This window comes from Pseudobdellovibrionaceae bacterium (assembly GCA_020635075.1).
In the GTDB taxonomy this organism is placed as follows: Bacteria; Bdellovibrionota; Bdellovibrionia; order Bdellovibrionales; family UBA1609; genus JADZEO01.
Genome location: JACKAM010000003.1, coordinates 575,983 through 633,653, shown reverse-complemented (window position 1 = coordinate 633,653; position 57,671 = coordinate 575,983). Strand labels below are relative to the sequence as shown.

Genomic DNA, 57,671 nt, shown 5'->3' with positions numbered 1-57,671 from the left:
CAGCGCTTTGCCAAAGTGAAGCAGTACATGACCGACACGGTGGAGTTTGCCAAAGCCCAGGGTTATGTGGAGACTCTTTTTGGTCGCCGTCGTTACATCGAAGAACTAAAATCCAAGCGCGCCCAAATCCGCGCCTTTGGTGAGCGCGCAGCCATCAATGCTCCCATTCAGGGGGCGGCCAGTGATTTGGTCAAGATGGCCATGATTCAAATCCACCAGGACATTGAAGTCCCTATGATCCTTCAGGTCCATGACGAACTCTTGTTTGAATGTCCCGAAGCTGAAGCTGCCGAACAAGCCGAAGAAATCAAACAGGTCATGGAATCAGCGGCCCAATTGGATGTCCCGCTGCGAGTGAATGTGGCTTGGGGTAAAACCTGGGATGATGCCCATTAGGTGACCGTCACTTTTTGGTATTGGGCTGCAATGCCAAAAAGTGACGGTCACTATTAAGGCTTGGTAATCATGGTTTCGATGAAGACGTCTTGGACGCGGCCCTGGTTGAGGACGCGGTTGATTTCGGCGCGGACCAGGGATTTGATTTGGGTGCGGCCGCCGGCGCCGTTGACTTCTTCGTAGCTGAGCTCTTCAAGGGCGCGTTGAACATAATCAAGAATCTCCGTTTCCCGATCCTTCACTTCCACGGCTGTCTCTTGTGAGTCCACGCTGACGTAGAACTTAAAGGCGCCCATGGGATTGCGGTGACCAGGGGAACGTTGGAGATTCAAAACAATCTTTTCGAGAAGAACGGTAAATGTGGGTTGCGGGAAAGCGGCGTCGAGCTTCTTCCACTTGCTTTCGTCAAATTCTTCCACCCGGTCGGCTACCTCACCGAAGCTTTGCACGTAATCGTCAAACAGGCCGGGGAGCCAACGTCCTTCAAGGTTAAAGGCGATCAAGGTGACAAAGCCGAGAATAAAAAAAGCGGCACTGAAGTAAAGAGTCTTCTCCAGTCGGGGTTTGGCCCAAAAATATTGGATGCGTCCCTTCACCCAAGCAAAAAAGGTCTTTGCTTGAGAAAAGGCATGTTTGATTCGCTCAGGCAGATCGGTCTTGAGAAACTTCCAGGTCAACTGAACCAGGTCAAACCCAGTGTTTTTTGCCTGTAGAGCCAGAGAGCTGGCCTTGCCGGGCAGAGCCTTGATGGGTTTAGTGACTTTGTTGAGGTTTTCCTGGACCTTCGGATAGCGTTCCAGAAGGCCTGGCTTCTTCTCTTTTTCCTCTTCATCGTCCTCATCCAGGCTCTTCTCGTCCAGGTCAAGGGAGTCAATTTCGACGTCTTCGCCCAGCTCTTCAGGGACGATTTCACTGAGTGACATGGCAAAATCAGGATCGTCTTCCTCTAGGAAGCGATCCAAATCCTCGAGTGAAATCATTCCGGAATCTGCGGGCAGGGTCTCTGCGGGAGGACCTTCTGGCTGATTCTCTGGTGATGATTCCGTGGTGTTGTTTTCGCCATCTTCAGTCATTGATCTTTATTATGGCAAAAATCCGGTCCACCTTGGACTCAAAAATTTCTGTTCCGTTCCGATACAGGTATTGGAGGAAGTGATATGAAATGGACTTCAATCATCCCGGCTGTGATTTTGTTGTGTGGACTTTCGGCCTGTAGTCTTCTGCAAAGGCATTACAGTAGCGGCTACTACGGCCAGGAAAGCTCAGTTGCCCCGGATCCTGCCGCCGATTTTTACAATCTCCGTAAAGCTCACGACCAGCAGGAAGCCCTGGAAGAAATGGGCATCGACCCCACCCGGCCTTTAGGCGAGAATGAGCAGCACTCCCTTAATCTGCGCCTGCAACTCAAGCGCATGGAGGACGAAATCCCAACAAAACGGGAAAAACAACAATACTATCGGTATAAGGCTTTTCTTCCTGGTGATTTGGCACGCATCACCTTTTTGCGCATCCCAAGCGTAGAGGGCAGAGAGCGCTGGATCCAAAAGCTCGGCATCTCTGACGACGATAGCAATGGCTACTCCGAGGATATGGCCCAAATCATTGAGAACAACGATATCGTTGTGGGCATGAGCCAAAAGGCCGTCACTGAAAGTTGGGGAGATCCGGACATGGTGGAGGTGGCGGGAAGTCCCGTCTACCGCAATGAGCGATGGAAGTACTCCAAGTACGTTTCCTCCGAAGACGGCTACCGCAAAGAGATGCGCATCATCTACTTTGAAGGCGGCCGAGTTGTTGGTTGGGAAACCCTCTGAGACTTCAAACGGGCCCTTAATTCTTTGGTCTCCAAATTCTGTGTCAATAATGTGGGCTTCTTGCCGATCACTCTCCGCAAATCCTCACACGCCTTATCGGCCGCAGGCTCGTCTTCGGGTCGCATCAGCTTCGCTGCTGCGCCTCGTTCGGCTGAGCCTATTCCCTTCGGTCACTCAGCCTCCCACCCATGCGCGACGGCGAGGATTCGGATTTACGGAAGTGTTCGGCCATTCGCCCCCATTCTCGAAAAGGGTTGCTAGGTTTTGTGGACCAAAAATCAAGGGGCGAGTTTTCGTCTCGCAAATTGTCGGATATGAGAGCTAGTAATCCATACTGGCGGCCAGGAGTTGCTGGATGTCGATGTCATAAGCCTTGATACGGTCGTGAAGAGTGCTCTTGGGAAGACCCAAATCAAGGGCCGTTCGGCGCTGATTTCCCATGTTGGCGACCAGGCGTTTTTCAATAATGGCCCTTTCCAGATCCTTTAAGACATTGCCCGTGCGTGATGGAATGCCATAATCACTTTCCTGATCGATTGGAGTTGCCGGACTTTGTAGTGGGGCGGAGTCGATAATGAGCGGGACCTTGTCCTCACTCACTTTGCCTCCGCACAAGGCTTGAGCTCGGGCGACAGCACTTTTGAGCTCGCGAATGTTCCCCGGCCAGGTGTGCTGCTTGAGTAAATCAATGGCGCCGAGGGTGAAAGAGACTTTCATGTCGCGGGCAAAAAAGTAAAGCAGGTCTTCAAAGTCCTCCATGCGTTCGCGCAGGGAAGGTGTTTGCAGATTGAGGATGTTCAGGCGAAAATACAAATCGGGACGAAAGCGGCCAAGTGACACTTGTTCCTTCAGCTTGTGATGAGTGGCCGCAATAACCCGCACATCGGTCTTGATCGTCCGATCACCGCCGACGGGTCGGATTTCGCGGTTTTCCAAGGCCCGTAAAAGTTTGGGTTGCAGCTCTAAAGGGAGATCGCCGATTTCATCGAGAAACAAGGTGCCTCCGCGGGCGGACTCAAAGGCTCCCTTGCGGTCGTGGGTGGCATCGGTAAAGCTGCCCTTGGTGTGTCCAAAGAGCTCACTTTCAGCCAAGTTGATGCTGAGGGCACTGCAGTTGATGCTGACAAATGGTCCTTCACGACGAGGTGAGTGGCGATGAAGCTGTTCGGCGATGATTTCCTTTCCTGTGCCCGAGGCTCCGTTGATTAAAATGGGCAAAGAGGACTGGGCCACATCCGGCAGGGCCTTGAGTTTTTGGTTCCAGTCCGGATTTTTGCTGGTCAAAAGAATCTTCTCCGGGCGGTGATCCCGTTCAAACAAGAACACCAGCTCTGCATTGCCAACCTTGACGCGATCTCGGTTGGATAGCGGGGCGACCAGCACGCGAGAGCCGTTCAAAAAGGTGCCGTTGCGGCTGCGTAGGTCGCGTAGGATGTAGACCCCATCACACCATTCAATACGGGCGTGGCGCGAGGACACATGGGGGTCGGAGATGACCAAGCGATTCCCCTGGTCGCGGCCAAGGGTGAGGACTTCCTTGAGTTCAACAGCCGATTGATTAGGCCCATCCAAAAAGCTGAGGAAGGCTTTGGCTTCTTTCAGTGGCAGGGGTGATTGCAGTTTTTGGGTGCTCATGAATTCCTCCTTTGCCCCGCTCAAATCCCTGGATGGCGGGTTCGTGTGGTCCTGTCCTCTCAGGACTATTCAATGTGGAGGCCACTTCAAGACCCCCTTATTTTGAGATCAGGCAAATCGTCGACGGAAATTCTCGGATTCCGGTCCGGAAGCTCGGACTAAGGGAGTTGAATCTTGTCTTTGTCGGTGAAAAGACTTAGGTTTCCTCCATGAAAGTGACCTTTATTCAAAGTGGGGTTAAGCCCCAGGATTTCCCCGAAGAAGATCGGCCTGAAGTGGCTCTGGCCGGTAGATCCAACGCCGGAAAATCCTCATTTCTGAATGCCATTGCCAACCAAAAGGTGGCCCGGGTGTCTGCCCAACCAGGTAAGACCCGACTCCTTAATTTCTTTAATGCCGGCGACAACTACCGCATCGTAGATATGCCAGGCTACGGTTATGCCGCCCGCAGTGGGGCCGAAAGAACCAGTTGGCGCAAGATGGTCGAAGGCTATTTAAAGAAGAGAGGGAGCCTGGTTGGTCTGGTCCTCATCATGGATATTCGCCGCAAGTGGACGGCTGAAGAGCAACTTCTCATTGATTTTTGTCTGTCCCGCGACCTGCCATGGTTTGTGATTTTGAACAAGGTGGACAAGGTTCGCCACGGAGAAAAAGTGAAGTTCAAAAGAGCCATCGCGGAAGTGGCGGGAGCGGAAAATGTGTTTTGCACTTCTTCTTCAAAGAACAAAGGGATCAAAGAAGTGGAAGAAGCCATCTTTGAGCAATGGGTAAAGCCAGAAGTGGCGCAGGGGGAAGAATGAAAATTTTGGGCGTCATACCCGCTCGCTACGGATCGACTCGTTTTCCGGGAAAACCCCTGGCTTTGGTGGCCGGGAAACCTCTTCTTCAATGGGTCATTGAAGGGGCGAAGACCAGCAAAAAGCTTTCGGATGTGTGGGTGGCGACGGATCACCAGGAGATCTTTGATCTGGCCACCAAGTGTGGGGCCAAGGCGGTCATGACTGAATCCGACCTACCCTCTGGAAGTGACCGGGTGTGGGCCGCGATTCAGGATCAGGACTGTGAGGTGGCGGTCAACATCCAGGGAGATGAGCCCCTTTTGAGTGGCGAACTTTTGGACGCCCTGGTGACTCCTTTTTTTGCAGATCCGGGGCTGGAAATGGCCACCCTGGGCCGCCCTCTGCAGGAGGGTGATTTAGAATCCCTGTCAACGGCGAAAATCGTCATGAACGAGCGCAACGAAGCACTTTATTTTAGCCGTTTTCCGATTCCCTATTCGCGCGTTGACGCTAAGCAGCTTTCTGGAGTATGTTGCAAGCACATTGGCCTTTACGCCTACCGAAAACCTTTTCTCCAACGATTTTGCCAACAAGGACCCGTGGACCTGGAGCGGGCTGAGAGTCTTGAGCAGTTAAGGGCGCTTTATTTGGGCGCTCGTATCCGCGTGGTGGGTGTGGAGCATGACTCTTGGGGTGTTGACACTCCTGAGGATGTAGCGAAAATTGAGTCCATTATTCAAACAGGAAGAGGCCATGGCAGGACGTAAAAAGACCAAGAAATCGGGTTCAAAGGGCAAGAAAAAGACCACCACCAAGTCCAAGGCCAAAAAGTCTCCACAAAATACACGCAAAACCAAATCACCACTGAGCTCCACATCTGAAGCTTTTCAGCAGAAGTTTATTTTTGTTACGGGTGGTGTGGTTTCATCCATTGGTAAAGGGCTGACGGCAGCGAGCTTGGGTACTTTGTTGGAGTCCCGTGGTTTTAAAGTGAGTTTGATGAAGTGCGACCCCTATATCAACGTCGACCCTGGGACGATGTCTCCCCTGCAGCATGGTGAAGTGTATGTGACTGACGATGGTGCTGAAACCGATTTGGATTTGGGCCACTACGAGCGATTTGTAGGCGTTTCTCTGAATCGCTCCAATTCCGTCACCGCCGGCCAGATTTATGAAAGCGTCATCTCCAAAGAGCGTCGGGGCGATTACCTGGGCGGAACCGTTCAGGTCATTCCCCATATCACCGATGAAATCAAATCGCGGATTTTTGAAGGCGGCCAGGGTGCCGAAGTTGTGATTGTTGAAATCGGTGGAACCGTCGGCGATATCGAGGGTCTTCCCTTTATTGAGGCCATTCGCCAAATGCGGGTTGATGTGGGCATTGAAAACTCCCTTTTTGTCCATGTGACCTATGTGCCCTATATCGCAGCAGCGGGCGAGCTGAAGAGTAAACCGACTCAGCACTCGGTGAAAGAGTTGCGGGAAGTGGGGATTCAGCCCGACTTTTTGATTTGCCGTTCGGAGAAGTCCATTCCCAATGAGTTGAAGTCCAAAATTGGATTGTTTTGCTCAGTTCATCCGGAGAATGTGATTGCTGCAACTGACGCCACCACCATCTATGAGGTTCCTTTAACTCTTCACGAGGAAGGCTTTGATGCCAAGGTAGTCAGACGCCTCGGACTTGAGGACTCTCATGCGGCTATTGAAGATTGGGAAAACATGGTTGCGGCCCTGAAGAGTCCGGATCAGGAAACCACCATTGGTATTGTTGGGAAGTATGTCGACCTGACCGAGAGTTACAAGTCTCTTCATGAGGCGATCATTCATGGTGGTATAGCCAATCACACCAAGGTTAACGTGGTTTACATTGATTCAGAGACTCTTAATCCAAAAACGGTGGCGGGAGCCCTTTCTCAGGTGGATGGAATTTTGGTTCCCGGTGGCTTTGGTGAAAGGGGAGTCGAAGGGAAGATCACGGCGATTCAGTATGCCCGTGAAAATGGTGTTCCCTTCTTTGGCATTTGTTACGGAATGCAGTTGGCGGCGATTGAGTTTGCCCGAAATGTTTGTGGCATTAAGGATGCCACCAGCCGTGAGTTTGGCAAGCCTCGCAAAGGTTCGCACAGCATGGTGATTGATCTCATGGAAGAACAGAAAACCATGAGCGACATGGGAGGCACCATGCGCTTGGGGTCCTACCCCTGCAGTCTGGTCAAGGGCACGAGAGCTCAGGATGTCTATGAGGCTGACCTAGTGCATGAGCGACACCGACACCGCTTTGAGTTCAATAATAAGTACCGCGCGCTGTTTGAAAAGAAGGGCATGACTCCCAGTGGGGTCTGTCGCGAAAGGGATTTAGTTGAAATCCTGGAGATCTCAGAGCATCCGTGGTTTATTGGTGTTCAGTTCCACCCTGAGTTCAAGTCGCGTCCTCTGGTTCCCCATCCGTTGTTCACTTCATTTGTAAAGGCAGTGACTATCCTGAGTCAGGAAATTCCAGTTGGGGCTGACTCCAACCGTAAGCGCTCGGCTGGGTCTCGCGGGCGCAAGGGCAGAACCAACGATGTTCATGAGGTTCGATCCTGATGGCCCCCAATATTGCCGATTTGGAAGAAGCAAAGCGGGTGTTGGAAGTCGAAGCCAACAGTATTTTGCTTCTGCGCGAGCGTTTGGGTGAGGAGTTTTCCAAAGCTGTTGAAATGGTTTTGGCCTGCAGAGGCCGGGTGATCACTTCTGGCATTGGTAAATCAGGTATTATTGCCCGAAAAATGGCCAGCACATTTACGTCCACAGGAACCCCATCCTTTTTTCTTCACCCCGCGGAAAGCTCTCACGGGGACATGGGTGTGGTGACTGTTGAAGATTTGGTTGTTGCCATCTCTTACGGGGGAGACTCGGGTGAGCTTGTGCCGATTCTCACCTACTGTGCGCGAAAGAATATTCCAGTACTGGCGTTAACTGGTAAGACGGACAGTAACCTCGGCCGGGCCGGGACAGTTACATTGGATATTTCTGTGAGTGAGGAAGCTTGCCCACTTGGTCTCGCTCCTACGGCGAGCACCACTGTCACTTTGGCCTTGGCAGATGCCCTGGCGATGGCTGTTTTGAAAAGACGGGGTTTTGATCGGGAGCATTTTGCGGAGTTTCACCCCGGTGGGTCCTTGGGGCGGCGTCTTCTCACGCGGGTGAGGGATGTCATGCACGTGGGTGATGCCCTGCCTTTGGTAAAGCCCAGTGATGAGATGTCTCGGGTCGTGAGTTTAATGACGGCAAAAGATGTGAGGGGAGTGGCCGGAGTTCTTAGTGAGGATGGCTCATTGTTGGGGATCATTACAGACGGTGATATTCGCCGTCGCCTGGAGAAGAGTAATACCCCTTTGATTGAAAAAGCCGAAGCCATGATGTCTCTTCACCCCAAAACTATCAGTGCGGATGAGCTGGCTGAAAAGGCCTTGTTTGTGATGGAACAGTTTCAGATTCAAACTCTGTTTGTTGTTGATCCGAGTGGTGACAATCCCAATCGTCCGATTGGACTCATTCACCTTCAGGATCTCCTCCGCTCCAATATCCGCTAGATGGAATTCAGGCTAGACTCAAGTCTCGGTCAGCAAATTTCCAAATGGTCGGCGTCATGATTTTTGATACCCTCGTGGTGGAACGAGGGCGAAATGCAGCGAATAGTCGTGTCTCTGGGAATACTATTTGTCTTTATCTGGACCGCCAGATGGTGGAGTCATTCAAATTCCATCGTAATTAAAGCCAATCCGGCTCTGCCAGAATTATCGCGAATTATTGAGACCATCAAGCCGGGGGGAGGGACCAAGGGCGAGGCGGCGCAAAAGCCAGCGGTTCCTCCGGCCCTCAAGGAAAAACCAAAGCAAGAGATGTCCAAAGGGCTGCCGTCAGCCCTCAACGATACCGGCAAGATCCGCGAATATTTGCGCACGACTCTTGGTCAATTGGAGACCTTTGGACGGGAGTCCATACCCAATGGCCGTGTCACATATGACCAGACCAACGACCTGGGATTTCGCTCGACTATCGAAGAAACTGCGTCCGGAGATACGATTTCACGTTCCTTTGATGCCAGCGGATCTTTGATGGGGGAGAAGTGGCAAAAATCTTCGGGTGAGGAAGTCGTCAGAACTTTTCGCGACGATGGTCGTCTGGAAGGGGTGTATCACCGCCGCAAGGACGGTACAAGTTCCTCAGTGAGTTGGTCTGCCGAAGGGATTCTTTATTCCAAAAAAGATGAGTTAGGCAACGGGGAAATGATTTACACGCTCTATGATAATTCCGGATACGAATCCCAGATCTGGCGAAAAACAAAAGACGGGCGAAGTTTACGGCTGGACGAATAGCCTCATTCAGTAGACCTAGGGCTGGCCATACAGTAAACTTCTCTCGCCATCTTCAGTGAACCCATTTATTATCAATGTCGTTAACGAGCCAATTGTAAAAACAGAGAGTTATTGCACATGAGATGGGCTTCACAAGGACTCGTAGTTGCCGCCGCCATTGTCTTATCATTCAATGGTTACGCCGAGACAATAGAATTTCCCACTGAAGAGCTGGCCAGCGAGTCGGTTTTACCGGTTTTTGACAAAGTTGAAAATGTGAAGAATCGCAATGTTGTAAAGGCCAAGCGATTTGAAGTGGGCGGCGGTGTTGGCTTCAACTTAATGGACGCCTTTTATAACCCGCTCAACTTCCATGGTTCTTTGACTTACCACTTTGACGAAATTCACGGTTTCAATGCGGCAGCCGCATTTTGGATGAGTGGTCTTTCCAGCTATGGCGAGCAATTGAAAAACGGTGAGGGCTTGGACGGGGACTTCTTCGATGCCAGTCGCGCTCCAAGTCCCAAATATATGTTGATGGCCAACTACCAGTACACGGCCTACTACGGAAAGATCAGTCTCTCTAAGCAGTGGGTTATGAACCTTTCCTTGTTTGGTCTTGCCGGCATTGGAACCATTGCCATTGGCGACGACAACGTCATGGCCTTAAACATGGGTTTGGGGGAAAATTTTTACTTCACACCAAACCTAGCCCTTCGTATTGATTTACGCATGCTCGTCTATCGTGGACCTGACCCAACTACCAAGCGCTTGCTTCCAACTGATCCAGTTTTTCCTGCATCGGACTTTGGTGAGTCAAATTTCTTTCACTCCATGCTCACCTTTGGCCTTGTTTACCTGCTCTAAGGCCAGAGTTTTTAGTCCAGGAAATCATATTTCTGCTGCCTAAGTTATTGTTTCACTGTCCTAGACTTCGGATTTGAAGTTGGCATTTCATTTATAAGTACTCAATTTTGCGTAAGTTTGCTGCTATCGTTTTAAATTGAGAGTCATCATCTTGGGGATAGTAGTGCTCAAACAAGTGCTTCTAGTTGCAACTTTCTCGCTGTGGACACTGCCATCGGTGCATTCTGCCTGGGCGCAGTTCGAAGAAGATCCGTCAGAAACATCAACCGTCCTTCAGGGAGATGCCTCTCCTGAGCAGGACAAGGCAGACGCAGAGGTGGAAGACCTCTACGACAAATTTGATGCCGACGAGAACACCAAACGTGAAAAAGAGAAGCAGGTTAAGAAGAAGGAAAAGGAGGTGCCCAAAAAGGATCCATCCACTCTTTCCGAGCTGTCAACTTTGGCACCCTTTAGCGACATTGCGGTCATACAGAGACGATTTCTCCCAAAAACCAAACGTTGGGAATTTGCGGGCAGTCTGATGGGTACGATCAACAATCCATTCTTCACCAATTTGGGAGCTGCCCTTCGTGGTGGGTACTATTTTGAAGAGAAGTATGGTGTTGAAGCTGTGTACTTCTTTTTGTCGTCCAACGAACGGGCTGTAACGGACAACTTAAGAACCAAGCGAAATGTGAAGACCGAAAGCCTGGTGACGCCAGAGGGTTATATCGGAGCCGACTTCAAGTGGACGCCGATGTACGGAAAAATGACCTTTATGAACAAAAGGATTGTACCCTTTGACTTCTACTTCTCTGCAGGTATTGGACTAACCAAAACAGATCAGGGTGGAAATGAGCCAACGGTCCATTTAGCAACTGGGCAGGCCTTTGCTCTGTCCAAAAAAATGGCCGTCCGTTGGGACCTAAGTTGGAACCTCTACCAGGCTAAGACTAAAGTCGTCAAAAGTGGAACCGAAAGGGAAACCACCACCAACCAGGATGATCTGTATCTTTCGTTAGGTGTGAGTTTTTTCTTTCCGGAGGCAACCTACAGATGAGAAGGGCAACACTCTGGATAATCAGTATAGCTTGTCTTCTGCCGCTTGGAGTGCATGCAGAGGAAGGAGTTTTGGCTAATCTGAATCAAGGGCAAACGCTGACCGTCGCTCAGAAGTCCCCAGCTAAGTCCAAGCGCAAACGAAGGAGGCGAGTCAATCGGGGAAGCAGCCGTTCAGAGTTGGTTCAGGCACTGCAGATGGTGAAGCGGGGCCAGTTTCAGCAGGCCAGTGTCAAGCTCTTCCAGCTCAGTCACAGCCCACGGTTCAGAGACCGCAAAATGCAGCTTAAGTATCTTTTGGGCCTCATGCTCTATCAAATGAAAATGCCCCAGGTGGCGGCATTCCAGTTTATCAGTGTGGTAAAGGATGGAAATAACAAATATCTCAGGCAGGCTCTGGAAAAGCTGTCGCTGGCTGCGGACTCCCTTGGGGACGACACGCTGCTAAACTACGCCATTTCACGTGTTAAGGTGGATGACTTCCCGCGGGTTCATCGCGATATGCTTTTCTTCCGAATTGGTGAGTTTCAGTTGAGAAACCAACAGTTTGGGGCTGCCGCCCAAAGCTTCCGACGCGTCCAGCGGACAAGCCCCTTGTTTCCCAAGGCAAAGTACCTTGAAGCAATGGCCTATGCCGAATCTAAGCAAGTCAAAAAGGCTTATGAAGGCTTTGAAGACCTTGTCCAGGCTCGCGAAGAGTTTGGAGTGACCGATGTGGCTCGCGTATCGGGAGTGATTGGTCAGGCGCGAATTCTCTACCAGGCCAAAAAATGGGAAGAGGCCATTGAAATGTACCGTCAGGTTCCGCGGGATACCGATGCCTGGCATGACACCTTTTTTGAGTCCAGTTGGGCGATGCTTCGCTCGGGTCGGTTCCGTTCAGCGCTGAGTAATTTCCACTCGCTTCATTCAGGGTTTTACGAGGACCGTTACCTGCCTGAATCTTTGCTCTTACGTTCAATTGTCTATCTTTATATTTGTAAATACGAAGAAATGGAGAAGGTCCTTAACCTTTTCAATAAGATCTATAAGCCAGTGTACAAGGATGTGGTGTCATTCCTCAAAGTTCGTTCGGCAGATGACTATTTTGCTGAGGTGATCAGGGCGATGAAGGAATTCCGGGATAAGGGTGACCAACTGGATCGCACTCAATTCAAGATTCCGTTTGTCGTTATTCGTAAGGTGTCAAAAGAAGGTGATTTCCAGAGATCCTACAGCTACATCGTCAAGCTTCTAGAGGAAAAGAAAACCATCGATAACATGGATTCGTCATGGAGAAATTCAGCCATCGGACGCTATGCCAAGCGAGTAATCCAAAAGCGTCTGTTGAAGGCGAGGAAGCGGGCGGGACTCCAGGTCAGGGCCCACCTGGATACAGTCAGAGAGGACCTTTTTGACCTCTTCGAACAAGAGGGATTTATCCGCTACGAGATGATCAACGGCAAAAAAGAATCTCTTAAAAAGAAAATTGCCGGCAAAGATCTGCCAGAGGAGCAGATCGACCAGGACACTCAGAGGGACTACTATATTCAAAATGGATATGAATACTGGCCATTTAAAGGCGAGTACTGGATGGATGAGCTAGGTAACTACCACTATGTTGGAACTCAAAGCTGTAATTAGGAGAACTCTGTTCTCAATTCTCTGCCTTACTCTTGGGACTGGTTCAACCCTGCTTTCCACGTCTGTCTATGGCCAGGCCAAAAAAGCGGAAAAGACTGTCGGTGATGTCCTGAAAAAGATTGAAAAGAACCGCCTAAAGATCCAAAAGGGCAGTGCCTCTCTTCCTAAATTTAATAAAGTGGAATCTAGAAAACAGGTAAACCTCCGTGAGGTTAAGCCTCCTTCGTCATCGACGCTGTACTACGAAGAGGGATCAGATGAAGCGGCCCTGGAGAAGGTGACCGATGAGGGTATCAAACAACTCTATGATCTAACGAGACGTTTTAAAAAGAGCAAAAAGCGCGGAGAGTTGTGGCTGCGACTGGCAGAGATGTATGTGGAGAAATCCCGACTCATTGAATACCGCCTCCAACAGGAATTCGATAAAAAACTTCGCGAATCCCGCGAGTCAGGAAAGGGCATGAGGGCGCGCCTCGACCTGCGTCCTGCTCAGGAGTACAACAAAAAGGCTGTCCAACTTTACGAATGGTTTCTTCGGGACTTCCCCAAGGACGACAAGGTGGACCAGGCTCTATTCTTTCTTGGCTACAACTATTTTGAGCTCAATGATGAAAAGAAGGGGATGTCCTACTACGAGAGGTTAACCAAGGAATTTCCCAAGAGTTCTTACGTAGATGAATCGAATTTTGCCCTTGGTGAATTTCATTTCGAAAATGAGCGCTGGGCCGATGCTCTTGGCTATTACAAACGAGTGGCCCGCAACCGCCGTGCCCGGCTGTACTCCTTTGCATTGTACAAGTCAGCATGGTGTGAATACAAAACAGGAAAAACCAAAGATGCCCTTCGTTCACTTGAGCGGGTGATCCGTGCTGGCCGTGTAGCTAAGGGCAGCGATCAGCGAACAGCGGGTGGAGTGAGTCGTATCCGTCTGGCAACGGAGGCCCTCAAAGACTTGGTCATTTTTTATGCTGAAGTGGGAAGTTACAAGGCAGCCAAAGGCTATTTTGACAAGGTGGCCGGTTCTAAAAACGTCTACACCCTCCAGGAGAAGCTGGCTTACTACTATGCAGATACAGGTAACCGTAAAGGTGCCTCTTACGTTTTTCATGATTTGATCGCAGATCGTCCCAGCGCTCCGAAGGCCTATGACTATCAATATCAGATTGTCACGATGTATGCGGCGACGGGTGAGTCCAAGGTTTTCCGCAAGGAGCTTTATGACTGGATTCAGGGCTATGGACCCGATAGTGTTTGGCAGAGGGCGAATGAAAAGAAACGCGATCTGATCGGTAAGGCGACTCAGCTGATTGAGACCACTCTGCGGAACTACATTCTTCAGCAGCATCAGACGGCGCAAAATTCCCGTGCTCCCAATGCCCAGAGCTTGGCTAAGAGCGGGTATGAGTTGTACTTTCGGACATTTAAGGTCTCCCCTAAGTTGGATGAAATGCATTTCTTCTTCGCCGAACTTCTGTTTGATATGCAGGATTTTGAGCGCGCTGCAGACCACTATTTGTGGGTTGCAGAGAATTCACCGAAGAGTGCCTACTTTGATAAGTCAGTTCTCAATGCCATTCTTTCTCTAGAAAAGAAGCTTCCTACGGCGGATGAAATCAAAAAGATTGTGGGAGACACCACAGAGCCCGTGGAGTTTGACACTACTATTAAAAAGTTTGAAAAGGTGGTGTTGCGCTTCCTGACGGCATTTCCGAAAAACGAAGATACCGTGGCAATCAAATATCGGCTGGCCTCACTATACTATTACTATAATCAATTTGATAAGGCTCTGGTGGCCTTTAGAGAAATTATGCAGCAATTTCCCAGTACCAAGTATGCTGACTACTCTGCCAATCTCACTTTAGATATCTATAATATTAAAAAGGACTACGAGGGTCTGGAGAAGGCTGGACAAGAGATCTTGGCGATTCCTCAATTGGCCAACTCCAAAGTTGGTGGGGAGGTCCGCAAGATTCTTGAAAAGGCCTCATTTAAGAGAGCTCAGAATTCCGAAACCGGCAAAGACTACCTGACTAGTGCCAAGCAGTTTGAAGATTTTGCCTCCAAAAATCCAGGCGCCAAACTCGCAGTCTCTGCCCGTTTTAACTCGGCGGTTAACTTTGAGCGGGCAGGTGACTTGTTTAAGGCAATTGCCATGTACACGGCAGTACTTAAGAGCGGCGGTGGAACGGGTCATGAGGATCTCAAGAAGAAGTCATTGAAATTTATCGCCATTTTGTATGAGAAAACGGGACAGTACAAGGCAGCAGCCGATTTCTTTGAGCGCTATGCCAACGAAAATGCGAAGTCGGATCGCGACCTGGCCGCGAAGTTCTACTTCAATGCTGGCGTGATTCGAGACGGAATGAATTTCTTCAATTCAGCCTTGGCAAATTATCAGAAATCCTTCGATCTCAATCGCAAAAAGGATCGAGCCGAGGTTGTCTTTTTGATGGCTAAGGTTTGGGAAAAACGTGGCAACAAGTCTCGAGCCAAGAGCTACTACAAGCAGTATATCGATCTACAGCCGTCAAATGGTGCTGCCTTGGTGGAGGCTCTTTTCACGGTTGGCAAGATCGAGGAAAGCCAAAATCGAAAAAAGGCCGCTGAGGATTTCTATAAAAAGACCATTGGTGTGCAAAAGAGTCTGGCCAAGTCCGGAAAGAATGTTGGTGTAGCATTCGCTGCGGAGGCTCAGTTCAAGCTTGTTTATGATACCTATGAAGAACTCAAAGCTGTTCGTATCCCAGGTAATCCTAAGCAGCAGGCAGCTGCTGTACAAAAGAAGCTAGATTTGATCAATCGCCTTAAAGAGCGCTTGAAGCCGGTCATTCAGTACGACGACGGCCCTATGGTGGTGGCGGCTCTTACTTTGATGGGTCAGGCTAATCAGCACATGAGTGCGGCCCTTTACAAGGCTCCGCGTCCGAAGGGACTCAATAAGGAGCAAATGGATCAGTATATGAAGGGTATTGATGAAGTGGCCAAACCCTTTCAGGGAGAGGCCATTAAGAGTTACCAGTCCGCGATCGAAAAAGGCTATCGCCTAGAGGCCTATAATCAATGGCTCAAGATTGCTGCAATTGAGGCCGGCAACTTGGATAAGGAACAGTTCTCTGACTATGGCGAAGAAGCGATTTTAACCACTCTGCCTGACGACTTGGGGATGTAGGATGAAGACTATTGTTAAAATTCTACTTTTCTTTTTGTTGGCAAGTCTGTGGTTGGGTGGCAATCCGTCATATGCCATGCAGTTTGACGACATGGACGAGATAGATGACGTAGGTTCGTCCAATGATGACGGGGACTCTCCAGAAGACATCAAGCCACAAGTCGAGGTCACAAAAGACGATATTCGAGATTTGCGCGATGCCAAGCAGAAGGGCTTGGAGCCAAGGCTTGTAACTGCAGCCGCAAAAATCCTAGGTCGTGATCAAAATAACCTCTTGGCACTCAATACTTTGGCGGTCTTCTATTTCAATGATAAAAAATTTGGTTTGGCAAAAATCATCTTAAACCGGGCTCTTAACGCTCATCCCAATCAGGCAGCGTTACACAATAATCTTGGTGTGATCTACTTAAGTGAAGGTGATCAGCGCGCGGCGATCCGTTCATTTAAGAAGAGCGTAGAGGTCGACCCGGATTACGTGATCGGTGCAACAAATCTGGCATCTATATATTTGGAGTATCGCGATTTCAATCGTGCGCTGGAGCCTCTTCAGAGTGGCTATAAAGTAGTCAAAGGCTCCCTGCGCGAAGGCAAAGCTGAATCTGTGGGCGTGGCTAACAATTTGGCAGTCGCCCTAAGTGCCCAAAAACAGGCAGACAAGGCTCGTGACATTTATGAAGAAATCCTGAGAGGCAACTCAAGGAATATTACTGTTTTGCTAAATTATGCTATACTTTTGGTAGAGCGATTAAAAGCCAAGGATGAAGCTTTGAAGGTGATCAGTAAGATCAAGTTTATCGCTGAGAGCCCCAAAGCTATTCGACAAGCTGAAGAGCTGGAGAAGAAGGCAAAGTCCTTGGAGTAAGCAGCGGGGTTAGCAGTGAAGGGGTGTACATCAAGATTCTTGTTCGCTCTCATGGCGATGGTCATGATTATGGCTCCCATGAATTCCTCTTATGCTAAAGAGGATGCCGATAAAGAAAAACGCCGAACATCAATTAATTTCGAAGATGAACTGATTGAAGGTGAAGTCAAAAAGCCTGAGCTCTTTTATCTTCTTCAGAAAAAGCAATTCAATTTCAAGCGGCTGATCAAGCTGCGTGAGAACTTTTTACCCGAAATGCGAAGAACGGCAGAAGACTTGCCGAGAGGTGGGAGTAGCGATTGAAACTACCAGTAGTAATTCGCATATATAGGGGAAGTCAGCTTGAGGGTGTCAAACAGTTCGACGTTTCCCAGATAGTTATCGGCAGCAATGAAGGTGTTCAGGTTCAGTTGACTGATGAGGATGTATCACCTCTTCATGCGGTGATAGAAGAAAGAGACGCTGGATTTTATGTGTCTGATTTGGGTTCTACCACGGGAACCAAACGCGGTGGCGAGCGGATACTTGATGAGAAGATGGAGTCCGGTGATGTCTTGGACATTGGACCATTTAAAATTGAATTTTTCGTTGGTGTGCCAAAACCACTGGCGCCACCTAAAGAAGAAAAAAAGCCAGCGACACAGCCGGCCGCACCACCACCGGTAGCTGCGCCTCCTTCGACAGAGCCCAAAGAGGAAGTGACGGAAGCCGGAAAACAGATTGAGGACTCTTTGACCGCGACTGGTGCGGTGATTGAGGACTCGATTACTGCAAAAATCCCCGATGTCATTCCACTCCCTGAAGAGGATGATGATACGTCGGGTGCAGATATTCCGCCCGTAACGCCGGGTCCTTCACCAACAACAGTGATTACAGCGAATGCGAAGGGGACCTTTGCCCCTCCTAGTGAGTTTAAGAACCTCAATGAAATTCTGCGGCCAGGCAAGGGTACTGTTATTGAGGTTATTGTCGCTTGGAAAGAGAGAATTCTTTCGTCTCATCATTTTAATGAAAAAGGAATGGTGCGAGTGGGCTCGGGCCCCAACAATGAAATTATTCTGCCGATTTTAGGACCTACTATTTCCCATACGCTTATTCGCATTGATTCTCTGGCAACTGTTTGCGTGACAGGTGAGATGTCGGGAGAGTTGATTTCCGAAGGCGGAACGAAAAACTTTGGCGAACTGACCCGCGGTAACCGCCTGGTTAAGAATGCTGTTGGCTATGAAATTGGCCTTGCCCAAGGTGAGATGTTGAGGATTGGGCTACACAATGACTTGGTAAACATTTATGTCCGGTATGTCCCAGAGGCACCAAAACCACTTGTCGCACCTCTGTTGGATTTGAGTGCTTCAGAAGTTACTGGGGTCATTTTGGCCACAGTGGTGGCATTGATTTTTGGTCTCTATATGATGGTCTATGCGCCTAAAAAACTGGATGATGAGGCCCTTCTGGAAGAGCCCCTGCGCAAGGCAGTAGTCACCTTTAAACCACCGCGACCAACACCCGAAGAGAAAAAGGTGGTTGAGCCAAAAGTGGAGCCGGTTAAAGAAAAGAAGATTGTAAAAGTAGTTGAAAAGAAGGCGAAACCTCAGGCTCCTGCGTCTCCTGCACCCAAAAAGGCAGACTCAGGCAAGGCGGCCGAGGCCAGGCCCAACAATAATAAATCGAAAAAGAAAACCCTCACATCCACTCGTCAAGGTGGAGCCATCAACACGGGCAAAAAGGGTGCAAGTCCGTCCAGCGAAAAAGTGGATGTTTCGAAGACCGGTCTTCTGGGAGTTTTTGGCGCCCGTGGAACGCAGAAAAAACTCGACAAGGCCTATACCGGATCAGGAGAGCTTCAGGGAATGGCTGACAGTGCCACTGGATTTGCTGGAGACGATGAATCGAGAGCTGGCGATAACCTCGGGTCTAAAATCAAAGATGTGGGGGCTGGCGGAAAAGGCACAGCCACGGTTGGAATTTCTGGTGTGGGAACTTCGGGAAAAGGTAGCGGAACCTTTGGCTATGGAACCGGAGGCTTGGGTAAGAAAGGCAGAATCGAGGTTCAGGTTGGAGGTCAGGAAGCTGAGTTTGTCGGCTCCATTGACCGGGAAGCTATCCGACGGGTCATTCTTGCCAACAAGCGGGTTATTCGCAATTGCTATGAAATGGCCCTGCAACGGACGCCTGACTTGTATGGAAAGCTTGTTATTCAGTGGGACATCGAAGAACGAGGACGTGTCACGAATGCCCAGGTGGTGAGCGATACTCTGGGTAATAAATCAGTGGCCAAATGTTTAGTGCAGCGATTGCAGACGTGGAGATTTCCGGAGCCGCCACCTGATCAAATCGGTCGGGTGACTTATCCGTTTGTCTTTACATCACAATAATTAGGGAGGGAGACACTTTGGAACAAACGGTTTATGTCAGTCATTGTGCTGACTACGGCAACTTTATCGGGAGGGCCTTTTGTGAGGGCGGACCCGTTATGTATCTTATCCTCATAGTGGGGATACTAACCGTCTTTTTGATACTCGAAAGGGCAATGAGCCTTTCGAAACTGACGCTCGACAAAACGAGCCTGAACGAAAATCTCTTTAGTATGCTTTTGCGAGGGGATATTAAACAGGCAATTGCGTTTTGTGACAGCCGCCCAACACCATTAACCAACACACTCAAGTCAGGATTGGTTCAAGTAATGAACAAGCGGCCTGACGAAGAGGTGCAGGTGGCAATGGATGCGGCGGTATTGAGGGAGACACCACGACTAGAGGGATGGACATCCTTTCTGGCGGTATTTGGTAACGTCTCAGTTCTGATTGGTCTGTTTGGAACGATTGTTGGTCTGATTACATCATTTGCCGGTGTGGCGGAGGCCGATGCTGCAACCAAAGCAGCGCGATTGTCGGCGGGTATTTCCGAAGCTCTTAACTGTACAGCATTCGGACTTCTCGTGGCAATTACGGCGATTGTGGCCTTTGGATTTTTTCAGATCAAAATCGGCCGGGCAATTAACGATATGCTCGAAAGCAGCATGAACCTCATGAACTTGGTTGTGTCGAATCGCGACAAGATCAAATACTGAGGACTGGAATAGGATAGGCTATGGCCCACATTGATGATGGTGGAGATGACGACAGAGCGATAGCGGTTGACGTAAACCTTGTACCGTTTATCGACCTGATGAGTGTATGTATTATCTTTTTGCTCATTACGGCTGTTTGGTCTCAAGTCTCCATGATTCAGATTGGTAGCTCCATATACGGCAAAAAGTCAGAGCTGGAACCGGCGAAACCACCTCCCCGCGCGGAGATCCCGTTTCGACTGGATGTCAAAGACGATGGTTACCGAGTTGTTGTCGGGCAAAAGTCAGTACCTATCCCAAAAGTGAATGGCGAATACGATTATCAAAAATTGGTAGAAGAACTAAAAACAGTTAAGGAACTCTATCCTGAGAAGGTCGATGCGGTTATTACCATGTCTGATGAGTTGGAGTATGGGTTCCTGATTAAGGGAATGGATGCTCTGCTAACATCAGGATTTCCGGAGATCTCAGTTGCCACAGGAGGGGTGAAGTAATGCCTATCCATGTTCCTGGTCACCGGTCTCGATCCGGAAGAATGAAAAAGCCCAAAAAGAGAAATGCCGTCGCGGTTCTCTCCCTAACCGCAATGGTTGATATGTTTACGGTCCTGACCGTTTTTCTTCTGCAGAACTATGCGACTACCGGTGAAGTGATTTTTATTCCCAAGGAAGTTAAACTGCCTCAAGCCCATACGGTGAAAGAACTTAAGCCTTCAAATGTAGTGGTGATTTCACCTGAAAGAATCATGGTGAATAATGATGTCGTGGCTGATTTTCAGACGGTTAAGGAACAGCAGGACTGGGACATTCCTGATCTCAAAGAGCGTGTCGTGGCCTTGATTGAAGAAGGAAAAAAGGAAGAGGCGACTTTAGGCAGCCGGGTGCGTAAGGCGATGACCGATGCCAAAGGTGCCGAGGTTCCTGAAGAGGATGAGGTCCCACAATATATGAAGATCACGATTCAGGCCGATAAGGGCGTGGATTTTCTGACTGTGAAAAAGATCATGTATACTGTGACCGAGGCTGGAATTGCTGAAATCAATTTTGCCGTGATCAAGCTTCCGGACGAGATTAAAGAGCCAGGCAGCTAAAACTCTGATATAAAGCGTCGATTTACATAGGGCAAGTTTTCACGAATAACCACCTCGAGAAAACTTGCTTGGTTGTTTGCCCTTGGATAACTGAATGAGCCTGTATTGGCGTAGCCTTCACCTTCACAAGTTGTATGCAAATGGCTGAACACGACTAGTTGGGCTCCGGTAATTTCCCGAACCCGATCGGCGGCCCTTTTTAAGTCATTGATAAGCAAATCTCCCCGAAGGTCCTTTGTCGTCAAAAGCAGATCATAAACCCGCTTTGCAGCATTCGCTGGACTCAGATGAGTGGGCTTCTTCATGAGGTCGCGGATTCGCCCTATCCAATTGGGATCAACTCCGGACCAGCGAGCAAAGGCTGCCTCCAGACTGTCCATCTCCTTAAGAGGAAAAATTGAGGCCTTGACCATCTGACCCAGGCAGCTAAGCGCTCCTTTTGCAAACAGCCAATAGGCGTAGGGGGCTTTGAGTTTGTAGCGAATAAGGATTTGTTTGGCTTGGGACCAAAAGTGACGGTTGGTATTAAGGATGAGTTCAAGATCCTGAAAGTGGGCAGCGAAATACCAGGTCAAAACCGTCCCCACAGGGTAGGCTTGTTTGCCTCCATTTTTTGCCGTCAAAGCCAAAGGGTGTCTAACCGAGTTTTCCGCATCATACTGATGACCATGTTCAATATAGAGAGAAGGGTCTGGGTGGTAAAACCAACTGGAGAAAACTACCTGGTGATTTTCGACTGGGCGAGAAGTTTGGGATTCGATCAGACATCGAATCCGTCTTTGCACATCAGGGATTCCAAGTTCCAGGTCATGGTTACCCGAAATAAAGACCACCTTGCCTTTACTTTCGAGAACCTGCCCAAGGGCTGTGAAAAACTGCGGAAACTGAGCCTCAATTTGATCAAGTGCCGCTACGGCATGGCTACCGTTAGAGCAGAAGCCATTTTGGGTGGCCATGGCAAAGTCAAATGTGTCCCCGTTAAAGACCAGGTGGAGGCGCTCGTTTCGTCGTTGGCGAAGTTCCAATTCCGCAAAAAATCGGGCTAAACGCGGATCTTCGGGCTTGCCAGGGATAAGATGGAGATCGCCAAAAATGCAATAGGTCTCCTCCGGCTGCGGACAATGGGTGTCACTGGCGCTGGCTGTGTCGATCATTATTGAATTCCTAATTCCCTGTTGGTCCCGATTGGTATCAGATCCGTAAACTAGCGGCAGTTTACCCTCTGCACAAGAGATCGGATCACTTTTGTAACTAAACCCTACCTTGTGCTTGGTTGATCCGCTCAAAGTCCTTATAATCGCCGGTAGTCGGCCGGGGTTTAGACTTGAGGAGTGGTAGTCGTGGCGGGAGTTGCGATCCAGGAAAGAATGGCGGGGTGGATCCTCCTCGACGAGATCCCCAGCCCGGCTGATGGGCCGAGACAACCTGAAGTGGGGGTGCGCTACCCATTTGAGTTTGTCATTTCGGCCTTCTGTAACTCCTTCATCTATCCCTTCCCATTTAGATTCAATGGTACGGCTAGATTCCTGGGGTTTCCTTTGTCAGCCGAGAGGCCTCTTGCGGACGAAGAGGTGCCCATTCGAGGAACCATGACGATCTCCCATCAAGGCGTTGCCTATGACTATCAGGGCGAGGGTGGTCCCTTGGGAAGCTTCTCCATGTCTGGGGCTAAAAGGTACAAGTACGTTTTCAGTTGGTCGCGGATCAGGGCTTCTTTGGTCACTCTGCCCCTTGAAATCACCTGGCAGGGAAGAAAAATTGGCCGTGGGGAGTTGCGATATCTACCGCCTCTTTACCATTTTCCCTTTGGAGTTCGTCTGCGGCGAGGGAATGGATCTTTTGATTCCACTGAACATCTCAGTGGTCGTCTCATGGCACTGGGTCGGGCCTTGCTAAGCAACTACGATGAGCTCCCGGACCGGCCTCAAGCACGTCGGCAGGTTCAGGATTTGTTGGGCCAGTCGCCGATTTGGATTCGCTTGCTTTTGTCCATGACTTTGTCGATTACGGAGTTCGTTATTGCTCTCAGGTTTTTCACCAGGCTCAGTAACTTGGGAGAACAAAGCAGAGAAAAGTTCAGTCGGTTTTTGATGAGAAGTCGGCTCCCTCATCTTGCCCTCATGCCAGCGATCAACCTGGTATTTGGTTCTTTGTTCGGGACACGCGCGTACCGTCAGCTCAAGGGACAACATATTCCCGTGCCACCAACTCAGATCGAAGATGAACCATGGGTGCAACTTCACCAATGTCCGACGGGCAATCTGAGTGAGGACGAAATCGATGTGGACGTGGCCATTGTCGGCAGTGGTGCTGGCGGGGCTGCCTGTGCTTACCAGTTGGCCCGAAAGGGGCATGCAGTTTTGGTGATCGAGGAGGGGGCCTACTTCAAACGTCCTGATTTGAATGGTGAGCGACTCACCATGGCTAGTCGTCTCTACAGTCGAGCGGGAAACACATTTGTTTTAGGCAATGGCCCCATTTGGCTGCCGACGGGAAAGTGTGTTGGCGGAACCACCACGATCAACAGCGGTACAGTAATGAGGCCCGCCAAGTCAGTGCTGAAGACTTGGCAGGAGACCGAGGGCCTGCATGAGCTAAAGTTGGAGAGTTACTTTCCGGAAGTGGAGGAAATGCTCAACGCGACTCCGACTCCGCAAAAGTACCAGGGGGGGATTCGTCAGGTCTTGGAGCGGGGTGTGGCAGGGTTGGGCATCACATATGGCCCCCTCATGCGGGCAGAAAAGGGTTGTGACGGACAGTCTTATTGCACCTCCGGATGTCCAACCGCTGCCAAGCAGAGTACAGATGTGTCCTACATGAAGGAAGCTCTCAAGGAGAATGCCTTCTTATTTAGTCGTTACCGGGTTCATCGCCTCCTCGTCGAACGGGGAGAAGTCAAAGGGCTGGTGGCTCATCTACCCAACTACGGACCGGAGTTCACACTGCGTGTCCGTGCCCGCAAGGTGGTGTTGGCTTGTGGCGCATTTGGGACACCCCATTTGTTGTGGAAGAGTGGTTTACACAAAGGCCTTCCACAGTTAGGGCGCAACCTTACCATACATCCGGCCCTTACAGTCGGGGCTATGTTTGACTACCGGGTTCGCGAATCGCAGTTTGTGCCCCAGTCAATGGCGGTACATGGCCACGGCGACGGGAGGTTTGTGCTGGAGGGTTATACCCTTCCTGTGGACGTCATCCCCCTTGCCTTCGGATGTTTTGGAAATGAGCTCAATGAAATCATGAACCGAGTCGATTATTTTACCAATTTTTCTGCAATGCTGACGGACCAGGTGAATGGGCATCTAAGGTTTAACGGATCTGGAGCAACGCCCATATATTGGATCAATGACAAGACTAAAGGGCTTATTCGGGAATCACTGGGCGCATTGGGAGAGATTTTCTTTCGTGCCGGTGCTCTGGCCGTGTATCCGTCTGTATCAGGATTCAACAAGGTGACGTCACGAGAAGAGCTACGCAGTTTGATAGGCAGGAACCTCCCCGCCTATCGCTATGCCCTTTCCGCTCATCATCCTCTTGGCACTTGTCGAATGGGTTCTGGTCCGAAGAACTCGGTGATCGACAGCAGTGGTGAAGTGTGGGGGACTAAGAATCTTCATGTCGCAGATGGATCGGCGATTCCCGGTCCTCTTGGTGTCAACCCTCAGGTTACCATTATGGCCAATGCCCTCCGTGTTGCTGATATCATTCATGAGAGGCTATCGTGATTGCGCCAGACCAAGTGATGACAAACGCTTCATCAATTGCCAAAGGCCTATATGAGTCATTCTACTTTCGTGGTACCAATATCGACAAGAGTTCTGCTTTTTGGCTCAAACACAACCTTTTGGTCTATAAGAAGCAGCCTCAAGTGAAGATTGAATCGACCCTTCTACTCTTTGAATCAGGCAGTGGCCAGCCTAGAGTTGCCAAGCAAGAGGAGATGATTCTCCTGGCGGACTTTTTGGAGTTGAAGTCCCGGTGGGGGGACGGCTGGACCAACTTTCAGTTTCAGTTTGCAAATGGTGGCCACCTCTTAATTTCTCCTGGGAAGTTGCGCGGGCAGATGGTCTCGGACGCTGGCGAGGCCAGATGGGGTTTGGATCTTCACAGCCAGGGGGAGATTTACTACCACTTTTCTCAGGACTGGTTTTATCGTGCGGGTTTTCCTAAAAAAAAGATTCTTACCAATGATACACGAATCGTGATGAAGGGGGATCTACAAATCGGGGATCGAATTTTGGAAGGGCCCTTTATCGGCATGAACGGCCACAATTGGGGAACCGAGCACGCCTACAAATATGTCTATGCGGACTGCAATCAGTTTGTAGACGCCGAAGCTTATTTTGATGGTTTTTCGGCCAAAATCGCTTTAGCCGGTGGGCTGATAAAGTCTCCCTTTCTTTCCTGCGCCTCACTAAGGATTGATGAGCAATGGTATCATTTTAATCATGTGCAATCCTCATGGCGGCACCGGGTTCATGAGGCGAAGCAGAAATCATGGGCAGTGAGATTTGTGGGAGATGTTTATGATTTAGAGTGCTCAATTGATGGCTCATCTTCTGTGTGGGTGACTCTGATCTACGATCACCCTTCGAAAAAACAATCTCTCGTTCACAACACCAAGTTCGCCCGGGGAGAGCTTAAACTCATTCGCCGGTCGGATCAGAAGATTGAACGAGTGCTTACAAGTGATTGGTTTGAACTGGAGTCCCTAATACCTGGCGCGCCAGCCCTAAGTGAAGTTAAGCGGCCTCTTTGATGGTCGTCAGCGCCGAGCGTTTGATGTAATCGATGAGAACCGACTTTGTTTCGGTGGAAATCTGACTGAATTGAATGCCCGTATATCCGCTTTCAGTGTGGTAGCGAACTTCGCCCTTAACTCGGATTGACTCCGATAGGGAGGGGCTCTTGATCTCCATTTGAATTTCCTGGCCAGCAATGACACCACTGAGACCTGTAATGCCTAGGCCTCCCTGACTCACAGAATGGAGTTGGGCAATGGTAATCAGATCATCCTTGTGGATGGTTACTGTCCCCTTGATACGTGCTCGGGGATGCTCCCGACGGTTGACGCCGATTTCATCCATCACATCATGGAATTCATAGACCGGCGCCCAGCCCTTCATGCCCTTACTCCAAAGCATGACGCCTTGGAAGGAGGATAGCTTTCCTAGTGCTTCGATCAGATCTTCACGGCTCATCGGGCCGTGAGACTGTCCGTCGTGAGCGTAATGCCATTTGCGGTGTTCAATCTCGTGATGATGGGACTCCATTAGTCGGGGAAGTTCCTGCTCCCACCAGCCCAAAGAGCGCCATTCGTCTTGGGCGCGCCCCCATATCAGACACGTCTCGGGTAGACCGAGAGCCATTTTGGCCTTCACTTCCTCGGTGGAAAAAGGTCCCGAAACATCTTCATCGATATTTAAAAACCATTTACTCATAACGAGTTCTTATCGGCCACCTAAGTATCTAACTTTAGTAAGGAATTTCTGGACTAGCGAGAGGTCCTGAGGCCTCGCGCGGTCTCAAATCAAAATAAAGGGGGGAATGTTTGAATAGATGACGGTTTCGTGCCAATTTCGTGCCAAATCCATGGTAAAATATTGGATGAAGGACGTCGCTGAATATGAAGATTGGCAAGTTTCTATTGGGCCTTCTGTTTGTTGTCTTGGTGGTGGAAATCATTGTGATTGCCCCCAAGGACGTTGATCAGCCGCCCCCTGAGGACTCTGAAGAGACTGTAGCGGCGGACTCAGACAGCGGTGTTGAGCAGCTCATGCGTGGAGCCCACCTTGTTGAGACTCGGGAGGGAGAGAAAGAGTGGGAGTTGTGGGCAGACACGGCAACCAGCTACAAGGAAAAAGCCCAGTGGTCCTTGCAGACGGTCAAAACTCGGTTTTTTGGTAAAGATGGGGTTCATTTTACCGTTACCGGAGAGCGAGGGACCGTGCAGGTTCAGACAAAGGATATGACGGTGAAGGGAAATGTGAGGATTCGGTCCTCCAACGGTTACATTTTTAAGACCGAGGAAGTCATGTACCACTCGGGAGAGCGGCGGTTGATGGCACCCCTGCCAGTGACCATGTGGGGTATCAAGGATGAAGCCGGTCATTCCCTGCATTTGCGCGGTCAGAGTCTGGAGGCCGACTTGAACAACGCTTTGATGACTGTTTCCCGAGACGTAAGAGGGGAGAAGCCATTTAAGAATGAAAAGCGGTTATTGATTCGCAGTCAGCGTGCTGATTTTAGCGGTAAGTCCAATTTGGCCCGCTTCAGTGGTGAGGTGGTGATGGATTTTGATTCCATGCGCATTACGGGCCCTGAAGCTGTCTTCGAATACGGACCGGACGCAAACTTGGTTCGCTCGGTTCACGTATCCGGTGGTGTACGGGTGAGTGATCTGGATAAATGGGCGACATCGCAAAAGGTGAGTGTGAACTTTGACAAGGACAAATATGTGTTTCGAGGTAATCCAAAAGTGGTTCAAAACAACGATGAACTACAGGGCGAGGAGATCGTCTTTTTGGACGGAGGAAAGCGTGTTGAGGTCCTTAAAGCTCGGGCGAAAGTAGACAAATCCCGAATGGAGAAGGTGAATTGAGTCAGTTGAAGATTGAAAACATATCTAAAAAATTCAAACTTCGCCAGGTGGTCAAGGGCGTGTCCTTTGAGGTTCAATCGGGTGAAATCGTCGGGCTGCTGGGCCCCAATGGGGCCGGTAAAACGACCAGTTTCTATATGGTGGTGGGTCTGCTTAGTCCGGACGAGGGCGAGATCATTTTGAATGACAAGAAAATCGGCGGGCTGCCCATGTACCAAAGGGCACGCATCGGTTTGAGCTACCTGCCACAGGAAGCCAGCATCTTTCGCCGTCTCACAGTGGCTGAGAATATTCAGGTGGCCCTTGAGGCCCATGGGTATACGGGGTCGGATAAGATGGAGAGACTGGACCAATTGTTAGCTGAGTTTCGCATCGAACATGTGCGCGACTCATATGGTTACTCCCTATCTGGCGGTGAGCGACGCCGGGTGGAGATTGCCCGGGCTTTAGCCGGGGAACCAAAGTTCCTACTTTTGGACGAGCCATTTGCGGGGATTGACCCAATTGCTGTGGGCGACATCCAGGAGATTATCCGGCAGCTTAAGGCCAAGGGCATTGGAGTTCTAATTACCGACCACAACGTGCGTGAGACTCTGGGAATTTGTGATCGAGCCCATATTTTGAAAGAGGGCAAGATTGAAGTCGAGGGTAGTGCCGAAGAAGTAGCCCAGTCGCCAGTTGCCAGAAAGTTTTATCTGGGCGAAAATTTTAGACTGTAGGAGTGATTGAATGGCAATGAGTCTGAAAATGAGCATGAAGCTTTCCCAGCAGTTGAGGATGACGCCTCAACTGCAGCAGGCCATTAAGCTTCTGCAATTGTCACGTATGGAGCTGGAGACCCAGGTTCGCAAGGAGCTGACTGAAAATCCGGTTCTTGAAGAAGTCCAGGACACAACTGACGACGATCCGGCCCAGCGAACATCATCCACAAGTGAGGATGTACAGTCTGCAGCGGGAAATGAAAATACAGAGTCAGCCCAAGACCAGGATCCTCGTAAGCAAGACGAGTTTGATTGGGATAATTATTTCGACAATCAGTACAAACCTCCTCAGGGTTCCGGGGGCGGCAACGAAGAGATCATGAATTATGAAAACGTGATCTCGGCCCGTCAGACTCTGCACGATCATCTGATGTGGCAGGCAGGATTGGCTGGTTTCAATGACGAGGAAATGGCCCTGGTGACTATTCTCATTTCCTATGTCGATGATGATGGCTATATCAAGGTCCCCATGGAGCAAATTGCTGAAGAAGAAGGACTGGAAGCTCTTGATCTTGAGGAGATTATTCCCTTTATTCAGGAGTTTGATCCTCCCGGGGTTGGAGCCCGCAACCTAAAAGAGTGTTTACTCGTTCAAGCCAAACATTTGGAAGAGGACACCAACGATTTGGTGCAATTGATTAATGAGCACTTGAAAGATCTTGAAAAGAAAAACTATCCTGCTATTGCCAAAGCCATGGGTTTGGAAATGGAAGATGTGATCGAGATGTGTAAGATCATCTATTCCATGGACCCTAAGCCAGGTCGCGCCTATTTGCCGCAGGATACTCACTTTATCACGCCAGATGTTTATGTGTATAAGGTGGGCGACGAGTACATGGTGGCCTTGAACGAAGATGGTCTGCCGCGCCTGAGGATATCCAACCTCTATAAAAATGTCCTAAAGGGTGGCCAATCCAACGGTGCGACTCCCGAGGCTCAGGAGTATATTCAGGACAAACTGCGGTCCGCGCTGTGGTTAATTAAATCCATCGCGCAAAGGCAGAGAACGATCTACAAAGTGACCGAGAGTATCGTGCGCCATCAGAGAGACTTTTTTGATAAAGGTCCAGCCTTTATTAAGCCCATGATTTTGAGAGATATTGCCAACGACATCGGAATGCACGAGTCGACAGTGAGCCGGGTGACGACGAACAAGTACGTTCATACTCCCCGGGGAATTTTTGAGCTCAAATACTTTTTTAATTCCGGAATCAACAAAACAGATGGTGATTCGCTGGCCAGTGAATCGGTTAAGCTCAAGATCAAGCACCTCGTCAGTGAAGAAGATCCAAAGAACCCCCTGTCGGACCAGAAGATTGTGGAATTACTGAAAAAGGATGGCATCAAGATTGCCCGTCGGACGGTGGCAAAATACCGGGACGTGCTAAAAATCTTGCCTTCTTCCAAACGCAAGAAGTACTTCTAGCCCCATGGAACACTCTTATATTCAAAGTCCCCTTGGCTGGCTGAAGCTATCTGTTGCTGACAATCAGGTCTTTGCCATTGATCGGGTTCGCGCCAAAGGATCATCTTCATCCCATTTGTCCCCCATAATGACCCGCCTCCAGGCTCAGCTTCGGGAGTATTTTGCCGGTAAGAGGCAGAAGTTTGACCTTCCCCTTGCTGAAAGAGGGACGCCATTTCAAAGGCAGGTTTGGCGGAAGATGGCGCAAATCCCCTACGGCAGGAGTCTATCCTACGGGGATTTGGCGGCTCAGGTGGGAAAACCAGGGGCTGCTCGGGCCGTCGGGAGTGCCTGTGGAAAGAACCCTTGGTTGATCCTTGTGCCTTGCCATCGGGTCTTGGCCGCAAACGGAGGAATGGGAGGCTTTGCCTTGGGGCTCAAAGCAAAACAGTGTTTGTTGAATTTGGAACAGTAGTCGGCTCACCCTCGTCCCAAATTGAGATTCCCTTGGCCGCAGCTCTACTCCAGTCATGCGCCTGCCGATAAGACCTATGTCTCGTCTTAAAGAACCAGTTTTACTGGAAAGGTCTCGTCGGCATGAAATTGCCTGTCTTTCAGTTCAAAGAATCGATCCTAAAATCTAGAGGGGAAAGGAGTTGGCATGAAGGTCAGCTGCCAGTTTAAGAGTTTGCAGTGGTCTGATGCATTGGTGGAATACACGGAGGACAAATTACAGAAGTTAAAGAAATTCGAATTAAAACCAATTCAGGTTCACGTCACATATAGCGCAGAGCGACACCGAAAGTCTGTTGAGATGCATATTGTCGGACGAGATGTGTCGATGTCTGGTCGCGCATACGGCGAGAGTTTCCACGAGGCGGTGGATGGAGTGGTGGGCAAATTGACCCGTCAACTCTCCAAGAGAAAACAGAAGATTAAGGAGCACAGATCCTTTGAGCAGAGTAGCTACGGCAAGTTGGATCGATTGAACGCCCAGATGGAGGTTGTGACTCCGGAGGTGAAGAAGGCCGGCTAGAGTCATCACCTGAGTTTGAAATCAAAGAGGCCAGCCTGAACCGGGGTTGGCCTTTTTGTTTGTTGACCCCTCGAAATTCTCCCTGTTAACTACTGCCTTTTGAGTCTTTTGCCTGAATATTTGAAAGGGTTTTTTCATGCAGAATTACCTGTTTACCAGTGAGTCCGTATCCGAAGGTCATCCTGATAAAATGGCTGACCAGATCAGTGACGCAATTCTTGACGCCTATTTGGCTGGAGATGCGGAAAGCCGGGTGGCCTGCGAGACCATGATCAGTACCGGATTTGTGATGTTGGCCGGTGAAGTGACCTCAAAGGTGCAGGTGGATATTCCGAAAATTGTTCGCGAAACCATTCGCGACATTGGCTATACCCGCAGTGATATGGGTTTCGACTGTGACACTTGTGCCATTCAGGTGGCCCTTGATCGTCAGAGTCCGGACATCGCCATGGGGGTGGACAAGGATGCCAGCAAGGAGCAGGGCGCTGGTGACCAGGGGATTATGTTTGGCTATGCTGTCAATGAGACAGCCGAGCTTATGCCATTGACGATTTCTCTGTCGCACAAGCTGGTTCGTGAGTTGGCCCATTTGCGCAAGTCCGGTAAAGGTGATTTTCTTCGTCCCGACAGTAAGAGCCAGGTGACTTTTGAGTATGTGGACGGTCACCCTAAGCGCATTGACAGCATTGTCCTTTCGACTCAACACAGCCCGGATGTGGAGCAGGCCCAAATCAAAGCCTTCATCCAGGATGAATTGATTCCCAAAGTGATTCCTCGTGAATGGATGGACTCTCACACCAAGCTTTATGTGAACCCGACGGGTCGCTTTGTGGTGGGTGGTCCCATGGGAGATTGTGGTTTAACGGGTCGGAAAATCATTGTTGATACCTATGGTGGTCATGGTGCTCACGGTGGAGGAGCTTTTTCAGGAAAGGACCCCTCAAAAGTGGACCGATCCGCTGCCTATGCAGCTCGCCATGTAGCAAAAAACATTGTCGCAGCTGGTTTGGCAGATAAGGTGCTGGTTCAGCTGGCCTACGCCATCGGAGTGGCCGAGCCCGTAAGTGTTATGGTCAACGATTACGGCACCGGAAAAGTGTCTCCAGAGGTTTTGGCAAAGGCCGTTCGTGCGGTGTGGAGTCTCAAACCTGCTGACATTATTTCTCAATTTGATCTCTTAAAGCCCCGCTATCGCAAAACAGCGGCCTATGGTCACTTTGGCCGTGATGAGGCTGAGTTTAGTTGGGAAAAGGTGGATCGGGTTGAGCAGCTTAAAGACGCTGTTAAAACCTTTTCTTAAATCATAGCCAAAAAACCGAGGCCTTAATCGGGGCCTCGGGCCAAATGTATTGCAACGTATGGCAAGTTCGGCTAACTACTAATCCATGCCGAAAAAAATAGCCACCACTGTCTATATCACTGAAGAACAGCAGCAACTTCTAAAAGAGTTGAATCAGCGTTCGCGGGTTCCAATTGCTGAGTTTATCCGCCAGGGAATTGATCTGATATTGTACAAGTACCAAGATCTGTTGCCAGGGCAAATCCCGTTGGAACCCTTGCCTTTAGGTCGGCCCGAGGTGGAACCAGGCACCGACAACACCTCACAATTGGACCTTTGAGAGAAACATGATTCGACCCGAGTTTATTCGCAACTTCTCGATTATTGCTCACATTGACCATGGAAAATCCACCCTGGCGGATTGCCTTCTAAAGGCGACAGGATCCCTGACTGATCGAGAATCCAAGGAGCAGTTTCTCGACAACATGGAGCTGGAACGGGAACGGGGGATTACCATCAAGGCTCAGACCGTTCGCTTAGTTTATAAGGCACAGGATGGCAACACTTACCAACTTAACCTTATCGATACTCCCGGCCACGTGGACTTCACCTATGAAGTCTCCCGCAGCTTAGCCGCCTGCGAAGGGGCCATTTTAGTGGTGGACGCGGCTCAAGGTGTGGAGGCTCAGACTCTGGCCAATGTCTATTTGGCTTTGGATCATAATCTGGAAATCATTCCTGTATTGAACAAGATCGATCTTCCGGCGGCAGATCCAGAAGGTGTTTGTCAGCAAATTGAGGATGGAATTGGATTGGATACTTCCAATGTCATTCTGGCCAGCGCCAAGGAAATGAAGGGGATTCCGGAAATACTTGAAGCCATCGTTAAGTATGTGCCTCCGCCCAAGGCCGATCGTTCCATTCCTTTGCGGGCCTTGATTTTTGATTCCTGGTTTGATTCTTACCAGGGCGTTGTAGTTCTTTGTCGAATTGTTGACGGGACCCTGAAAAAGGGTGACAGGGTTAAATTCATGGCCACTGATCGGGACTACGAGGTTCTTAAACTTGGGGTTTTCGCACCCTTCCCTCGTGATTTAGATCAGTTGGACGCGGGAGAAGTGGGATTCATTATCTGCGGAATCAAGGATATCCGCGATGTGAAGGTTGGTGACACTGTCACAGCTGCAAAAAAAGGGGCGTTGGAGCCTCTGCCTGGATTTCGCAGAATTAAGCCAATGGTTTTTGCGGGAATTTTCCCCGTCATTTCTGCGGACTATACGGACTTGAAGGATGCACTTGAAAAATTAGTTCTTAACGATTCCAGCCTCAGTTTTGAGGTGGAGTCATCGGCCGCTCTTGGATTTGGTTACCGGTGTGGGTTTTTGGGTCTTCTTCATATGGAGATCATCCAGGAACGCCTGGAGCGGGAATTTAATCTGGATCTCATTACCACGGCCCCGACAGTTATTTATCGGGTTTATATGACTGATGGAACGATGATGGAACTGGAAAACCCCTCAAAACTTCCTGATGTGGCACGAATCGAGAGAATGGAAGAGCCGATGGTGAGGGTCACGATTCATACGCCAACCGAGTATATCGGGGGGATTCTCAAGCTTTGTGAGGAAAAGCGTGGGGTTCAAAACAAGATGGAATACATCTCTGAATCAAAAGTGATCATTGATTATCGGCTACCCCTCAATGAGATGGTCATGGATTTTTACGATAAATTGAAGACCATATCCCGTGGCTACGCCTCACTCGAGTATGAGTTTGCGGATTATGAACCTGCTGATTTGGTTAAGATGGATATTCTTATTAATGGTGACCCGGTGGATGCTCTGTCGGTAATTGTGCACAGATCGAAGGCAGATTGGCGAGGACGTCAATTGGCTAAGAAGCTTAAAGAGCTGATTCCCAGGCAGCAATACCAGGTGGCCATTCAGGCGGCCATTGGAGCCAAGATTATCGCCCGGGAGACACTGGGCGCACTCAGAAAAGACGTGACAGCTAAATGTTACGGGGGAGATATTACTAGAAAGCGTAAGCTTTTGGAGCGCCAGAAAGAGGGAAAAAAGCGAATGAAGTCCATTGGACGAGTGGACGTCCCTCAGGAAGCCTTTTTGGCCATCTTGAAGGTGGAGGATTGATTTAGTTATGGGGCGGAAGTTCTGGACCGAGGGCGCGGGATCATTCATTATCGCCGTGCTTATCGCCCTGACCATACGCTGGGCCTTTATTGAAGCCTACGTGATTCCTTCTGGCAGTATGCTGCCCACTCTTCTTGTGCATGATCACATATTCGTTAACAAGATTGTCTATGGGTTGCGTCTACCTTTTACTTCCGATTGGCTCGTAAAATTTGGTGAGCCAAGTCGCGGGGATGTCCTGGTTTTTAAATATCCGGAAAAGCCAAGTATGTTTTATATCAAGCGGGTTGTCGGAACTCCTGGTGATCGGGTTTTTTATGAAAATGGTAGTTTGTTTGTTAATGAGGAATTGATTGAAAAACAAGTTCCTCAAGCATTGATTGAGGAAATGCACTGGCTTCGGGATGAGCACTTCCCGGGTGATGGACCAGGCGCCAAAGGACGATATGTTCACTGGGAAGAAAAGTTGGGTCACTCCCTGCATTCGATTTTACTAAAAACCGAAGATCAAACAAACGTGGCCTATGGACCTTATGAAGTGCCCGAAGGGCATTATTTTGTTATGGGAGACAACCGTGACAACTCCCAGGATAGCCGGTTTTGGGAGCCAGGAAAGCAATTTGTACCGAGGGAATATGTTGTGGGGCGAGCCATGTTCGTGTGGTTAAGTTGTGACAAGACACTTCCAGTGGTCTCGTTTTTGTGTAGCCCCTTCAGTCTTCGATGGGATCGATTCTTTTACGATGTCCACTGATCATCGCCCCTCCTTTATTAGATCCTTTTTAAGTTTTGCCTTAGCCATTCTTATGATTTTGACCATCCGTTGGGGGATTGCAGAGCCTTACGTTATTCCCAGCGGCAGTATGATTCCGACCCTGTTGATTCACGATCACATTTTGGTCAATAAGCTGGTATTTGGACTTCGCGTGCCATTCACCAAGAAGTGGCTAGTCCGGTTTTCCACGCCAAAACGGGGTGATGTGGTGGTTTTTAGATCTGTCGAGGACGATGGGTTTTATATGATCAAGCGGGTCGTTGGGCTGCCGGGCGACAAGGTCACTTTGGATGAAGAGGCGCACCTGCTCATTAATGGCGAGCCGGTTGAAAAAAGGGAGTTGCGGATAACGGAAGAGCAGCCGTCCTCTCAGGACCCCTACTACCGAGTCACCCCCCATGACATCGGGGGCGACTTTTCAGGCTTTAATTTTTTCGAGGAGACATTCGGGGGGCGATCCCACCGGGGAATGCTTAGCCGCAGTGGCTATCGCTGGCCGGAAGACCCTTATGAAGTACCGGAGGGGCAGATATTTCTGATGGGTGACAACCGGGACAACTCCAGGGACAGTCGCGTATGGGGAAGTCTACCTATGGATAATCTGCTGGGAAGAGCCACGATTGTGTGGTTGAGTTGTACGCAGACGATGGAAACAGCTCCATTTCTTTGTGATCCGTCCCATTTGCGCTGGAAGCGATTTTTTCACCTGATTCGCTAGACGGGAGGGTGGGTGAAGTCCCATAAAGCCGGCCACTCGGCAATTCAGGTATCACTGAAATTTCTTTTGCGTGAATATGCAGAAGCCCTGATTCTTGCGGTGTTGCTCGCCTTTATCGTTCGATCCTTCGTGGTGTCGGCTTATCGAATTCCCACCCTGGCCATGTCCCCCACTTTGTTGCCCGGCGATTTCATTTTTGCCTACAAGCTGCCATTTGGCTTCCAGTTACCGTTTAGCGGTGGCAACCGGGTGGGCGGGCATCCGCCGAACCGCGGGGAGGTGGTGATTTTTCGCTGCCCCTATGACCCATCTGTCAGCTGCATTAAACGGGTGGTTGGGCTCCCAGGTGATCGAATCCGCATACAGGGAAAACGGCTGATTCTCAATGGTAAAAAGGCCACTTATCAGACCGCAAAGGGAGCTCCCTTGTCTGGCGAGGATGGTGGGAGCCAGGGGGTGGTGGTTGAAGAGGCATGGGGCGGCTTTCGTCATCAAATTCTGATCGGAGCCGTGACCAAAACAGAAAACTACGGTCCCTTGGTGGTTCCGCCTGGCCACCTTTTTGTATTGAGCGACAATCGGGATCACGGCGAAGATTCTCGCAAGTGGGGACTCATCTCCATCAGGTCCTTGGAGGCCCGGGCGGGAGTGATTTGGCTCTCTCTGGGGTGGGAGGATTCCGAAAAGAGCCTTTTGCCAAATATGCGATGGTCGCGAGTATTGCAGGTCGTCGATTGACTGGGGAGGCAGAGCGTGGTTATAGTCTCGCCTAATGTCGTTCGCCGGAGAATCCTTTCTTAGCGTCGAAAGCCTCAATCAAGAACAAGTGAGCCTCCTTTTTTCCCGAGCCAAGACCTTCAAGGAGGAGTTCGCTAAAAAGAGGGGCTTTGACCACTTGATTCGTCCCCGGTCTGCTAGCCCGGGGCTCGTGGCTATGGTTTTTCTGGAACCCAGCACTCGCACTCGAATCAGTTTTCAAACGGCAGCCTACCGTCTCGGCCTCGATTCCTTCGTATTTGATAGTGTCTCCTCGTCCAGCCTTATCAAGGGAGAAAGTCTTCCAGATACTCTTAAAAATATTGCGGCCATGCTTCCTGATCTTATGGTGCTCCGCTATGGGAACTCCCCTGATGTGGATGCCACTCTTCCTGATTTGGGGTGTCCCATTATTAATGCCGGGAGTGGAACCACGGAACACCCGACCCAGGCTTTACTGGATGCTTTTACTATTCAGGAAGCTTTGGGTGAGCTCAGGGGCAAAAAGGTCTTGATCGTAGGGGACGTCGTCCACAGTCGCGTGGCCAATTCGAATTTGCGTTTGCTGACTGCAAGAGGAGTGGAAGTGGCCGTCTGTGGACCCAAATCCATGTTGCCTCAGGAAGAGCCGTGGGATGGGGTGAGGAAGTTCACCAACCTTAAAGAAGCGGCATCCTGGTGTGATGTCTTGATGGGGCTGAGAATCCAAACAGAACGCCATGGCGACAAAAGTGAGTCCTTTGCTCTGGCCGAGTATCGGGATAATTTTCAGGTCAAACAGGAGCATTTGAAGTTAATGGGGCCCAAGGGTCTGCTTATGCACCCCGGCCCAGTCATCCATGGAGTTGAGTTTTCACCTCAGGTGTTACAGAATCCGCAATGTTTGGTGTTGACCCAGGTGACTAATGGAATGTTTGTGCGAGCGGCCCTGATGACCCTGGTGATGGGCATGGAAGTCGAGGCGAAGTGATGGAGCGACAAGGATATTTGGTTCTGGAATCAGGGGCCGTGTTTTCGGGAACCTGGCTTGGTGGGAAGCCTCAGGCAGGGGAGGTTGTCTTCAATACCTCTCATAGTGGCTACGAAGAAATGGCTACGGACCCGTCTTATTTTTCTCAGATACTTGTGACGACCGCTCCAATGCAGGGGAACTATGGTGAATCGGACGAGGTATGGGAATCCGGAAATCTATCGATTCGCGGCTTTGTTTGTCTGGAAATTCAGAATTCGGATCGTGACATGAGTTGGAAAGAAAAGCTGATCGAAAAGGGCGTACCCGTGATGGAGGAGGTGGACACTCGTCGGTTGGTGATCCAGCTACGCGAGCAGGGAACGGTTTGGGGTGCCATGGTATCGGCAGATTCTGAGGCCGAGGCCAGGGCGCAGGCACACCCACTGATTTCGCAGGCCAAGGAAGGGGATCCCGACTGGGTGTTTCAGATGACCTGCAAAGAGGCCTATGATCTTCAAGGGGAGGTGCCGGGAGGGCCACGCCTCGCAGTTTTGGATTTTGGCTGTAAAACCAATATTTTGCGGGAACTCAGGCAGCGGTGCTCTCAGTTGCGCATCTTCCCAAGTCGAACTTCAGGCCAAGAAATCAGAGATTGGAGCCCGGATGGGATCATGCTGTCTAATGGCCCCGGCAACCCCTCTGATGTGCAAATTGCTGTGGAGACAGTGCGTGAACTCTTAGGATGGCGCTTTATTTTTGGCATCTGCATGGGGCATCAGATCCTGTCCTTGGCCTTGGGAGCTAATACCTATAAACTCAAGTTCGGTCACAGGGGAAGTAATCATCCCATTCGCGATGATCTATTAAAGACCATTTACGTGACGAGTCAGAACCACGGCTATGCGGTGGATGGTGAAACCCTTCCCGAAGGGGTGCGGGTCACCCATGTGAATTTGAATGATAACACGGTCAGCGGGATTCAGTGTGAGGCGAAAAAGTGTATGAGTGTTCAGTTTCACCCGGAGAGCCATCCGGGTCCTCACGATGCGGTTGCCCTATTTGATTATTTTGTGAAGCAGTTGGTATGAATTACGATGGTCTAATTGAAAAACTCATGCAGCATTTTTCATCGGGTGATTACGCCGGGGAAGTTAATGCAGCCAAAAAACAGTTTTTCGAAAGCGCCGGTGTTTTCGATGAGGAGTCTTCCGACTTCGAACAGAAGATGACTCAGTTTATGGATTGGTTTTTATTTTCTCGTCCATTTGGTGGTCAAGGCGTTTCCCCTATTAAATCAGTCAAGGCGGGGAGGATTTCACTGAGCTTGAATTCAGATGAGAGCACTCAGTTGGATTTGCTAGATCAGAATCGCCATTCCATATTCGAGTTCCTGAAGACGAAAAATGGCGACGTGTATATCAAAGACCTGTTTGCAAACGAAAAGTTGGTCATTAAGAACTCAGCCGTGACAATCGGCTTTGAAAGAGATCAATTATTTGAAGCTAGGCTGATTCCTTCGGCAGACACCTACATCTTTACCCAGTCGTTTTGTTTTCATCCGCCAAATGCAACCAAGTACATCCTCAAAGAAATTAAGCGTGTGCGAAAAACTAAGGATGAGGGAGAGCGTTTGAAGGAAAAGGAGATGCTCATCATGAAGCTCTTCAAGATGCGGTATAAATTTGAACAATACCGGCATGTGGACATTAAAGAAATCTATACCAACGAACCAAGATTGAGAATTTAGCCGTGGGAAAACGCCAAGACATTAGTAAGGTGGTTTTGTTAGGGAGCGGTCCGATTGTTATCGGTCAGGCTTGCGAATTTGATTACTCAGGCACTCAAGCCTGCAAGGCTTTGATGAAGGAAGGGTACGAGGTTATCCTCATCAATTCAAACCCAGCAACAATCATGACAGACCCTGAGTTGGCGACAAGAGTCTACATTGAACCTCTCAAGCTCCAGTTTGTAAAAAAAGTCCTAGAGAAGGAGCGGCCCGACGCCCTGATTCCTACTTTGGGGGGGCAGACGGCGCTCAATCTCGCTCTTGAATTGGACAAGGCGGGAGTTCTCAACGAGTTGGGGATCGAACTTTTGGGAGCAAAAGTCGAAACCATCAAGGCTGCCGAGGATCGTGAAGAGTTTCGTGCCCTTCTGGACTCAATTGGTGCCAAGTATCCCCAGAGCGAGATGGTGCGCACTTTTGAACAGGGTCTGGCGGTTGCCGATCGCATAGGTTTTCCACTCATCCTGCGTCCCAACTACACCTTGGGTGGAGGCGGCGGTGGTGTGGCCTTCTCCTTGGAGGAGTACAAAGGTAAACTCGCTACAGCCTTGCATGAGAGTCCAACTTCTGAAGTTCTTGTCGAAGAGAGCATCATGGGTTGGAAGGAGTTCGAGCTTGAGGTCATGCGTGACCGTGCCGGCACTTTTGTTGTCATCTGCTCTATTGAAAACATTGACCCTTGTGGTGTTCACACGGGTGACAGCATTACCGTGGCTCCGCAGCAGACGTTAACTGATCGTCAATACCAGGCCATGCGTGATGAAGCGAAAAAAATCATCGAAGCCGTCGGTGTGGAAACTGGGGGGGCAAATATCCAGTTTGCTGTCGACCCCAAAACAGGTGATCGTCTAGTCATTGAGATGAACCCCCGGGTCAGCCGGTCGTCAGCATTAGCCAGTAAGGCAACGGGCTTTCCCATTGCTAAAATCGCCGCGCTTCTTGCTGTAGGCTATGAGCTGGATGAAATCCGCAATGATATTACAGGTACAACGCCTTCCTGTTACGAACCAGCCCTTGATTATGTGGTCACCAAGATACCAAGATTTGCTTTTGAGAAGTTTGCCGGGTCGAAGGACGTTTTGACCACTCAGATGAAGAGTGTTGGCGAAGTGATGAGTATTGGCAGGACCCTAAAGGAGTCGCTGCACAAGGCGGTCCATTCGCTCGAAGATCATGCCGAAGGCTTTCCGGTCGTCAGTTACACGGAGGATCAGCTCACCTATCCCAATAGCAATCGTCTCTATTGTCTTTTTCAGGCGTTCAGAGATGGCATGAGAGTGGAGGAAGCCCACCATTTGACTCAAATTACTCCTTGGTTTTTGGAACAGATAAAGGAAATCTGTGATTTTGAGGAGCGTCTTCAGGAAGAGGAACTAACAGATCAACTCCTGCTGAAGGCCAAGAGACTTGGCTTTTCCGATGCAGGTATTGCCAAATGGACAGGCCGTTCCATCCAAGATGTTCGTGATTTGCGTTGGGGCAAGGGGATTACCCCCTGTTTTTTTAAAGTCGACACCTGCGCGGGTGAGTTTGCATCTTCCACACCCTATTTGTATTCCACCTACTGGAGTTGTCAGGAAGAGCGCCGGCCAAGGGATAACATAGTGGTTGTTCTCGGAAGTGGTCCAAATCGCATTGGCCAGGGAATTGAATTTGATTATAGCTGCGTCCGGAGCGTAAGGCAGCTGCAGAGGGCCGGCTGTCATGTTGTCATGATCAACTCCAACCCGGAGACTGTATCTACAGATTACGATACCTCTAACGAGCTTTATTTTGAGCCTCTCACGGAGGAGCATGTTTTAGAAGTTTTGCGCTATTTGCAGCCCCGGGGCGTGGTCTGTCAGCTTGGCGGGCAAACACCCATTTCATTGGCGCCGAGTATTGTGGCTCAGGGCTTTAACTTGTTGGGCTCCTCCCTTGAGGCGATTGATCTGGCCGAAGACAGAGGTCAGTTTGCCAAGGTTTGCCACGAACTTCAGTTCCAAATTCCTGAGTCTGGCATGGCCTCAGGATTGGATGAGGCCATGGAAATTGCTGCACGTGTTGGCTATCCTCTGATTTGTCGTCCCAGCTACGTGTTGGGTGGTCGGCGCATGGAAATTATTGAGGCTGAAGAGGAACTACAGTCTTATTTCGACCGGCACGGAGCTTACATTTCCAAGGCTATGCCCTGTTTAATGGATCAATTTCTGGAACGTGCCTTAGAGGTGGATGTGGACTTGGTGCGCGGCAAGGACTGGTCTCTCATTGGCGGAGTGATTGAACATATTGAGGCCGCTGGTGTTCATAGTGGCGACAGCATGGGAGTCCTCCCTCCCCAAAGGCTCAAACCTGACACAAGTGAACGCATTGAAAGATTGAGTCTGGCTTTAGCGGACCGTCTGGGGGTCATAGGTTTTTTGAACTTACAATTGGCGATTAAAGACGATCAAATTTTTATGCTTGAAGCTAACCCCAGATCTTCTCGGAGTGTTCCTTTTATTGCCAAAGCCAGTGCCATACCCTTGGTTGATTTGGGCGTTATGGCCATGTTGGGTTGGGACAAGAATCGGGTCAAGCCGGAGCAGTACCGGTGGAGTGAGGTGGATAAAGTCAGCGTGAAGGGTGTTGTTTTCCCCTTTAAGAAATTTGCTGAAGCCGACACCATTTTGGGTCCTGAAATGAAGTCAACTGGTGAGAGCATGGGGAGAGGCGACGATTATTCGGAAGCCCTTCTTAAGGCCTTATTTTCCAGTCAAATGACTTTTCCCATCAAGGGAGAGGTTTTCCTCTCTTTGCGCAATAAGGACAAGGCCGAGTTGGCTCCTGTCATGAGGGATTTGATTGAGATGGGCTACGATTTGTCCGCGACTGCTGGGACAGCCCAATTTATTCGTCAATTGGGATTACCTGTAACCGAAGTCAAAAAGGTGCAGGAAGGGCGTCCTCATTGCGTGGACCGAATTCGATCCGGACAGGTGGCGGTGGTGATGAATACTACGTCCGGCCGACAGTCAATTGAAACAAGTTTTGGAATCCGTCGCAGTTGCATCGACTATTCCGTTCCCTGTATTACGGAGAGTGATGCGGCCAAGGCCTTCCTGTTGGCATTGAAGAAGCACCGGACAGGTAACTTTGAGGTCGCCAGCATTCCAAAATCGAAGCTTGTTGAGTCATGAGGTTTTGTTCTAACCCAGACTTATTACCAGGAGCAAAATAGGTCTGCCCCATGCAATAAGTCTTCCCCTTCGGTGATTGATTGTCGCCTCGCCTTGTGGTCCAATTTTGATATGGCAGAAGTGGTTCGTGTCGAGGGACTTCATAAGTCCTTTAAGAAGGGATTTATTCCGCGTAAGCAAGAGGTATTACGAGGGGTGGATTTCACAGTTTCATCGGGGGTCATCACCGGGTTTTTGGGTGCGAATGGCGCCGGCAAAACCACGACCATGAAGAGCCTCCTCGGCTTAGCCTTTCCTGACCAAGGGAGCATCACCTTTTTTGGCGATAAACCCATCTCACCCGAAGTTAAACGAAGAATCGGCTTTCTGCCGGAACATCCGTACTTCTACAATTATTTGACTGGTGGTGAGTTTTTAAAATTCTATGGTGAGCTTTCAACCAAATTAAAGAGAGTAGATCTAAAGGGGCGAATCGAGGCTTTGCTGAAGAAAGTCGACCTGTGGCATGCGCGTGACAAGAAGCTCAAAGACTACTCAAAGGGGATGCTACAGAAGATTGGCGTTGCTCAGGCCTTGATTCACGATCCCGAATTTGTAATTTTGGACGAACCTATGAGTGGCCTGGATCCAGATGGTCGCTACTATTTGGCTGAAATTATTCGAGAAACTGCCAGTATGGGTAAAGCAGTATTTTTTAGCAGTCATCACCTTCTCGACGCGGAAAGGCTTTGCGCTAACTTAGTCATTTTGCGCGATGGGAGGGTCATTTACGAAGGTGAAACCGAAAAGCTCCTTTTGAGTATGGGACATCAGTCGTCTATTACCTATCTGGCGAGTGGTGAAAAGAAATCTGTTTCAGCCCCAAGTTTGGATGAAGCCCAGGTCCTGATTGATGGGCTGAGAAAGGATGGGGCAACCATTTTTGAAGTTCGTCAGGATAGGGTGAGTTTAGAAGAAGCTTTCGTCAAGATTGCCTTGCGGGGTCAGAACGCGTGAAGATCATTTGGGTTTTGGCCAAGAACACTTACCTTGAGATCATCAGAGACCGCATTCTCTACGGGCTGCTCGTTTTTGCCCTACTGCTCATTGGTCTCAGCCTTGCGCTTGGTGAGCTGAGTTTTGCTGAACAGGCGAGGATTTCAGCAAACTTTGGTTTTACTGCCATTCATTTGAGTATGGTGGCTCTGAGTATTTTTGTTGGCAGCACCCTGGTGGCAAAGGAGATGGACAAAAAAACCATTTTGACCCTCCTGGCTCGACCAATTTCCCGCCCACAGTTTTTGTTGGGCAAGTGTCTGGGCCTAACTCTGATTACCTTCACAGTTGTTCTTGGTCTGGCATTGGTGCTGGTGGGCATCTTCTTCTTCCTCGATGTACCGCTAACCGTTCAATTTGGGATTGCTTTGATCGGGGTGGTGCTGGAATCCCTGGTGCTTTTGGGTATGACGATATTTTTCGGAAGTTTTGCCAGTCCTATGATGGCAGTGACCTTTTCTATTGGTCTCTTTTTGATTGGCCATTGGCTGAACGATTTGGCTTTTTTTGCCGCTAAAAGCAAGGATGCAGGGTTCAATTTTTTCAGCGATGTGATAACGGCGGTCCTTCCCAATTTGGAGAAATTCAATTGGCGATCAGCCGTCATATACGATGAAGTCATAGGAAGGGGTGAAGTAATTGCCGCCATTGGCTACTCTGTTGGCTGGTTTGTGCTTTTTGCAGTTCTGACCTCCTGGGTTTTCCGGAGAAAAGATTTTGCTTGAGCAATTCGATCTTTGGATAGCTGTAACTGCGCTCACTTTCTTTGCATTTGGTGCCATATTTGGCAGTTTCGGCAATGTGCTTATTTACCGTGTTCCACTCAAGAAAAACGTTGCCTGGCCGGGGAGCGCATGCCCCAAGTGTTCGGCTTCCATTGCCTGGTACGACAACGTCCCAATTCTGTCGTGGCTCCTTTTGAAGGGGCGTTGTCGCAGCTGTAAGGCACCTATTTCCAAACGTTACCCTTTGGTAGAATTTCTGACCGGCCTGGCGTTTGCAGCTCTGTATTTGCGATGTGGATTTTCATGGATCCTTCTGGAGTATCTGATTTTCGCTTTTGGTTTGATTGTTGTGACTTTTATCGACTTGGATCACATGATCTTGCCCGATGTCTTCACCTGGCCCGGAATGGCCCTGGGCTTATTGGGAGGGGCAATCAATCCCGAACGAAGCTTCATGGATTCATTTTTAGGCGCAGTTTTGGGATTTGGTTTTCTCTATGCAATAGCCTACATCTATCTCGCCTTGCGGAAAGAGGAGGGAATGGGTGGCGGTGATATCAAACTGCTCGGCTGGATTGGGGCTATACTGGGCTGGAAATCCATTCCCTTCGTTATTCTAGCTTCCAGCATCATTGGGAGTGTGGTGGGAATTGTCTTTGCGATCAGGACCAAAGGCGGGCTCAAGAGCACCATACCCTTTGGACCTTATCTGGTTTTGGCTGCCTTCGCTTACATTTTCGGAGGCGAGGCCATCGGCCGCTGGTACTTGAATTTGTTTCTACCCGGGCTGCTTTCGCCACATTGACATTTCATGTCGCGTTCGATTTAATCTTTAGAGGATTAGGGTATTTACTGCGCCGAAGCATACATCTTTGAAGGGGCAGCACAGAATGTTTTTCGCGGGCAAAAAGATCATCGGGCTCGATGTTGGTACGAGTACGATCAAGCTTGCTGAAGTTGATGTCAGTCGAAAAGGGGCTAAACTGATTTCCTTTGGCCTCACGCCAACTCCACCCGGGGCTGTGATTGGTGGGGAGATCATGGACAGCCAGGCAATCGCCGAGGCCATCCGCCGGATGTTAGCTGAAGTTAAGACAAAGCGAAGGCATGTGGCCACCGGACTTTGGGGAACTGCGATTATCGTCAAAAAAATTACGATTCCCCGAATGGATGAAAATCTTGTGGCGGAACAGATTCGTTGGGAAGCCGAACAGTACATTCCCTTCGATGTGAATGAAGTAAATCTCGAGTATAAAATTCTTGAAAACGTCAATCAAAGTGCTGAAACCATGGACATTATCCTCATTGCGGCCCGCCAGGAGAATGTCTTTCGTTATGCTGAGATTGTGGAATCAGCTGGCCTCATTTGTTCCATTCTTGATGTGGGCGGTTTTGCCCTGGCAAACTGCTTTGAGAAAAACTACGGCGAAATGGAAGGGCACGTCGTTGGCCTTCTCAATATTGGCGCCAGTGTCACCAACTTTGTGGTTGTTGAAAGTGGCGAAGTTGTTTTTTGCCGGGATATCCCCGTTGGAGGGATGACCTACAACAATGAAGTGCAAAAATCCATGGGCATAAGCATGGAAGAGGCCGAGGCACTCAAAATTGCCTACTCCTCTGGTCACCCAGGCCCTGAGGAGTTGGGGCGGATTATTCAAACCACCCACGAAATTGTCTGCGATGAAATTCAGGGGAGCTTGGACTTTTTCAAGAACACCTCGTCCAGCGGTTCAATCACCCAGTGTTTTGTGACGGGCGGAGGATCAAGAACTGGCGGCTTGCTAGACAACTTGTCTCGGCACATCGGTCTTCAAGTGGAGATATTTGATCCCTTTATAAACCTTGCATACAACGACAAAGTGTTTTCTCCAGACTATATTTCCCAAATCAGGGACTTTTCGGCGGTGGCGATGGGTTTGGGAATGCGTGAGTTGGGTGATGCATGATTAAAGTTAACCTCCTGAAAAACCGGTCCATGCAAGGCGGTGGCGATACGACCTATGCCGTATCCATTGACCGGGGAGGTAACGAGGCTCAGAAAGAAGCAGTTATCAAGATCATGCTGATGGCTGTATTTGCTGTCGTTTTGGTCTTTGTTGAAAACCATAACGTGGATTCTCTAAAGGAGGAACAGCAGAGGTACATGATTCAGCTCAATGAGCTCCAGGCTGAGGTGGATAAGCTCAAGGCCGAGAATTCCAAGGTTTCTGAGCTAGAAAAGCAGTCCAAAGAGTTGGAAGACAAGATGAAGATCATGAAGCAGCTCTCCAAAACCCGACTGCGCGAGCTAAAGGCCCTCGACTATATGCAGACAATCATGCCGGAACGGGTGTGGCTGACAACGCTTACCTACCAGGATGAGAAGTTTAGCCTAAAGGGCTTTGCACTTACGGATGATGATTTGACTGATTTGATTCAGGCTCTGGATAAAAGCGTATTTTTTACTGATGTGATTTTATTGCAAGCAAAGGAACAAAACACTCCGGACGGTACCTTGAAGAACTTTGAGATTACAACAGCCATTGGAGTTGCCGAATGACTCTCGCGGATCGGATGCAGCAACTTACTTTTGGTAAAGCGCTGATGTTCGGCCTGTTGATTGCCGGACTCTATTACTCGATTGGTTATGATAGCGGAAGCGAACTTGAGGTTTCAATCGCTCAAACCAAGGAGCAAATTCAGGATAAGCAAACGGAGATTAAGGGACTGGAAAGACAGATTGAGCGAATCAAGACCATGCAAAAAGTCATGGGTGTATTGGGTACGGAGTTTGACTCCTTTCTCTCTTACATTCCAGAGAAAATGAGTATGCCCGATCTAATGAAGATCATCTCCACCGAAGCCAAGGCTGCTGGAGTGGGCATTAACGGTATTGGTGAAGTGACCAGCAATATGGCGTCTCGTGCGACATCTGAAGAAGGGCAGTTCTACGAGGAGATGATCGTTGAGGTGGAGTTGGTGGGGACTTATGCTCAGCTCCTCTTGTTTCTTTCCTACCTGACCAAGCTGGATAAGATCCTGTCGATTTCCCAGCTCTCAATGGTTAGCTCCGCCAAGATTGGCGACCGTGAGTCTCCGATGATCACTTTCAAGTGTTTGATTAAGGGTTTCCGTTATCTACCGGCCCAGGAGGCAACAACTGAGGGGCAGCCACAATGACGTTAAAAGAGCTTAAGACCTTGGGTGCTTATTTGGGGGTTGGTTTAGTCAGCATCGCCTTGGCCTTTTTCGTTGCCACCCAATTTGTAACACCGTCCAGCTCGCAAACTCCCGAACCTCCACCAGCCCCTGAAGTTGAAATTCAAATGCCTCCGCCCGCCCAAGGTGAGGTCACGGTAGATGCTCCGGCGGCACCACCTCCTTCAGAAGGTGGTGTGGAAAATCCGGTTGAGGGAGCCATGCCCCCTCCAATGCCTGAAGGCGAACTTCCTCCACCAGCTGAAGGGGCTCAGCCTGGCGAGGGTGGAATTCCTGATTCGATTGACGGTGTACCAATTCCCAAATTTACGGATTTCCAGACTTTCCTGGAGCCTTTCATTTATGACCCCAAAAACCGTAAAGATCCCTTCAAGCCTTATGTCGAGGTTGAACCGGTGGATCAGGGCGAACTTCAAGGTCCATTGTTGCCTTTGCAGCGATTTGACCTGAATGAAATTCGTCTTGTAGGTATAATCTGGGAGGTGAGGGAGCCGAAGGCAATGTTTTTGGATCCCACCAATACGGTGCATATCATTGGCAAGAATGAACGTATTGGTCGAAACAATGGATACATTGCAGTTATTCGTGAGGGCGAAGTTGTAGTTGTTGAGGCGACTCGTAAGGAAGATGAAGTCATCTATACGACAACGGTTATGAAGATTTCCCGGTAACCGGAAGGTACGCAACTAGGAGTATCAAGGATGATGCAGATTAAATTTAAACACCTATTTCTCGTTTTTTTGCTGCTGGGTTTTACGGCTTGTACCAGCGTTGAGCCGGATCAGGGTGGCGATGATCTCGCTGAGCTTGATGCTGGGGCTGGTGATGAAGGGGGCGTCGACGACGTGGATGATGCCGGCGGCGATGAGATGGGTGACGAGTTTGCCGACGAGGCCGATGTTGCCGACTTGGGCGGTGATGATGCCGCAGGTGGAGATGAGGATGCCTTTGCCGGCGGGGACGATATGGCCGGTGATGAATTCACTGATGACGAATTTGCCGAGCCTGATATGGAGACCGCTGATGCTGGCCAGGAGCCCATGGAAGAGGACGGGCTGGGCACTGAAGACCCTCTGGCTGAGTCAGAGCCTTTCCCGGAACCCATGGAAGAGACCCAGGACGTGGCCTCTGAACCCTTGCCAATGGAGCCGGGGGGGGGTGTTGAGGACTTTGCTGAGCCCGCCGCGGGAGGCGTGGCAGGAAACGAAGTTACAGATATTAAGTATTTGGCCAACCAGGCTGGCGGAACTGTGGTTATCGAGACTTCAGGAAAAGCCAATTACCGAACAAGATTAAACGAAGACAGTAACCAGTTTGTTATTGAGATTGCAGGAGCCAACCTCCCTAGGCGCCTGAAGCGTCCATATATTATGAAGGAATTTGAAAGCGAGTTTGCAGCCATCAACGCTTATCAGAACTCCGGCTCCTCGACCGCAAGGATTGTCGTGCAGATGCGAAATCCTGGTCGGGCCCTTGTTCAACAGGAGGGGAACTCGATTCTTGTGTTGCCACCAACGCAGGAAAATATGGCAGCTTTTGTTGATGATGCCCAGCCGGAAGAGATTGTCGAGGAGACTGATTTACAGGCCGCTGTCGAAGAGGATGATTCGGAACCATCTTATAATGTGGCAGAGGCAGAAAAAGATGAAAAGGTGTTGGGTTCGCGAACCCTGGATGAGTTCTTGATGGGGAACAACAAGTTCTATGGCCGCAAGCTGTCTATTCAAACCAAGGATGCCGATGTTCGTGATGCATTGAATTTCATCGCCGAGTATTCGGGAATCAACATGATCATCAGTGATGATGTTGGTGGATCCATTTCCCTGAAACTTCGTGAAGTCCCTTGGGATCAGGCTTTGATCACCATCATGAGGGCAAAACGGTTGGGGTATATTCGCCAGGGGAATGTTATCCGCATTTCAACTCTTGGAACCTTGCAGGCTGAGGCCGACTCGGCTCGGGCGATTATTGAATCTCAGAAGTCTTTGATACCCATTCGCGTGAAGGTTCTTCCTGTCAGCTATGCTGTAGTTGAAGAGTTGGCAGGCCAGTTAAGACCCTTTTTATCTGAAGGACGGGGTAGAATCGCTGCCGATCCACGCACAAGTTCATTGATTATTACCGACACCGACGAGGTGCTCAACCGGATCACTCGCTTGGTCAAAAACCTTGATATTCCGCCAATGCAGGTGATGATCGAGGGCAAGATTGTTGAGGCGACCGAGGCATTCCAGAGAAGCGTGGGCGTCAACTGGAGCTTTGACGGTGAGCCCGTTACTTTGAGCGACTCCGGTGGTGCCAATGGTGGCCCTCTGGACTTGCGCACCACATTCAGTGTGAACCCGGTGAGTCGGGATTCCTTGCGAGGGAATCCATTCGCTCTTAGCCTGACAGTTGGTAGGTTGGACTTCCTGGGTGAGTTGGGTGCGATTCTTTCTCTAGCTGAAACTGAGAATTCCGCTAAAGTACTTTCCTCGCCAAGAATTGTAACTTTGAACAAGCAGGCTGCGGAAATCACACAGGAAGGTCAGGTGTTGACGAAGTCGACTGTCACCGAGCAGGGTGGAACATCTAAGACCCAGGTTGAAAGAACACCTGTGACGCTGAATTTAAAGGTTACCCCGCAGATTACGGCAGTGGGCAGTGTAATTTTGGACGTCGATGTTAAACGTCAGTTCGCCGGCGGTGTGGTCGATACAGAGTCTTTGGCTCGGGCGATCAATACTCGTCAGGCAAAGACCAAGGTTCTTGTCGACAATGGACAAACTGCCGTCATTGGTGGCGTCTACCAGAGCGACAACACCCAGTCTGAATCGGGAGTTCCAGTCCTCAAGGATCTTCCCGTATTGGGCTGGCTGTTCAAAGCTCGCGGCCGTGATTTTCAAAAGAATGAACTCCTCATCTTCCTCACCCCTAGAATCATCAACTTCGGTGATAAAGGTGGGGGAGGTGACGGCATGGAGACCTCGTCCCTTGTAGATGTATTGGAAGGCGCGGGATAATCAGCAAACACAAACTGGGATAGCGATAATGATTCTTGAACAGACCTCTCCGGAGCTGGTCTCAGGAAAACTCATTGCTGATGGTCAGAGACTGGCCTTTGAGTCTGATTCTGGACTGGAGCAGGTGGTTTTACCGAATCGATTTAGAGATATCATTGAGCTGATCGACGGGAAACGAACCGTCCGTCAAATTGTCTCTGATCTTTACGCCAAAACCCGGCGGGCTCGTTTTAAGGATGTGTTTGAGTGTCTTGATCGCCTGGCAAAGGCTGGGGTAATTAAAAACCTCGACTCACTCAACTTGCGTAACCCGGGCAAAGACAACGTCTATGAGCAAAAGCTACCAGGTATCTCGAAGGTATTTTGGCAAATACCCCTTGGAGGCATTTTCACTCTTTCAAAGACCTACCCCATTGTATTTAATCTGGCTGCGGTTGTGATCCTCTTTTTGGGGCTACACAGCCTGGTAGTTTCGTCCAACGTGACCTATTTGAACGTATTTTTGAAAATTAAAGAATCTTACGTTCTCGGGTTGGTCTACTTCTTTCTCTGTAACTCAATCCTGATTTCTCTTAAAAGTGTTCTACAGTTCTTTATGTTGATTCTGGCCACAGGCAGGGTCTATGGCCTCAGGTTGCAGGTGAACTTTTTTTCAGTGTCCTTGAGAGTTGATAGTTCATCCATTTACACGACCAAGGCGAGATGGTTTGGCTTGCTCTTTTGTCTAGCGAGTATCAGTTCCTACTTTTTTTGGGTCTTTGTTTACAGTAAGCTCTTTGCTAACAAAATGATGCTCGATCAGTTGTATGTAATGGCAACTCTTTTGACTCTTGTGGATTTGGATCCCTTTAGTAAGTCCGATGCAAGTCGAATCTTCAATATCTTTTTTGAGGAAGAAAACATGAACCATCTTCTTCCTTATTTGCGCAAGAAGGCCCTCCTGGCAGTCACGCATCGGTCCTCTAATGCGAAGCGAGAGTTCTTTCTAATTCTTTACTCCACGCTAGCTATCGTATGGTTGTTTTTCTGTTTTAGTCTCTCCCTCAATGTCTTCGACCAGTTACTTCCCAATTTAGCCTCGGCTATTGTGAACTCTTCCGGACCGGAAAAGGTAGCAAGTCTCGTCATTGTTTTGTGCTTTGTTCTCGTAAATCTCTATTTACTCACCGATATTCTCCGGCTCATCGGCACAACCATTTACCAGCCTCTATTTAAGGTTTTGCGCACTGATGAGGGGGGATCATTTGGAAGAAAGTTCGAAGTTGGCTCCAAGGAAGGGATCGCTTCAGAGTTGAGGAAAATTGCCCTGTTTGAGAGTTTAGATGAGACCTACTTGAATAAGCTGGTCGAACACGGCAAGGTTCTGCGCTATAAAAGAAACTCCAAAATCATAGTTCAGGGTCTGGAAGGCAAATCCATGTATGTTTTGCTGAGCGGATCGGTGGAAGTGGTTAAGAACCATGAAAGCGGTGCCGAGGAACACGTTGCCCAGTTGGGGCCGGGTTCCGTCTTTGGGGAAATGGCCCTATTGACCGGAGCGCTTCGTAACGCTGACGTCTTGGCTTGCGATGGTGCCACAGTGTTTGAAATTCAAAAGCGGGACTTCGCTCAACTTCTCAGAGAAGACGGGCATGCCCGGTTATTGGAAAAAATTGAACTCAATCAGTATGTTTCATCCTCAGAGCTTTTTCGCGGACTGCCGGCGGAAACCATGCACTTGTTCACCAGAGAAGGTGAAATCCTCCGTTTTGAAAGTGGCAAAACTCTCTTCAGCCAAGGGGATGTGACCGATGGATTTTACCTATTGCTTAGGGGGAGGGTCTCTGTTCGCATTGATGGAGGTGAAGTGGCGCAGATCGAACAGGGTGGGTTTTTTGGTGAAATGGCGCTGATAATGAATGCCCCCAGAAATGCGACCGTAGTCGCCTCAGAACCAATCGTGGCTCTAAGAATCAGTGAGTCTCTATTTTGGAAAGTTCTTTCGGAAAATCTCAATCTCGCCCTATTTATTGAGTCGGTCGCTGAGCTTAGATTTGAAGAAGATAAAATGAGGAGTGCCTGAAGTGTTCGGACTATTTAAACCCTTGCCACTTGTTGCCGCGCTTGCTGGAGGTGGCGCGATGAGCCCCGAGATTAAGGCTAAGATCGCTAAGATTACCAACTATACGAAGGTGGTCGCGGTACAAACCGAAGTGAATAATATCGCTAAAATCATCTACCTCGACACGATAGATCAAACCCAGCCCAGGGAAAGTGAATTCCCAGATTATGTCCGCCGTAATATGAAATTAAAAAAGGGAGTTCAGAGGGATCTGGCCAAGGATCTTTTTGGTACTCCCTATCGGTACAAGTTAGAGCGCCGGACGTTTACTGTTACCAGCGCTGGACCAGATCTTCGTTTTGGCACCAAGGACGACATTTATTCGGGCTACGATTTTTAGTTAATTTCGATCAAAAAAGTCGAGAATGACGTCGGTGGCAATGACTGTGCTGCCACTAGAATAGTGCCAGGGGCCGGTATGGCTTCCTTGATCGACGGTACATAGTGTGACTTCGCTCTTGGCAGAGCAGTCTTTCGCCTGTTCACAGAGCCAATTGCCCTTGTCGACAAGGACCTCAGTTTTTTCGGGACAGGCGTTTAAGTCAGCCCACCTTTCAGTGGCTTCAACCGCCCCAGGGCCGAGACTACTGCCTTCATACTTGACCAAGGTATCGTCGGTTCCATGCAGATGAAGGATGGAGACAGGCCTTTTAGGTAAACAATTGGCAACACCTATGGTTCCTGCGATAGGTGCGGCAGCGGCAATGAGCTCACTGGCCTCACAGGCAAGGCGGTAGCTCATAAAACCACCATTGGACAGTCCGGTGACGTAAATTCGAGAAGGATCAATGCAAAGCTCCTTGCTCAGAGTTGTAACGAGAGTACGGAAAAAGTCCACATCGTCGCCATCGCGGTTTCCACAACATGTCCCCGCATTCCAGGAGTTGTTGAGTCCATCGGGGTGGGCCGTAATGTAGCCGCGGGCATTGGCAAGTTTGTTCATGTTTAGGTTACGTTCATGTTGCAAGCCATTACCGCCTAGGCCATGAAAGCTAACAATCAGGGGGCTTCCCTTTTCAGAAGAATAAGTGGAGGGGATAGAAACCTGTGTCTTTCTCTCGGATCCTAGATGAGAGAAGGTCACGCTGTAGACGCCGGACTTCGATTTCAATCCGGCACAGAGTGTGCCCGAGGTAGGGGGAGGGAGAGTCGGTTCCGGTCTCGGCGTTACAGATGGGGGTTCTTCCGTTGAAGGTGGGGTCTCTCCAGGCAATTGGCCCTGTCCTTGGCGAAGTCTTTCCTTAAACTCTTGCCATTCACCATTGCATCCTGAAAACCAGGTTACAATTGTGATCCATAAGATGATTTCTGCTGCCTGTTTCATAACCCCTCCACTTGTGTGTTTTGCTCAACACCAGGCTACAAGCGGGGCCTCGATGGCGGAACTGACGATTTTGAACACTATCAATAATATGTGTAGTTCCAATAACTTGTGGATGCTAGCCGGCGATTCGATACTTGGTTTTGGTGCCTGAACCCAGGCGAATGATCTTGTTGTGATCCTGTGCCCAATTGATCAATCGATTCATCGTCGCATGGGAAACACCAAGTTTGACTCTCGCCTCCCGAGAGGTGAATTCCTTGGTTTCAACAATGCTTTTTAGTTGGCGCATTTCGAGTTCTTTGCCCTCTAGAGGTAGTGGGTCGGCAGGAACGCGAACCCCATAGTCGGCACCAACACTGAGCTGGTAGGCACCATGGCTCTCCAGAACTTCGATTGGTACTTCCCGGTCGAGCAAAGACTCTCGGAGCCTCTTGACCGCCTGGTGAACTCGATCGACGGAGGTGGCCGGGTTGAAGTATTCGTCGGGGAATAAAACGGCAAAGGCCTGACCTACGCGCAAGGGCCGATACCAATCTCGATAGATTGCGACAAACAGACGATGGAGAACTTGCCCGGCGCGAAGCTCCCAAGTGCCGTCCCGTTCTCTCGCTGTTTCCAAATCAAACACCCTGTTTGGTGTACTTGACTGTTTGCCAGGTGTATAGACGAAGTGGCTTGGTGGGGATTGCATGTTGGCTAATCTAAGGACCCTCTCTCTATAGGAGGGATAGGGAGTGCCATAGTAAAGATGTTCAAAGACCCGCAGGTCTTTGCTAGTGACGACAATGTGAAAGTCACAATCGCGTGCAGTTTCCCAATGGCGGTCCCTTAAAGCTTTCGTTTTCACTGAGTGAAGATTCGACAGTGCTTTTGGGTTTTGATGGGCTTTTAATACGGCTTGCCACTTGTCGATAAATAAAGAATTGACCGAGGAGTCGCTACCGAGAAACTCCTTCGCCTGCTCAAGGTACTGCTCGGCTTCTCGCCATTTCTTTTGAGAGATGGCCATTTGGGCAGCAAGCTCCAGGGAATTCCCATACAGGAGGCGAAGGTTCTGGTCTTTGGTGGTTTTGCCAATCTCCCTTAGGAGTTGCTCCGCAGTCTCAATTTGATCGGTAATAATGCTGGCAGCGAGGAGATTCACTTTGCCAACGATCCTCTGATAGGGAGTCGTTAGAGGACTGGCAGTGAATTCCAGCAAAAGGGGAATCGTACTGGCATAGTCCCAAGAGGACATGTGGCAGAAGGACATGTAGAGCAGAGCGAGAGGATGGGTCTTGGCATCCATGGTTTTAAGAATCTCGTAGGCCTCGTCAGCTGCACCTATCTTCTGCAGGCTGATGGCGTATTCCAATCGCTCAGCGGCACTGGCAACGATAAAAGTTCCCGGCTCTGAGCGAACGTAGGGATTAAGCACACGCAGGGCAAGTCGATAAAGGCCGATTCTCCATGCAATATTAGCAATCTGCGAGAGGTGCTTTCTGGGTGCTTTGGAAAGAGAAACCCTGGAAAATTGTGTGCGAACAACTCCAAAATGGCCGGCCCGCAGGTTCTCTTCCATGTAACGTATCAATTTGATCCAATCCTGGGATTCCATCTGTTCAATTATATCAGCCGTTCTCGCGGTCCATAAGAATTATAATGAGAGTGTCGCAACAAGAAGCGTGGGCGCTTCGGGAGTGATTTGAGTGAAACGGACTTGGCTCTTCTTGACTTTATTGATTGGCATTCTACCTTGCCTTTTTGGCTGTGATGAGTTGCAGACCAAAGATTTGGGATCAAAGGATTCTGGCCTGGAAAGCAAGTATGCTTCGGGCAATGGTGACGGCTACTCTGGAAAGGTCGAGCGTGTTTATTTGGCTCACAATGCAGATAGCTTGTGCCCCATTAGTCAGAAGGGTGAGCTTGAACCTAACTCCATCATGCGAGTCATCCGTGGCAAAGCCTTTCTTACAAGAGAGAATTGCCGCGAGATTAGCCCGCGCGAAGTTGATACCAGTGTGATTGAGCATTCCGGACACAACTCGTCAGTGGTCTCTATGGGGCGCGAGATATTCGACGAACAGCTAAGTCCCAAATCTGACCTTCCCAACCGCTATGTCGAAGTGGTCTGCCGAGGTCTTGACTACAAACGGGGTGCTGATTCCCATACTCTCATCGACGTAGTTATTCGTACCAACGATGCCTTTCTTCAAGCACAGGCTCAGCAGGGATCGACAGGCGAAATTCCTCAGTACTGGGCTGACATTGTCCTAAGTCAAAAGGAGGGACCTCCTCCGCCTAGTCGCGAGCCTTTTTCAGACAAGGAGTACAGCCAACGCGCCATTCGCTCTTATCCTATTCATAAGGAATCGGGTCTTGACGGGCACGATATTTATTGGCGCCCCATTGAGGGCGTCACCAACGGCAACCGCCGCAGGTCCAATTTCCTTCTCCATGTATATCCCCAGGACAGGGATCGGGATAACCGAGTTTTGGGAGTCTTCCAGGCCTACGTCGATAGGGAGTTTTTTCTTCCCCCTATTGAGTGCCACTTAAACCCCAAATTCTAAGCGGTCGTTTCAGAAACTAGGCGGCTTCGTCCAGATCTTCTTGAACCTCAACGTGCTTTCTAAGAGATATGATGAATTGGGTATTTGGACAGTTGGAGTTGTATTCCAGTTTGCCACCAAATCCCTCAATGAGACCTTTGGAAACAGAAAGTCCAAGTCCTGTACCCTCACCAATTTCTTTAGTCGTAAAAAAGGGCTGCATAATCTTGGAGCGAATAGCCTCAGGAATTCCCGCTCCACTGTCGGTGACATAAATCTGACCGTACTGTCCCGTTTCCTTCAACTCAACCCTGATCCACTTCTCATCCAGGTTTTTGACCGCATCTGCACCATTGCTAATGAGATTGAGAATGACTTGTGAGAGTTGAATGGAATTGGCGTCAACGATAACTGTCTGCCTTTCGCGCATGAACCGGCAACCAACACCGCGATTGCGAAGCTTCTGTTCACACATTTCGATCGATAAGCCAATGACTTCAGACAAATCAACTGGCGCTAGGTCTCGGTTCTCGCTGCCGCTGGCAAACTGTCTGAGACCTTTTACAATACGGGCAATTCGATCACAGGTGGTGCGAATGGAGGTGAGACCGGCATCTAAATCAGAGTCAGCAATCCCCTTTTTCCCCATCAAGAATTCGAGCTTTTCCACTTGAATCGCAATGATGGTGAGAGGGTTGTTGATCTCATGGGCAATCCCGCCGGCCATTTCGCCCAGCGATGCCAGCTTTGCATTGTGGGCCATTTGCTCCTGGGATTGCCGAATTTCTTCACTAGAGATCTTCAGGGATCTTTCGAGTAAGTAGCGATCCTGTTCCGCCTGAAGGTAAGTTTGGGAGATCCGTTCAAGCAGAGAAAGCCATTGGTCCATTTCCTTGGGAAGTTGATCCGCCTGGAGATGGGCCTTGCGCAATTGCCGTTCGAGCATGCGATGGGGCTTTTTCTTCACATGTAACCTCTCCATTGTTCATCGGGATTTGTTGGTCAAATAAGAAGCCAAGTGAACTGATCAGAATCCAAGGGGGGGGTGAAAATGGTCTAGATTGCAGCTAACCCCACTGGTCTCAGTATTGGACATGGCTGTGAAGAAACTTTAAAGATGAAATTCTGCAACGATTCCCAGGGGGTAATAACCAGGTACTAACTAAATTTATTGAGTTGAGAAGGTAAAGCTCTTCGACAATCGCTCTTCCGGATTGGATGATTTCCCCACCCAACCTTGAAGTTCTACGGTGACTTGGTAGGCAAAGCTGTCAGCGTCTGATGAAAGGGTGTCGATAAACCATCTGGTATCAGTAAAACGACTGGCGGAACCCCCTGCGCTGATCTCCTCAAGATAAGTGACGTTGGTCCCCAAGTCTTCCAGGTTAAGAGAGTGCTCGGTTGATACGGTCTCAGTGCCCTTTTTGCCCGTCACCGTAATCTTGAAATTGACCACCGTGATGGTTTTATCCGAGTTGTTTTTGATTTTGTAGCCAAACAAAAACCAAGGGGCAGTCACCTGTTCAGTTTCAAATGTATCCGGGTCGCCATCGCCGTCTTCAAGGCGCAGAGTAAAATCCGTATCAATGACCACTGGCCTTTCCGGCACCACCTCGACATTGACCTTGCTGGAGATACCTGACTCTCCTCCGCAATGGACACTGGCCATGCTGATCACGCAAAGAAGTAAAA

Annotated in this window: 53 protein-coding genes (2 of these 53 only partly in view); 45 read left to right on the top strand and 8 right to left on the bottom strand. The window is 49.6% G+C overall.

Features of this window, described 5'->3' with window-relative positions; genetic code table 11:
- On the top strand, positions 1-396 hold the 3' portion of the coding sequence (gene polA / locus H6624_17490; GenBank protein ID MCB9086138.1) for a DNA polymerase I. 2,190 nt of this gene lie to the left of the window's left edge; 396 of the gene's 2,586 nt are visible here — the last part of the coding sequence; its start codon lies beyond the left edge, outside the window; it ends in the stop codon at positions 394-396.
- A gap of 53 nt (positions 397-449) precedes the next feature.
- Here the strand turns inward: polA and H6624_17485 are convergent, their stop codons facing one another.
- Positions 450-1,469 carry a flagellar basal body-associated FliL family protein gene (locus tag H6624_17485; GenBank protein MCB9086137.1) on the bottom strand — a complete coding sequence of 340 codons (1,020 nt, stop codon included), beginning with the start codon at positions 1,467-1,469 and terminating at the stop codon, positions 450-452.
- A gap of 84 nt (positions 1,470-1,553) precedes the next feature.
- Between H6624_17485 and H6624_17480 the strand changes: the two genes are divergently transcribed.
- Entirely contained in the window at positions 1,554-2,210 is a 657-nt protein-coding gene (locus tag H6624_17480; GenBank protein ID MCB9086136.1) for a hypothetical protein, read from the top strand.
- Positions 2,211-2,531: 321 nt separating this feature from the next.
- Here H6624_17480 and H6624_17475 read toward each other — a convergent pair whose 3' ends face one another.
- Positions 2,532-3,845 (bottom strand): sigma 54-interacting transcriptional regulator, encoded by a 1,314-nt coding sequence (locus tag H6624_17475; protein ID MCB9086135.1) that lies wholly within the window; start codon positions 3,843-3,845, stop codon positions 2,532-2,534.
- Positions 3,846-4,054: 209 nt separating this feature from the next.
- On the opposite strand from H6624_17475, the gene ysxC reads away from it, so the two are divergent.
- The 15 genes from ysxC to H6624_17400 all read left to right on the top strand — a co-directional run bounded on the left by ysxC (position 4,055) and on the right by H6624_17400 (position 20,686).
- Positions 4,055-4,645 carry a ribosome biogenesis GTP-binding protein YsxC gene (ysxC, locus tag H6624_17470; GenBank protein ID MCB9086134.1) on the top strand — a complete coding sequence of 197 codons (591 nt, stop codon included), beginning with the start codon at positions 4,055-4,057 and terminating at the stop codon, positions 4,643-4,645.
- The gene (kdsB, locus tag H6624_17465; GenBank protein ID MCB9086133.1) at positions 4,642-5,391 is read left to right on the top strand and encodes a 3-deoxy-manno-octulosonate cytidylyltransferase; all 750 of its coding nucleotides are present in this window, start codon (positions 4,642-4,644) and stop codon (positions 5,389-5,391) included. Before ysxC ends, kdsB begins: the two co-directional genes overlap by 4 nt.
- On the top strand, positions 5,378-7,210 hold the full coding sequence (locus tag H6624_17460; GenBank protein MCB9086132.1) for a CTP synthase: 1,833 nt from the start codon (positions 5,378-5,380) through the stop codon (positions 7,208-7,210). Before kdsB ends, H6624_17460 begins: the two co-directional genes overlap by 14 nt.
- Positions 7,210-8,199: a KpsF/GutQ family sugar-phosphate isomerase gene (locus H6624_17455; GenBank protein MCB9086131.1), complete on the top strand. Its 990-nt coding sequence runs from the start codon at positions 7,210-7,212 to the stop codon at positions 8,197-8,199. The genes H6624_17460 and H6624_17455 overlap by 1 nt, the downstream gene beginning before the upstream one ends.
- A 93-nt stretch (positions 8,200-8,292) precedes the next feature.
- Complete coding sequence (locus tag H6624_17450) at positions 8,293-8,985, top strand: hypothetical protein (GenBank protein MCB9086130.1); 693 nt, start codon at positions 8,293-8,295, stop codon at positions 8,983-8,985.
- 117 nt (positions 8,986-9,102) lie between these two features.
- Complete coding sequence (locus H6624_17445; protein ID MCB9086129.1) at positions 9,103-9,831, top strand: outer membrane beta-barrel domain-containing protein; 729 nt, start codon at positions 9,103-9,105, stop codon at positions 9,829-9,831.
- A 163-nt stretch (positions 9,832-9,994) separates the two neighbouring features.
- Positions 9,995-10,873: an outer membrane beta-barrel domain-containing protein gene (locus H6624_17440; protein ID MCB9086128.1), complete on the top strand. Its 879-nt coding sequence runs from the start codon at positions 9,995-9,997 to the stop codon at positions 10,871-10,873.
- 71 nt (positions 10,874-10,944) lie between these two features.
- Complete coding sequence (locus tag H6624_17435) at positions 10,945-12,495, top strand: hypothetical protein (protein MCB9086127.1); 1,551 nt, start codon at positions 10,945-10,947, stop codon at positions 12,493-12,495.
- Positions 12,470-15,664, top strand: coding sequence for a tetratricopeptide repeat protein (locus tag H6624_17430; protein MCB9086126.1), 3,195 nt, complete (start codon positions 12,470-12,472; stop codon positions 15,662-15,664). Before H6624_17435 ends, H6624_17430 begins: the two co-directional genes overlap by 26 nt.
- A gap of 1 nt (position 15,665) precedes the next feature.
- Positions 15,666-16,526 carry a tetratricopeptide repeat protein gene (locus H6624_17425; GenBank protein ID MCB9086125.1) on the top strand — a complete coding sequence of 287 codons (861 nt, stop codon included), beginning with the start codon at positions 15,666-15,668 and terminating at the stop codon, positions 16,524-16,526.
- Between the two features lie 15 nt (positions 16,527-16,541).
- The gene (locus H6624_17420) at positions 16,542-16,829 is read left to right on the top strand and encodes a hypothetical protein (GenBank protein ID MCB9086124.1); all 288 of its coding nucleotides are present in this window, start codon (positions 16,542-16,544) and stop codon (positions 16,827-16,829) included.
- On the top strand, positions 16,826-18,901 hold the full coding sequence (locus H6624_17415) for an AgmX/PglI C-terminal domain-containing protein (GenBank protein MCB9086123.1): 2,076 nt from the start codon (positions 16,826-16,828) through the stop codon (positions 18,899-18,901). Before H6624_17420 ends, H6624_17415 begins: the two co-directional genes overlap by 4 nt.
- Positions 18,902-18,999: 98 nt before the next feature.
- Positions 19,000-19,596 carry a MotA/TolQ/ExbB proton channel family protein gene (locus H6624_17410; GenBank protein ID MCB9086122.1) on the top strand — a complete coding sequence of 199 codons (597 nt, stop codon included), beginning with the start codon at positions 19,000-19,002 and terminating at the stop codon, positions 19,594-19,596.
- Positions 19,597-19,616: 20 nt separating this feature from the next.
- A complete protein-coding gene (locus H6624_17405) occupies positions 19,617-20,090 on the top strand; it encodes a biopolymer transporter ExbD (GenBank protein ID MCB9086121.1) in 474 nt (157 codons plus the stop codon).
- Positions 20,090-20,686 (top strand): biopolymer transporter ExbD, encoded by a 597-nt coding sequence (locus tag H6624_17400; protein MCB9086120.1) that lies wholly within the window; start codon positions 20,090-20,092, stop codon positions 20,684-20,686. Before H6624_17405 ends, H6624_17400 begins: the two co-directional genes overlap by 1 nt.
- On the opposite strand, the gene H6624_17395 is transcribed toward H6624_17400, so the two are convergent.
- The gene (locus H6624_17395) at positions 20,683-21,840 is read right to left on the bottom strand and encodes a metallophosphoesterase (GenBank protein MCB9086119.1); all 1,158 of its coding nucleotides are present in this window, start codon (positions 21,838-21,840) and stop codon (positions 20,683-20,685) included. The genes H6624_17400 and H6624_17395 overlap by 4 nt on opposite strands.
- Positions 21,841-22,026: 186 nt before the next feature.
- Between H6624_17395 and H6624_17390 the strand changes: the two genes are divergently transcribed.
- Together H6624_17390 and H6624_17385 are read left to right on the top strand one after the other, a co-directional pair.
- Positions 22,027-24,411: a GMC family oxidoreductase gene (locus H6624_17390; GenBank protein ID MCB9086118.1), complete on the top strand. Its 2,385-nt coding sequence runs from the start codon at positions 22,027-22,029 to the stop codon at positions 24,409-24,411.
- Positions 24,408-25,445 (top strand): hypothetical protein, encoded by a 1,038-nt coding sequence (locus H6624_17385; GenBank protein ID MCB9086117.1) that lies wholly within the window; start codon positions 24,408-24,410, stop codon positions 25,443-25,445. The genes H6624_17390 and H6624_17385 overlap by 4 nt, the downstream gene beginning before the upstream one ends.
- Here H6624_17385 and H6624_17380 read toward each other — a convergent pair.
- Positions 25,429-26,127 carry a DUF4339 domain-containing protein gene (locus H6624_17380; GenBank protein MCB9086116.1) on the bottom strand — a complete coding sequence of 233 codons (699 nt, stop codon included), beginning with the start codon at positions 26,125-26,127 and terminating at the stop codon, positions 25,429-25,431. The two genes, H6624_17385 and H6624_17380, sit on opposite strands and share 17 nt — an antisense overlap.
- 185 nt (positions 26,128-26,312) lie before the next feature.
- Between H6624_17380 and lptC the strand changes: the two genes are divergently transcribed.
- The 25 genes from lptC to H6624_17255 all read left to right on the top strand — a co-directional run bounded on the left by lptC (position 26,313) and on the right by H6624_17255 (position 52,464).
- Complete coding sequence (gene lptC / locus H6624_17375; GenBank protein MCB9086115.1) at positions 26,313-27,287, top strand: LPS export ABC transporter periplasmic protein LptC; 975 nt, start codon at positions 26,313-26,315, stop codon at positions 27,285-27,287.
- A complete protein-coding gene (gene lptB, locus H6624_17370; protein ID MCB9086114.1) occupies positions 27,284-28,006 on the top strand; it encodes an LPS export ABC transporter ATP-binding protein in 723 nt (240 codons plus the stop codon). Before lptC ends, lptB begins: the two co-directional genes overlap by 4 nt.
- 10 nt (positions 28,007-28,016) lie before the next feature.
- Positions 28,017-29,474 carry an RNA polymerase factor sigma-54 gene (gene rpoN / locus H6624_17365; GenBank protein ID MCB9086113.1) on the top strand — a complete coding sequence of 486 codons (1,458 nt, stop codon included), beginning with the start codon at positions 28,017-28,019 and terminating at the stop codon, positions 29,472-29,474.
- Between the two features lie 4 nt (positions 29,475-29,478).
- The gene (locus H6624_17360; protein ID MCB9086112.1) at positions 29,479-29,928 is read left to right on the top strand and encodes a methylated-DNA--[protein]-cysteine S-methyltransferase; all 450 of its coding nucleotides are present in this window, start codon (positions 29,479-29,481) and stop codon (positions 29,926-29,928) included.
- A 186-nt stretch (positions 29,929-30,114) separates the two neighbouring features.
- The gene (gene raiA / locus H6624_17355; protein ID MCB9086111.1) at positions 30,115-30,489 is read left to right on the top strand and encodes a ribosome-associated translation inhibitor RaiA; all 375 of its coding nucleotides are present in this window, start codon (positions 30,115-30,117) and stop codon (positions 30,487-30,489) included.
- Positions 30,490-30,625: 136 nt separating this feature from the next.
- Complete coding sequence (locus tag H6624_17350) at positions 30,626-31,789, top strand: methionine adenosyltransferase (protein ID MCB9086110.1); 1,164 nt, start codon at positions 30,626-30,628, stop codon at positions 31,787-31,789.
- An 85-nt stretch (positions 31,790-31,874) separates the two neighbouring features.
- A complete protein-coding gene (locus H6624_17345; protein MCB9086109.1) occupies positions 31,875-32,108 on the top strand; it encodes a ribbon-helix-helix domain-containing protein in 234 nt (77 codons plus the stop codon).
- 10 nt (positions 32,109-32,118) lie between these two features.
- On the top strand, positions 32,119-33,918 hold the full coding sequence (lepA, locus tag H6624_17340; protein MCB9086108.1) for an elongation factor 4: 1,800 nt from the start codon (positions 32,119-32,121) through the stop codon (positions 33,916-33,918).
- A 7-nt stretch (positions 33,919-33,925) separates the two neighbouring features.
- A complete protein-coding gene (gene lepB, locus H6624_17335) occupies positions 33,926-34,672 on the top strand; it encodes a signal peptidase I (GenBank protein ID MCB9086107.1) in 747 nt (248 codons plus the stop codon).
- A complete protein-coding gene (gene lepB, locus H6624_17330) occupies positions 34,662-35,411 on the top strand; it encodes a signal peptidase I (GenBank protein MCB9086106.1) in 750 nt (249 codons plus the stop codon). The genes lepB (H6624_17335) and lepB (H6624_17330) overlap by 11 nt, the downstream gene beginning before the upstream one ends.
- A gap of 12 nt (positions 35,412-35,423) precedes the next feature.
- Positions 35,424-36,149, top strand: coding sequence for a signal peptidase I (gene lepB, locus H6624_17325; GenBank protein ID MCB9086105.1), 726 nt, complete (start codon positions 35,424-35,426; stop codon positions 36,147-36,149).
- Positions 36,150-36,183: 34 nt separating this feature from the next.
- The gene (locus H6624_17320) at positions 36,184-37,137 is read left to right on the top strand and encodes an aspartate carbamoyltransferase catalytic subunit (GenBank protein ID MCB9086104.1); all 954 of its coding nucleotides are present in this window, start codon (positions 36,184-36,186) and stop codon (positions 37,135-37,137) included.
- On the top strand, positions 37,137-38,207 hold the full coding sequence (carA, locus tag H6624_17315; GenBank protein MCB9086103.1) for a glutamine-hydrolyzing carbamoyl-phosphate synthase small subunit: 1,071 nt from the start codon (positions 37,137-37,139) through the stop codon (positions 38,205-38,207). The genes H6624_17320 and carA overlap by 1 nt, the downstream gene beginning before the upstream one ends.
- Positions 38,204-38,866, top strand: a complete 663-nt coding sequence (locus H6624_17310; GenBank protein ID MCB9086102.1) for a hypothetical protein — start codon at positions 38,204-38,206, stop codon at positions 38,864-38,866. The genes carA and H6624_17310 overlap by 4 nt, the downstream gene beginning before the upstream one ends.
- Before the next feature lie 2 nt (positions 38,867-38,868).
- The gene (gene carB, locus H6624_17305; protein ID MCB9086101.1) at positions 38,869-42,063 is read left to right on the top strand and encodes a carbamoyl-phosphate synthase large subunit; all 3,195 of its coding nucleotides are present in this window, start codon (positions 38,869-38,871) and stop codon (positions 42,061-42,063) included.
- A 72-nt stretch (positions 42,064-42,135) separates the two neighbouring features.
- Positions 42,136-43,059 carry an ABC transporter ATP-binding protein gene (locus tag H6624_17300; GenBank protein MCB9086100.1) on the top strand — a complete coding sequence of 308 codons (924 nt, stop codon included), beginning with the start codon at positions 42,136-42,138 and terminating at the stop codon, positions 43,057-43,059.
- Positions 43,056-43,823 carry an ABC transporter permease gene (locus H6624_17295; protein MCB9086099.1) on the top strand — a complete coding sequence of 256 codons (768 nt, stop codon included), beginning with the start codon at positions 43,056-43,058 and terminating at the stop codon, positions 43,821-43,823. The genes H6624_17300 and H6624_17295 overlap by 4 nt, the downstream gene beginning before the upstream one ends.
- A 16-nt stretch (positions 43,824-43,839) precedes the next feature.
- Positions 43,840-44,628, top strand: a complete 789-nt coding sequence (locus H6624_17290; GenBank protein ID MCB9086098.1) for a prepilin peptidase — start codon at positions 43,840-43,842, stop codon at positions 44,626-44,628.
- 85 nt (positions 44,629-44,713) lie between these two features.
- The gene (gene pilM / locus H6624_17285) at positions 44,714-45,769 is read left to right on the top strand and encodes a type IV pilus assembly protein PilM (GenBank protein ID MCB9086097.1); all 1,056 of its coding nucleotides are present in this window, start codon (positions 44,714-44,716) and stop codon (positions 45,767-45,769) included.
- Positions 45,766-46,362 carry a PilN domain-containing protein gene (locus tag H6624_17280; protein ID MCB9086096.1) on the top strand — a complete coding sequence of 199 codons (597 nt, stop codon included), beginning with the start codon at positions 45,766-45,768 and terminating at the stop codon, positions 46,360-46,362. Before pilM ends, H6624_17280 begins: the two co-directional genes overlap by 4 nt.
- Positions 46,359-46,982, top strand: a complete 624-nt coding sequence (pilO, locus tag H6624_17275; GenBank protein ID MCB9086095.1) for a type 4a pilus biogenesis protein PilO — start codon at positions 46,359-46,361, stop codon at positions 46,980-46,982. The genes H6624_17280 and pilO overlap by 4 nt, the downstream gene beginning before the upstream one ends.
- On the top strand, positions 46,979-47,692 hold the full coding sequence (locus H6624_17270; protein MCB9086094.1) for a pilus assembly protein PilP: 714 nt from the start codon (positions 46,979-46,981) through the stop codon (positions 47,690-47,692). Before pilO ends, H6624_17270 begins: the two co-directional genes overlap by 4 nt.
- Before the next feature lie 30 nt (positions 47,693-47,722).
- Positions 47,723-50,023 carry a type IV pilus secretin PilQ gene (gene pilQ / locus H6624_17265; GenBank protein MCB9086093.1) on the top strand — a complete coding sequence of 767 codons (2,301 nt, stop codon included), beginning with the start codon at positions 47,723-47,725 and terminating at the stop codon, positions 50,021-50,023.
- Between the two features lie 28 nt (positions 50,024-50,051).
- Positions 50,052-52,085, top strand: coding sequence for a cyclic nucleotide-binding domain-containing protein (locus H6624_17260; protein ID MCB9086092.1), 2,034 nt, complete (start codon positions 50,052-50,054; stop codon positions 52,083-52,085).
- Between the two features lies 1 nt (position 52,086).
- Positions 52,087-52,464, top strand: coding sequence for a hypothetical protein (locus H6624_17255; GenBank protein ID MCB9086091.1), 378 nt, complete (start codon positions 52,087-52,089; stop codon positions 52,462-52,464).
- Here the strand turns inward: H6624_17255 and H6624_17250 are convergent, their stop codons facing one another.
- Both H6624_17250 and H6624_17245 read right to left on the bottom strand, forming a co-directional pair.
- Entirely contained in the window at positions 52,465-53,448 is a 984-nt protein-coding gene (locus H6624_17250; GenBank protein MCB9086090.1) for a hypothetical protein, read from the bottom strand.
- A gap of 115 nt (positions 53,449-53,563) precedes the next feature.
- Entirely contained in the window at positions 53,564-55,021 is a 1,458-nt protein-coding gene (locus H6624_17245; protein ID MCB9086089.1) for a hypothetical protein, read from the bottom strand.
- 115 nt (positions 55,022-55,136) lie between these two features.
- Between H6624_17245 and H6624_17240 the strand changes: the two genes are divergently transcribed.
- On the top strand, positions 55,137-56,000 hold the full coding sequence (locus tag H6624_17240) for a hypothetical protein (protein MCB9086088.1): 864 nt from the start codon (positions 55,137-55,139) through the stop codon (positions 55,998-56,000).
- A gap of 16 nt (positions 56,001-56,016) precedes the next feature.
- Here H6624_17240 and H6624_17235 read toward each other — a convergent pair whose 3' ends face one another.
- On the bottom strand, positions 56,017-56,946 hold the full coding sequence (locus tag H6624_17235) for a GHKL domain-containing protein (GenBank protein MCB9086087.1): 930 nt from the start codon (positions 56,944-56,946) through the stop codon (positions 56,017-56,019).
- 201 nt (positions 56,947-57,147) lie between these two features.
- Positions 57,148-57,671, bottom strand: the 3' portion of a protein-coding gene (locus H6624_17230) for a hypothetical protein (protein ID MCB9086086.1). The gene runs 37 nt beyond the window's last position; only the last 524 of its 561 coding nucleotides appear in the window; its start codon lies off the right edge, out of view; its stop codon occupies positions 57,148-57,150.

Excerpts from the sequence above, each read along its gene's own strand:
- H6624_17360 (MCB9086112.1), top strand. The coding sequence starts at position 29,479 with ATGGAACACTCTTATATTCAAAGTCCCCTTGGCTGGCTGAAGCTATCT.
- H6624_17455 (MCB9086131.1), top strand. The coding sequence starts at position 7,210 with ATGGCCCCCAATATTGCCGATTTGGAAGAAGCAAAGCGGGTGTTGGAA.
- lepB (MCB9086106.1), top strand. The coding sequence starts at position 34,662 with ATGTCCACTGATCATCGCCCCTCCTTTATTAGATCCTTTTTAAGTTTT.
- pilQ (MCB9086093.1), top strand. The coding sequence starts at position 47,723 with ATGATGCAGATTAAATTTAAACACCTATTTCTCGTTTTTTTGCTGCTG.
- H6624_17460 (MCB9086132.1), top strand. The coding sequence starts at position 5,378 with ATGGCAGGACGTAAAAAGACCAAGAAATCGGGTTCAAAGGGCAAGAAA.
- H6624_17395 (MCB9086119.1), bottom strand. The coding sequence starts at position 21,840 with ATGATCGACACAGCCAGCGCCAGTGACACCCATTGTCCGCAGCCGGAG.
- H6624_17450 (MCB9086130.1), top strand. The coding sequence starts at position 8,293 with ATGCAGCGAATAGTCGTGTCTCTGGGAATACTATTTGTCTTTATCTGG.
- H6624_17425 (MCB9086125.1), top strand. The coding sequence starts at position 15,666 with ATGAAGACTATTGTTAAAATTCTACTTTTCTTTTTGTTGGCAAGTCTG.
- kdsB (MCB9086133.1), top strand. The coding sequence starts at position 4,642 with ATGAAAATTTTGGGCGTCATACCCGCTCGCTACGGATCGACTCGTTTT.
- H6624_17430 (MCB9086126.1), top strand. The coding sequence starts at position 12,470 with ATGTTGGAACTCAAAGCTGTAATTAGGAGAACTCTGTTCTCAATTCTC.
- ysxC (MCB9086134.1), top strand. The coding sequence starts at position 4,055 with ATGAAAGTGACCTTTATTCAAAGTGGGGTTAAGCCCCAGGATTTCCCC.
- H6624_17485 (MCB9086137.1), bottom strand. The coding sequence starts at position 1,469 with ATGACTGAAGATGGCGAAAACAACACCACGGAATCATCACCAGAGAAT.
- H6624_17405 (MCB9086121.1), top strand. The coding sequence starts at position 19,617 with ATGGCCCACATTGATGATGGTGGAGATGACGACAGAGCGATAGCGGTT.
- H6624_17475 (MCB9086135.1), bottom strand. The coding sequence starts at position 3,845 with ATGAGCACCCAAAAACTGCAATCACCCCTGCCACTGAAAGAAGCCAAA.
- carA (MCB9086103.1), top strand. The coding sequence starts at position 37,137 with ATGGAGCGACAAGGATATTTGGTTCTGGAATCAGGGGCCGTGTTTTCG.
- H6624_17350 (MCB9086110.1), top strand. The coding sequence starts at position 30,626 with ATGCAGAATTACCTGTTTACCAGTGAGTCCGTATCCGAAGGTCATCCT.
- rpoN (MCB9086113.1), top strand. The coding sequence starts at position 28,017 with ATGGCAATGAGTCTGAAAATGAGCATGAAGCTTTCCCAGCAGTTGAGG.
- H6624_17280 (MCB9086096.1), top strand. The coding sequence starts at position 45,766 with ATGATTAAAGTTAACCTCCTGAAAAACCGGTCCATGCAAGGCGGTGGC.
- H6624_17410 (MCB9086122.1), top strand. The coding sequence starts at position 19,000 with ATGTATCTTATCCTCATAGTGGGGATACTAACCGTCTTTTTGATACTC.
- raiA (MCB9086111.1), top strand. The coding sequence starts at position 30,115 with ATGAAGGTCAGCTGCCAGTTTAAGAGTTTGCAGTGGTCTGATGCATTG.
- H6624_17260 (MCB9086092.1), top strand. The coding sequence starts at position 50,052 with ATGATTCTTGAACAGACCTCTCCGGAGCTGGTCTCAGGAAAACTCATT.
- pilO (MCB9086095.1), top strand. The coding sequence starts at position 46,359 with ATGACTCTCGCGGATCGGATGCAGCAACTTACTTTTGGTAAAGCGCTG.
- H6624_17270 (MCB9086094.1), top strand. The coding sequence starts at position 46,979 with ATGACGTTAAAAGAGCTTAAGACCTTGGGTGCTTATTTGGGGGTTGGT.
- H6624_17380 (MCB9086116.1), bottom strand. The coding sequence starts at position 26,127 with ATGAGTAAATGGTTTTTAAATATCGATGAAGATGTTTCGGGACCTTTT.
- H6624_17250 (MCB9086090.1), bottom strand. The coding sequence starts at position 53,448 with ATGAAACAGGCAGCAGAAATCATCTTATGGATCACAATTGTAACCTGG.
- lptC (MCB9086115.1), top strand. The coding sequence starts at position 26,313 with ATGAAGATTGGCAAGTTTCTATTGGGCCTTCTGTTTGTTGTCTTGGTG.
- H6624_17345 (MCB9086109.1), top strand. The coding sequence starts at position 31,875 with ATGCCGAAAAAAATAGCCACCACTGTCTATATCACTGAAGAACAGCAG.
- H6624_17310 (MCB9086102.1), top strand. The coding sequence starts at position 38,204 with ATGAATTACGATGGTCTAATTGAAAAACTCATGCAGCATTTTTCATCG.
- H6624_17445 (MCB9086129.1), top strand. The coding sequence starts at position 9,103 with ATGAGATGGGCTTCACAAGGACTCGTAGTTGCCGCCGCCATTGTCTTA.
- H6624_17480 (MCB9086136.1), top strand. The coding sequence starts at position 1,554 with ATGAAATGGACTTCAATCATCCCGGCTGTGATTTTGTTGTGTGGACTT.
- pilM (MCB9086097.1), top strand. The coding sequence starts at position 44,714 with ATGTTTTTCGCGGGCAAAAAGATCATCGGGCTCGATGTTGGTACGAGT.
- H6624_17400 (MCB9086120.1), top strand. The coding sequence starts at position 20,090 with ATGCCTATCCATGTTCCTGGTCACCGGTCTCGATCCGGAAGAATGAAA.
- lepB (MCB9086107.1), top strand. The coding sequence starts at position 33,926 with ATGGGGCGGAAGTTCTGGACCGAGGGCGCGGGATCATTCATTATCGCC.
- H6624_17320 (MCB9086104.1), top strand. The coding sequence starts at position 36,184 with ATGTCGTTCGCCGGAGAATCCTTTCTTAGCGTCGAAAGCCTCAATCAA.